The following is a 41,453-nucleotide window of genomic DNA, read 5'->3' as shown; positions in this document are numbered from 1 at the left end:
CCGGTTACCGGACATCACGATCCCCGGGGTACTGATCTCCCGCAGCCGCATCAGCACCGGCTCGTAGAGAGCCCGGCTCGCGCCACCGGTGCGCCGGGCGACGATCAGGTGCAGACCGACGTCCCGGGCCTGCGGCAGGAACTCCAGCAGCGGCGCCAACGGATTGCTGCCCACCCCCGTCACCAGGTCATAGTCGTCAACCAGGAGGTAGAGATCAGGCCCCTTCCACCAGCTGCGGGCGCGGAGCTGCTCGGGCTTCAAGTCGGCGGGAGGCAGCCGGTCCCGCATCACGGCCGCAACCTCGGCGATGTAGCTCTCGGTGAGCTGCGCCGACGACCCGTACCCGATCAGGTGTTCGGTGGTGATGTCGCCGAGCATGCTGCGGCGGTAGTCAACCAGCACCAGTCGCGCCTCGTTCGGCTCGTTGCGGTCGACGATCGACTGGGCCAGGGACCGCAGGAAGGTGCTCTTACCGGACTCCCCGTCCCCGAAGAGCAGGAAGTGCGGGTCGGCGGCGAAGTCCAGGTGCACCGGCTGGAGGTCCACCTCGGCGAGGCCGATCGGCACGCCGGGCCGTCCGGTGGACGGCAGGCTGCCGTACGGGACCACCGGCGGGAGCAGTCGGATCGGTGGAGCTCCCGGCCCCTCCCAGGCGGCGGCGAGATCGTTGATCAGCTTGCGGGCGCCCTCGGGGAGGCTCTCCGGATCCTGAGCGCCGTCGGCACGAGGCAGCGCGGCGAGGAAGTGCTGACCGTCGGGGTCGATGCCCCGACCGGGAGACTTCTCCGGCACGTTGACCGCGGCCCGACGATCCAGCACGGAATCCGACGCGTCCGCCAGCCAGAGTTCCAGCCGGGTGCCGAAGACGTCCCGGACGGCCGGACGCAGGTCCATCCAGCGGCCGGCGGTGACGATCAGGTGGATGCCGAAGGAGAGCCCGCGGTTGGCGATGTCACTGATCGCGGGCTCGAGGTCCTCGAACTCGGTTCGGATGGTGGACCAGCCGTCGATGACGAGGAAGACATCGCCGAACGGGTCATCGGTGTGCTCGCCCTGCCGGCGGGCGCGCCGGTACGCGGCCATCGAGTCCACCCTGCGCTCACCGAACCGCCGCTCCCGCACGCCCATCAGCAGCTGCAACTCGGCGATCGTCCGCCGGACCAAACTAGCGTCGAGCCGGGTCGCCACGGCGCCGACATGCGGCAGGTCGCGTAGGGAGGAGAGCGCGTTGCTGGCCAGGTCGAGGCAGTAGACCTGTGCCTCACGTGGGGTGTGGGTCAGTGCCAGCGAAGTGACGATCGTCCGCAGCATGGTGCTCTTGCCGCTCTGCGGACCACCCACGATCACCGCGTGTCCGGCGGCACCTGCCAGGTCAAACCAGAGTACGTCCCGACGCTGCTCGAACGGCTTGTCGATGATGCCGGTGGCCACCTGGAGCTCGCCGACCAGATCGGCCTGCGCCACCGTCACCCCCCGGGCTGGGTCTGTGGTCAGTGGCGGCAGGAGCTGATCCAGCGTCGGCGGCTCCGCGAGCGGGGGCAGCCACACCTGGTGGGCCGGCGTACCCTGGCCGGTGAGTCGGTTGACCAGGATGTCCAGCAGACTGTCGCCGCCGACGGCGGCCGTGTTGTCCGGTTCCGGCGGCGCTTCCTGCTTGGGTGGTGTCACCGGCGGTGCGGCATAGCCGGTGTGGTATTCCAACACCCGCGTCTCGCCACCACCGGCGGCGGCCGCCGCCGTCTCACTGCGGTAGGTCCCGGAGACATACGAGGCCTTGAACCGGACCAACGGCTCAGTGCCGAAGCGTAGGTAGCCGTGGCCCGGCGAGTTGGGCAACTCGTACGCGTCGGCAGTGCCCAGCACCACCCGGCTCTCCATGGCGGAGAAGGTCCGCAACCCGATCCGGTACGACAGGTGGTTGTCCAGGCCGCGCAGCCGGCCCTCCTCCAGCTTCTGGGTGGCCAGCAACAGGTGGACACCGAGCGACCGGCCAACGCGGCCGATCTGCACGAACAAGTCGATGAAGTCCGGCTTCACCGTGAGTAGCTCGGAGAACTCGTCGCAGACGATGAGCAGGCTCGGCAGGGGAGCCAGGGGTGCCCCCGCGGCCCGGGCCTTCTCGTAGTCGCGCTGCGAGGCGTAGTTGCCGGCCGCGCGCAGCAACTCCTGCCGGCGCAGCAGCTCACCGCTGATCGCGCCGGCCATCCGGTCTACCAGTGGTAGCGCGTCTGCCAGGTTGGTGATGACCGCGCTGGTGTGCGGGAGGGCGTCCAGCCGGGTGAAGGTCGCGCCACCCTTGAAGTCGACCAGGACGAAGTTCAGGCTCTCCGAGTTGTGCGTGACGGCGAGCGCCAGCACCAGCGTACGCAGCAGCTCGGACTTGCCGGAGCCGGTGGCGCCGATCAGGAGGCCGTGCGGGCCCATGCCGTCCTGCGCGGACTCCTTGATGTCGAGGTCCACCGGACCGCCGTCGGTGCCCGCACCGATCGGCACCCGCAGTCGGTCCCGGTTTGGCCGCGGCTGCCAGGCCGCCGCCAGGTCGAACTCGTACGGGTCGCCGATGTTGAGCAGCTCGGGCAGGCCCAGCTCGGTGGCGACCGAATCCTCGCCGCCCTGGGACATGGCCGAGAGGCGCAGCGGAGCCATCTGCATGGCGAGTGTCTCGATCTCCGCGATCTGGCAGTCGTCCGCGCGACCCATCTCGATCAGGCCATCCACGGTGGTACCCACGAGCTTCTGGTCGGCACCGACTTCGAGCACCAGCCGCGACCGGTCCAGCAGCCGCGGCGCCGGGTTGGAGAGGTCGAGCAGGGTGACCCCATCCACCCCGCCATCGGTCATCAGGTGCTCTGAACCGGCCGTGCTACCGCCGTCGATAATGACCAGGATGTGCGGTCCATCCGGCGAGGACATTCCCCCGGTGGGGTTGAAGCGGGGCCGGTTGGCCAGCACGTCGTCCAGCATCTCCTCCAGCCCTTTGGCCGAGGGCGCGACGAGCCGCAGCTGACCCAGCGCATCGGTGCGACTCGGGTGCAGCCCGTGCGGCAGCCACTTCGTCCACTCCCAGGCGGCACGTTGATCAGGGCCGACGCACGTTGCGACGAGTAGGTCGTCCGGGGCGTGAAAGGCAGTGGCCTGGGCGAGGATGGACCGGACCAGCCCACGCGCCGCCTCCCCATCCCCCCGCAGGTGCACCTGGGCGAAGCCGCTGAGGAGCATCGCCACCGGCAGCTCCGGCACCTCCCGGTAGGTGGTGAGAAAGCGGCGCAGCGCCAAGGCGCACATCGGCTCCAGTTGGTCCAACGTCGATGGCGGCGGAGGAACCAGGGGAGTCGCCAGTTCCTGCGGACCGAGTCCGATTCGTACGGTCGAAAAATCGGCGTCGCCGCGCCGCCGCTCCCACAACCGTGGGCCAATCGGAACGGACCAGAGCGCGCCTGGTGCCGGATGCCGGTAAAACATGGATTCTCGCTGGCCCCGAATTGCCTTGAGTACCCGGCGACGCTGCCGCGACAGGTGCGTCATGTACTCGCGTCGCCGCTGCAGCATTTCCTGCTTGCTCGGACCACCGGAGTTGTTGGCGAGTTGGGAAGCGAGCATCCCGATCGCGGAGAGGCCGAAGAGGCCGCCCGCGACGTAGCGGATGGTGTTGCCGCTCTGACCGGCGAACATCAGCGCCATAGCGAACGAACCGGCGAGCATGGGGAGCATCATCAGCATCTGTCCCCAGCTGCGCCCACCGGGCGGCGGCACCTCCGGCGGCGCCTCCAGCACGATTTCGCCGAACGGGTACTCCGGCTCCGGCTGCCGGGCCGGGCGTTTCACCACGACGGTACTCACGTATCAGACCTCCCCGTTGGTGCCTGGATTCGACCGATCCGAACCGGTGCCCACGCCATCGGCACATGGTAGGTAGCCTCTTCTCGTCATGACAGCCGCGGGCCCGTTGGCCCGCTCCTCGTCGGAGGAAGCGTCAGTGGTTACCCAGGTCGGAACCGGACTCGCGCGCATCGCCATCGTTACCCCAAACCGGCGACTAGAGATAGCCCTACCAGAGCATCTACCGCTGGTCGGAATGCTTCCCGCGGTGTTAAGGCAGGCAGCGGAGCATCCTTCTGACGGAATGGCTCACGGCGGCTGGGTGCTACGCCGCACCGAGGGAACGCTCATTGATCTCAATCGTACGTTGGCCGCGCAGAACATCCGCGACGGGGAGACGCTGCACCTGGCACCACGCCGGACCGAGTGGCCAGAGTTGGCGTACGACGATCTGATGGAAGCCGTTGCGTCCGGCGCGCGCCGTCGTGGAATCGCCTGGAATCCACTCGCGACCCGGCTGACCGGCTTGATTGTCGCCAGTTCTCTGCTGCTGATTGGTCTGACCGTCATCATCGGTTCGAACGAACCCGGCTGGCTGGGCGGCGTGATCGCCCTCGGCGCTGCCGCCGGGCTGCTGCTGGCTGGGATCATGCTCGCCCGGGCGATGGCCGACTCGCTCGCCGGGGCGGTGTTGGCCGCCGCCAGCCTGCCCTACGCCTTCGTCGGCGGGTTCCTGGTGATCGGGACCGGGGAGTCCGTCTGGGCGCTCGGTGCGCCGCACGTGCTGCTCGGCTCTGCTGTTCTACTCCTCTCCGGCCTCATTGGCATCATCGGCGTCGGTGACGCTGCCCGGGTCTTCGTCGCGGCGATCTACGCCGGGTTCTGGGGAATGCTCGGTGGGTTGCTTGCCCTCAGCTCGATTGACGCGGTACAGGGCGCGGCGATCGTGGTGAGCGGGGCGACCCTGCTGCTGCCGGCGCTGCCGCTGCTCGCGGTGCGGCTGGGGAAGCTACCGATGCCGGCGCTGCCCAGGAACGCCCAGGACCTGCTGCGCGACGAGCCGCAGCCACCGCGGGAGGCGGTGTACCAGGCGACGGCCCGGGCGGACGAGGTGCTCACCGGGATGATCTTCGGCTCGATCGTGGTCACCCTCGGGTGCCTGGCGGTGTTGACCGGATCGGGGTCGGTAGCTGCGCTGGTGCTTACCGGAGTCGTTTCCCTCGGCTACCTGCTGCGAGCCCGACTGCTGCCCGCCGTCCGGCATCGGGTACCAATGCTCGCCGGCGGGCTCGTCGGACTCGCCCTGCTGTCCCTGATTGGCGCGGCCGGCGCCGGGACGGTGGTGCGGGTGCTGACGGTGCTGCCCTTGGCGATGGTCGCGGCCGGGATCTCGGTCAGCGCTGGGCTCACGTATAGCCGCCGCTCCCCGTCGCCCCGGCTGGCCCGGTTCGGCGACTTCCTCGACGTGGTGCTGCAGCTCGCGGTGCTGCCGGTGGCGTGTGGGGTGATGGGTTTGTACGGGTTCATGCGCGCGCTGGGCGGCTGACCTGACGGGTTGCAGTTGAGGTGATCCGAACGTGACGCCCGCCGGGCACCGGGCCCACGGTTGCCGTCGCGGTGCCTATCGTAGGCATCGCGGTCCGGCTCTAGCTGTGCCGACCGCACGCAGGGGGAGGGTGCCATGTCTTCGCGGCGGGACCAGGTCCAGTCGTATCAGTTTTTCGTCCAGCGGATGACCTCCGCGCTCGTTGCCCGGGAGCCTGATCCGGCGAACGGCGCACCGTTTCGGCGGCTCGGTGGTGCCGGCTTCGCGAGCATCATGGTGGCGGTGCTCTGTCTCGCCGCGGTGGGTGTCTACGGGATACTGCGGCCCGGCGGTGCCACGAAGTGGCAAGAACCGGGGGTCGTCATTCTGGAGAAAGAAACCGGTACCCGATACATCTACCGAGACGGTCGCTTGTATCCGGTCGTCAACTACTCGTCGGCGCTGCTGGCGCTGGGCTCGGCGGGAAAGACCGTTTCCGTCTCCCGCAACTCCCTGCTCGGCACGCCGCGTGCCATCCCGATCGGCATTCGGGACGCGCCCGACGCGCTGCCCGACGCGGAGCGGCTTCTCGCCGGACCCTGGACGCTCTGCACCCAGCCGGTTCGCGATTCGGCGGGTGCGGACGTCGCCACCACCGTGCTGACCGTCGGGGCCGTACCCGGTGGTGGGCGGGAGTTGGGCGACAGGGCGCTTCTGGTCCGCGACACCACGACTAACCGGCTGCATGTGATCTGGCGTGACCACCGGTACGAGATCCAGGACGAAAAGATCGTCCTCGAAGGACTTACGATGACGACCGAACGGCAGGTCGAGGTGGGCGGAGCGTGGTTGAACGCCCTGCCCGCCGGCGAGCCGATCGGCATCCGGAACGTGGCGGGTCGGGGCGAGTTGTCAGAGGCGAGGCCGGACACCCGGGTCGGTCAGGTCCTGGTCGTGGAAAACCAGAGTGGTGGCCGCCAGTACTACCTCGCGGAGCGAGCTCAGTTGCGGCCGCTGACCCAGCTTGAGGCCGAGGTGCTGCTGGCTGATCCGGAGACCACGCGGGCGTATCCGAATGGGGCGGTACCTGAGCCGGTATCGCTCTCGGCCGGTGCCGCGGCGGCGGCACCCAAGGCGCCGCCAGTGGCCGAGGGACCGCACCGGGCACCTGGGGAGCGTCCCGAGATCATTAAGGAGATCGGCGATCAGCCGGCTGTCTGTGCCGCCTACCACCCGGGGCGCAGCGAGCCGACCCTGCTCCTGGAAGGGCGGGTGCCGCCTGTGCAGGGGCCACGGCTGACCCCGGAGCAGAGCAGTGCCGGCATTCCGCTCGCGGACCGGGTCGTAATCGAACCGGGGCACGGCGTCCTGGTGGAAGCTATGCCGGCACCAGACGCGTCGACGGGTGCGTTGAGTTTGGTTACCGACCTCGGCTACCGGTATTCGCTTGCCTCGAGGGAGGTAGCGAAAACGCTCGGCTATGGCGATGTGGCGCCCATTGCACTACCGGCGAGTCTGGTAGACCGGCTCCCCGCCGGTCCCGCGCTCGATCCAGTGGCGGCACAGCAAGCCCTTGATCCGGTTCAGCCGGAGCTACCACAGTAAAGTCCAATATGGGGGACAGTCCGGGCTGGCCTAGCGCGCGCTGGACATGACCCGTTACGGTTCGTATGGAAAGCGGTGTGAGCGCACCGCAACGAGGCCGCCTCCGCCAATTGCGGGGGGATCGATAAGGACGGGGGTGACTCCACCATGACGATGCGTACCGATACCGGCTTGATGGTGAAGACCGAGGGCGAGGTAAACGCTACCGCCGATCGGCTCACCAGCAATCTCAACCAGCTGATGGACCAGCTCGCGCCGCTGTACGACCAGTGGAAGGGCGCTGGTGCGGGCTCGTTCCAGCAGGTGCGCCAGCGGTTCGACCAGGACATGGCGCGGTTGAACGTGGCGCTGCGGGCGATCGCCGAGGCGGTTGGTTCGGCCGGCAAGGACTACGACGTCGCAGACGAAGAAATCAAGTCTGAGATGGATTCCGCCGGCGCCACCGCCGGGCAGATCACCGCGGCACTGAAGCTCTGACGGGGGAGAAGGTTCCGAAATGGAGATTCGGTACAACTTCGCTGCGTTGGCCGCTTCGGCGGACAGCTGCGGCAGCAGCCTGAAGAACATGAACGGCGAGCTCGAAACGCTCAAGTCCAGCATCGCACCCCTGCTCGCGACCTGGGACGGCGACGCGCGCGAGGCGTACTTCCGCCGGCAGCGCGACTGGGAGGCCGCGGCAAACGATTTGCGCGACCTGCTTAGCCGGATTGAGCGGGCGCTGCGCGAGTCGGCAGCCAGGATGCAGGCCCGTGAGGCCGCGAACCAGGCCAAGTTCGGCGGCTGATCCTCTCGGACGATCCGATGGCCCGGCTCGGTGCCGGGCCATCGGCATTTCCAACTGCTTGACGGCCTGGTCTGCGCGGCAGCGTGGCAGTGGTTCCGGGTCGGTCGTCAGCTGCGGGGCGGCGAGTTGGGCACCCGGAAGAACACCTCATCGGGCTCGTCGATCTCCGGCGGTGGGGGCGGTGGATCGCCGGGGCGCGTCGGGCGCCAGCGGAGGCGTCGACCGCGCGGCAACAAGGCAACGGTGGCGGCGATAGCAAGCGCGATCACCGTCACGGACAGGCCGCCCCAGAGGGCCACCCGCCCGAAGACCCGCCACCGCTCTGCTCGCTCCTGCGCCGCCGCATCGTACGGTGGGTCGGGCAACGGGGCGGGGGCCACCGGAGCCGCAGTGCTCAACCGCTCGGTGACCGCCCGGTACGGGCTGAGCACACCCTGCCCGTAGCCCTGCTCCGGCCCCCCCTGCGCCGGGTCGGCAGTAGCTAGTAGCCGGCGAGTAACCTGCTCGGCCGACAGCTGCGGCTCGGCGGCGCGGATCAGGGCCGCGGTCGCACTTACCAGCGGGGTCGCGAAGCTGGTGCCGCTCCAGACGTTGTGGCCGTCCACGCGGGTTGCCGCGACGACCGCACCACCAGGAGCCACCAGATCGACGTAGGGCCCGACCTGTGACTGTTCTACCCGTGCGCCCTGCTGGTCGATCGCACCGACCCCGATCACGCCGTCGTACGCGGCGGGATACGGCACCGGGTCGGGCTGGCCGTCGGTGCGGTGGAAGTTTCCGGCGGCGGCGACCAGGACCACATCCGCCCGCTGGGCGTAGCGGATCGCGCGCTCGACCTCGGGGTCGGTCTGGTAGAGCGTCACCGACATGTTGATCACATCAGCGCCGTTGTCAACAGCCCGACGGATAGCCTTCGCGAAGACCTCCGTGGAGACGCTGTCGCCCTGGCCTTCGTTGCCTCCGCCCCCGGCCTGTTCACTGACCCGGATCGGGAGGATCGTGGCGTCCGGGGCCAGGCCGTGGAAGCCGATGCCCTCCTGTGGGCGCGCCGCGATCAGGCTGGCCACCGCGGTGCCGTGGGAGACGCAGTCGAAGTCACCACCCTGGGTCCCGCGGAGAGCGTCGAACCCGGAAGTCACCTGGCCGTCCAACTGCGGGTGGCTGCCGTCAGAGCCCGAGTCCACGACGGCTACCTCGACCCCGGCACCGGTGCTGAAGGGCCATACTCGTCGGGGGGCGAGCCACTGCTGGTGCCAGGGAGTGTCACTAATGACCTGACCCGGCTCGCTTGGATTGGCACAAGCCGACGGAGCTGCCGCGGCTGGCATTGGTAGTGTCAGGACGGTCGAGCTAATGAGGGCAAGCAGGAGCGCACCAGCAGGCTGACGACGATCGCGGAGCATGTCGCGCTCACCTTTCATCTGTACAACGCCGCTGCATCCTAACGATTTTTCGGACAGTGCTCGGGGACAGGGACACCGGATCCACCACCACCATCGCATCGACCACCGCGACCGCCCCCCAGAGCCGCCGGAGGAGTTCGGCGTCGAGCCAGATGTTGAGATCTTCGGCCGTGCTGGCTTCGGTGGGCACCACCTTGTACACGCTGGCCAGGCGAGCGGTCCGGTTCAGGTCGTACTCGGTGTGTCCGGACCAGTCGAGATGACGCGGAAGCGTCACCGTGCCGTCGGCGGCCCCGTCCCGTTGGTGCTCATCTGGGCACTCGCGGCGACCGTTTCCTCCGTCGGTTCCCGGCGCAGCGAGTCATAGGCGTCGAAGGCGTTCCGCAGGTCGTCGTGCGCGGCCAGGCAGCGTGCGAGCGCCACGGCGTCCTCCAGCGCCATCGAGGCCCCCTGCGCGGCGGCCGGTGAGGCTGCGTGCGCGGCATCACCGGCCAACACCATCGATCCGTGGTGCCACTTCGGCGTGGTGGGAATGTCGTAGGAGTTACTACCCACGATGTCGTCGTCGGTCGCCGCGACGATCTCCGCTGCCGGTCCGGTGTCGTCGCGAAACGTCTCCAGCACGCGGTGCCGCCAGTCCGCAGGCCGGATCCGCTGGGTCGACTCGGCGGCGTTGAGCCGAGCGAACCACCAGGTACGCCCGTCCGGCGGTGTCGTGTACCCGAAGAGGGCCTGGCTGCCGAACATCATGTGGTACGCGTCGGGCGCCGTTCGGCCCTGACCTTCCGCTGCATACCCGTAGACGACGTGCTGACCGGTGTAGCGCGGACGGGGTGCGTCGGGGTCGATGAGGCGACGGACTACTGAATGTAGCCCGTCGGCACCGACGAGGAGGTCACCCTGGGCCACACTCCCGTCGGCGAAGGAGGCCCGGATGCCGCCGTCTTCGACCGTGGCGTTGACGAGCCGGCGGCCATGGTCGATGCGGACTCCACGGCGGGCCGCCTCACCCTGCAGTACCCGGTAGAGCGTCGCTCGGGTGAGCGTCCGTCCTGGTGGATCGATGGCCCGCTGTTCCAGCAGGCTGCCGCTGGCGTCGAGGAGGGACACCCCATTCGCCGGATACGACGCGTCGATCACTGCCCGGTCGGTGTCAATCTCGTGGAGTGCGGCCATGCCGTTGTGCATGACCGTGAGGAAGGCACCGGCGTCCTCACCCCCGCTCGGGTACGCCTCGTAGATGACGGAGCTGATACCGACGGTCCGCAGGGCGATGGCGGTGGCGGTGCCCGCGATGCCACCGCCGACGATGAGCGCAGTAGTCACCCAGAACACGCTACGAGATATCGATGGTGCCCGCCAATCAGCTCAATAGGGTATGGTGCGCGCACCCGAAAATACACGATGTTTACGGTATAGAGTGGAGTCGCGGTGCGGGAGCGGGCGCTACGAAAGAGTTGCCGGGCACTGCTGCGGGACCTGGACATTCGTCCACCACTCGACGTGCGGGAACTGTGTCGTCGACTCGCTGACCGTCGTGGCCGGCCAATTCGCCTGGTGCCCTACCCGATCCAGGTTCCAGGTCCGTTCGGGCTGTGGGTTATGACCGAGTCCGCGGATGTCGTGTTCTTCCAGAAGGAGACAACACCACCACACCAGGACCACATCATTCTGCATGAAATCGGTCATATTATTGCCGATCACCCCAGCGACGAAACCGAAAACGAAGGGCTCGACCTGCTCACGCCGGTGGAACCGGACGGCACCACCCGCGCCCTACGCCGCACCTGCTACGACTCCGCCAACGAGCGGGAAGCCGAACTGGTGGCGACGGTCATCCTGGAGTGGGCCAGCGTGCTGAATCCGTTGCACCGCTCGGCCTTCGCCCACGATCACCCCGGCGTCGATCGCATCGGTACGTCCCTCGATCACCACCACGGTTGGATGTAGTAATGGCTCCTGCCCTGCTCGCGGCGGTGGTCGTAACGCTCTGGATCGGTGTGGCGAACAAGAGCATCCAGCTGTCGCGCGCTCCTGATGATCACCCGCTACGGGCCCTGACAGCGTGCATCGCCTGTGTCGCTGCCATGTTCACACTCGCCCTACCGTCGGTGTCGGGCTTACTCGACCGGGTCGCACCCGGCCTACACTCCCTGACGATCAATCTCGGCATCATGACGGCGGTATACTTCCTGCTCGCCTTCTTCACCTATACGGTGCGCGGCCCAGAGGCTCAACGTCGGGTACGTGCCGAGGTGCTGCTGCTGCTGGCGGCCCTGGCGGTAGTGACTGCCACTTGGAGCACCGCACCGCTCGCCGTCCAAACCTCGCCAGCTTCAACCACGGTCGGTGACCAGCCACACGCTGCGGTGTTCGTGCTCGTCGTACTTGGCTACCTGGGATACGTCCACTCGCAGACCCTGTGGTGGTGTGTCGGCTTCACCCGGGCCACCCGAGTTGCTCGGCTACGCCGTGGGCTGGTCATGATCTGCCTGGCCGTAGGAACGTTCCTCGCCGCCGAACTGACCAAATCAGCGCTGGCCGTGGCGCAACTCGTAGACGCGCTCCCCCAGTCAGCCGTCGATACGATCAATAGCACGTACGTAGCACTCGTCGGCATCGGCACCCTGACCTTTGTCGTCGGCGTCAGCTACTCGGCGTTTACCGGCATGCTGGCCGCCGCCTCGATCTGGCGGGCGCATCGCCGGCAGTACCGCGACCTGCAACCACTGTGGTCAGCGCTACACGAGGCCTTCCCCGACCTGGCGCTGTCGCGGCTTGAGACGCGACCCTGGTACCGGCTGTTCGGCCAGCACGGCACCCATCGTCGCTTCTACCGACAGGTGATCGAGATCCGCGACGGACTGGTACAACTCGCCCCGTACTATGACCGCGCTGCGACGGCCGATACCGAGGCAGAACTCCGTCGGACAGGCATGTCGGAGGCCGACATCGCCGACGCCACCCGGGCAATGATGATCACGGCGGCACTACGGGCGAAGGACACGGGCACACCGGTGGCGGCCGCCGAACCGCTGGTGATCGATGGTGGTCGCGATCTGGACTCCGATGCCCGCTCGCTGGTTGGCATCGCTCGTCAGATGAGAAGCCATCGTCCTAGCGACGGAAGCACGCCCGACTCCAGTTCGATCTCGGCCGCCCCGTGATCGGCCGGATCCAACCGGGAGGCCGGGCATGCATCTACCAACGCGACACTATAGTTTCCCGCTATCATGGTCAACTCATCTATTCAGCGAATCCGTTAACCAGAGGTGACACATGACCCGGGACGGCAGCAGCACGACCACGAGAGAGGCCGACCCGTCCTCGGGCACCGACCGCAGGTCAGGTCCCGATTCGTCACCACAGTCGATCGTGGCCGAGCGTCTGAACGAACTCTTCGCCACGGTGACCTGGGTCGACAAGCAGGGCCGCCGGCGTGAATACTCAACACCGCAGGTTGCGCGGGCCATCAGCGACGACCCCTCCCACGACACCACCGTATCCCGGGTCTACCTGGCGACCCTTCGGGCCGGCACCAACACCAACCCGACCGTCGCGGTACTCAAAGCCATCGCCCGCTTCTTCGACCAGCGGCGGGCCGACGAATCCCCACCCATCACCGCCTCCTACTTTCTGGACGAAGAAGACGAATCCCAGGAGTTCCGTCGACAGCTCGCCGACCGACAGGTACGGATGATTGCCATGCGAGCTGGCAACATGACTCCGGCGGTGCGACGTCAGGTACTGCAGATGCTGGACATCCTAGATCAGCCGGCGTCCGATGAGTCCGCTACCGAACAAGGCGGGAGCTAGCGAGTACCAGTACTGCGATTCATCGCCGCCGACCGACCCCTCGCCGGCGGGGAGCGGGCCGAGTTGCGGTCGCTGTCGACATCACCGCCACCAGCTTCGTCAACACCTATGCGTGGGGCAACTTCAAGGGCGACCCGCGGCCAGAATGAGCGCTATCGTTTTGCGCGGTCGCACAGGTCCTCCCGACGCAACGAAGCTCGTTCCTCGAGCATCGACCGCGGTCGGCGAAGGGGCATCTACCGATCGGCAGATATTTCCAAGATCAATCGGTGGAAGGCTGGCCGGCGTAACCGGCTTCCCACGCGTACACGGCCACGCCGACGCGGTTGCGCACGTTGAGTTTGCGCTGGATGGCCGCGACGTGGGTCTTCACCGTGCCGGGCGAGATGAACAGCTCGGCGGCGATGTCGGCGTTCGTCTTGCCCTGCGCGACCTGTCCGGCAATCTCCACCTCGCGGGCGGTCAGCGACTCGGTCGGCGCGGGCAGCGCCGGTGACGGCTGGGTGACGTGCTTCAGCAGGCGCACCGTGATCGACGGACTGATCATGCTGTCGCCGGCCACCGCTGCCCGTACCGCCTCGATGATGAGAACCGCTCCGGACCGTTTGAGCAGGAAGCCGGAGGCGCCGTAGCGCAATGCCGGGTAGACGTACTCATCGAGGTCGAACGTGGTCACCACGACGACCTTGACGGACCTGGCCGCCGTGGAGCCAGCCACCAGGCGGGTCACTTCCAGGCCGTCCATCCGCGGCATCCGGATGTCGACCAGGAGCACGTCGGGTCGCAGGCTCTGCACCAGCCCCACGGCTGCCACACCGTCAGCCGCCTCACCGACCACCGAGATGTCGGACTGACTTTCCAGGATGCGCCGCATGCCCTGGCGAACCATCGCTTGGTCGTCAGCGATCAGAACTCGGATTCCCATCCCGCTCATCATGGCACATCCCGGACACGACGCGGCGGCCGCCGGAGCCAGCCCGAAGCTGACCGGCCGGCGGCCGCGAAGCCCTGTCGGGAGACCTCAGTCGTGGCCCTCGCCGGTCTGCGGCCGGTCCCGCGGCCGGATCAGGAAAGCTCCTTGCGCCAGTGCCTCACCGATGTGTGTCACCCGTCCTCCGATCACCGGGACGGTCCTCATGATCGTGCGTTGCGGCGCAGCGTGCCCGCCGCGAAGGTCACGGCCACCAGGACCAGCGCGACCGCGGCGATGAGGAACGGGCTCGGCCCGGCCGGCTCGCCGTCGCTGCGCACGGTGCCCATGAAGTCCAGGAATGCGATGCCGTTGATAGTGACGTACCACCAGAGCAGGTAGACGGCCTGGAAGAGGCGTTGCGTGCGGCTCAGCACGCCCAGGGCCAGCGCCAGGGAGGGAATGAAGAGCGCGCCGGCGCACCAGGCGGCCACCCCGGCGTTGTCGGCCGCGGCGACCATCCGGATCAGGGGCGCGCCGCCGGTGACCGCGGTGAGCAGGACGCCCGCGCCCCACTCGGCGGCGAGGCGCCGCCGCACCCACGGGTAGGCGCCCAGGATGCCATCGACACCGTACTCGTAGCGCTGAGTGCCGAGCCGGGACCAGATCAGGACCGGCCAGATCCACGCGATGGGCAGGGCGAACAGCGTCACGGCACCGGTCGGCAGCGCCAGGCCGGCGATGATGATGAGCGCCATGCCCAGCCACCACCAGCGGGAGACACCCTGGATCAGGATCCGGAACTCGCCGGCCAACAGCCGGCCGTACGCGCCGCCCTGCTTCGGCACCGAGCGAGGTAGCCCGGCTGCCGGCGCGACGCCTTGGGGGTGGGCGAGCACCGCGACGCCGCCGACGGCGCGTTCCCCCGGTCCGGCCGGCGCGCCGTCCGGCATCCCAGTCCCCGGGGCGGCCGGGCCACCGGCCGGCGCCGACGCCGTACCGTGCCGACGCGACGGGTCGAAGCGCGCGAACCACCACACCGGCACGAGCGCGAGCAGCAGCGAGATCAGCACCATGGCGAGCCGGCCGAACAGGTATCCGGCGGTGACGTCGAGGCCGTCCCAGATGAACGTGCGCAGCGGGTTGTCCAGATAGACCAGGCCGAGGCTGAAGCCACCCTCGGGGATGCCGATGCCCTGAGCGGACATGCTCTGCGCCATGGAGGCCGCGACCGCGTGCACCCCGATACCACCGAGTGGGGCGTCCGGTGACTGGCCGCCGATCGCGACCGCGAGCCAGACCACGAACCACAAGATGTTGCCCAGACCGCCCTTGAGCAGCGGGACGGTCTCGAACAACAGGGCCATGCCGGCGGTGAACGCCACCAGCGGAAGGGCGATGATCAGGAAGGGCAGGAGCAGGTCGACCGGGTCGATCGACATCTCCTCACCGCGGGCCAGTTGCAGGATCAGCGCGGTAACCGCGAGCACGCCGACCATTGAGCTGAGCACCAGGCAGTTGCTGAGGAATTTCCCGGCCAGATAACTGACCGTGCGCATCGGCGTGGCGGCGAAGAGCTGGCCGACGCCGGTGCTCTCGTCCCGGCTGACACCGTTGCGCACGACGTAGAACCCACCCAGGGTCAGCCAGAGGGCGCTGGCCAGGGCGATCAGGGCACCCATGTAGGCCGAGTTGTAGACGCCACGGTGGGTACCGATGTACATGACGACCCAGCGGGCGTCGGAATCCGGTGCCGCGAAGTAACCCAGGGCCACGGCAGCCAACAGGATCACCACGTACGCGGGCCGGCGTACCCGGTCACGGAAGTCGGCAACCGCCAGGGCGGTGATGTCCCGGGCAATCATCGCCGTACCGCCCGCGCCGGGTCGACGGACCGCCCGGCCGCGAGGTTGATGACGGCCAGGTAGGCGTCCTCGAGGTCGGGCGCGACACGGGTCGAGTCCGGGCCCGGCTGCACGGGGGAGAGCAGCCGGACCCGGACGCCTGCGGTGGTGCGGACCAGGCGGCTGATGACGTACTGGTGCTGCAGAACCGACACCCGATCGGAGGGCACTACGACCTCCCAGACCTGCCCGTCGACCTGGCGAAGCAACTCCTCCGGGCTGTCCCGGCGCAGCAGCCGCCCCTGCGCGACGATCGCGATGTCGGACGCAACCGACTCCACATCGGACACGATATGGGTCGAAAGCATTACGACCCGATCGGCCGCGAGGTCGCTGAGCAGGTTGCGGAAGCGGACCCGTTCCTCCGGGTCGAGGCCCGCGGTCGGCTCGTCCACGACGATCACCTGAGGGTCGGCGAGCAGCGCCTGCGCGATGCCGACCCGCCGGAGCATGCCGCCGGAGTACTTGCCCAGCGGTCGCTTCAGTGCCTCGGTGAGGTCGACCATCGCGAGCAGTTCGTCGATGCGGGCCTTGGCCGACCGAGCCGAGATGCCTTTGGCGGCGGCCAGGTAGCCCAGGAACTCGCGCGAGGTGAGGTTGGGGTAGACGCCGAAGTCCTGCGGTAGGTACCCGAGTGTCCGGCGCAGCAGGTCGGGCCGGGCCACGACGTCGTCGCCGTTGAAGAGCACCCGTCCGGACGTGGGCTTGGTGACGGTGGCCGCGATCCGCATGAGCGAGGACTTCCCGGCGCCGTTCGGGCCGAGCATGCCGAGCATGCCGGCGTCCATCCGGAGCGTCATGCTGTCGACGGCCCGCTTGTCCCCGGCGTAGATCTTGGTGATGTCGATCAGTTCGAGCATGGCACGGTCTCCTAGCCGGCTCGTTGGACGCTGGCGGTACCTTCCGCGGCGGAGACGGTGATGGAACGGGAGCTCTTGTCGTCGGAGGCGAGACTCGCGGAGTCGGCGCCGACAATCCGGTACGTCCCGGAGTCGTTCGGGAGAGTCACCTGGACCGAGCCGCTGGCGGTCGCCTTCACCCGCTCGGGCGCCTTGAGGAAGTCGAGGTCGATGTTGCCGTCGCCCTTGGTCTCTGCGGTCACCTCGGTGGATCGCGCGTTCGTGACGGTGATGGAGCCGCCCCGGGTGGCCAGGCTCAGCTTCCCGGTCGGCCCCGCCACGCGCAGCGTTCCGTCGTGGGTGACGGAGGCGTCGATGTCGCCGGTGAGAGAGTCCAAGGTCACGGCACTGCCGGAGGCGTTGACCCGCAGGGCCGTTCCCTGCGGTACGGCGACCGTGTACCTGCCCTCGCAGCTGATCACGATGCCCGAGCAGCGCAGCCCGAGCTTGAGCGTGTCGCCCGACATCGTCCACGTGGAGTTGCCGTCGTCAGTCGCCTTGCCCTTCAGTTCGCGCTGCACGTCGACTGATTCGCCGGTGCCGCTGACCACCTTCACCGCGGCCTCGGACGCGTCGATGCGGAGAACCTCTCCGGGAAGGGGAAAGCTCTGAGATTCGGTTTTCGTCGCCTCGCTGTTGCCGCATCCGGCGGCGCCGGAAGTAACGGTGGCAACAAGGATGGCAACGAGGAGTCCCTTTCCCCTGGGGGGCATGATCAAGTCCTCCGATCGCTATATCTGCTGACTGCTTCATCATGGCGATCCGGAAGAGGAGAGACATCTGCCGTTCGGCAGATCTGCGGCCAGCGGAAACAAGGAACGAGCCGGCGGCGAACGGCCCGAATGCCCGGCCGTAGCGGCGGGAGGACACCACTGGGCGGGTCGAGGGGGGCCGGTCGAAGATCCGGCTCAGGCCCCCGGAACCAGTCAGGCGGCGGCCGGGCCGGGGAACCCTCGTGCGTCGTCACTTCCAGGCGGCGTACGGCCCCGGCTGCCCTGGCGGCAGAGCCAACGTCGGCGGCTCCGGCGCGGTCACGGCCAAGATCGGCGCCGGGAAGGCGCAGCGCACCTGCCAGCCGCTGTCCGTGTGGCCCGCGCTCAGGCGCCCGCCCAGGGCGCGGACCCGTTCCTCGATGCCGATCAGCCCGGTGCCGCCGCCGGTGCGACTGCCGACCAGGCCGCTTCCGGACCGGCCATCGTTGACAACCAGGACCTCGAGTTCGGGGCCGGGAAGCGGGCGCAGCGCGACGCGTACCTCGGCGGCGCGGGGTGCGTGTCGCCGCACGTTGGTCAGGGCTTCCAGCACCACCGCGTACGCCGCGGCCTCCCGCTCCGGGGCAAGGGCGTGGATCAGCTCGGCCGGCAGGTCGAGGGTCGCCGTCATGGCCGTGCCGGAGGAGAACCGGTCGACCAGCGCGGGCAGGTCGGCCAGACGGTACACCCGCACCGGAGGGGCGTCCTCGCTGCTGTCGCCGTTCGGGTCACGCAGGGTCCGCACGGTCTGGTCCATGGACTCCAGCGCCCGCAGCCCCGCGACCTCGATGTGCGAGAAGATCGCCCGAGCCCGCTCGGCGTCGAGCGGCTCGAGCTGGGCCGCCTGTGCCTCGAGGACGATACCGGTGACCTCGTGGGCCACGAAGTCGTGCAGGTCACCGGCGACCCGCAGCCGCTGGTCGCGGCGGGCGGTACTAACGGCCTGGCGACGCTTGTGGTCCTGGCCGCGCAGATAGCACCCGATGCCGATCGCTATGGCCGTGGGAAAAACGGTCAGTGCGATCATGATGATCGATCCGCTGAGCACGGACTGGTCCATCCGCAGCGTGAACCGTAGGGGCAGCAGGATCGTCGCGAGCACGCACGGCGCACCACTCACGAGAGCCTTGCGCTCGCCGGCAAGCCGGATCGTCATGCCGGTCAGAAGCAACAGAGCCAGCATCTCGAATGGCAGCCAGAGCAGTGCGAGCCCGGGCGGCCCGGGGTAGGCGATGTCGACCGTGAGCGATATCGCCGCGATCGCGGTGGCCGCGGTAATCATCGAGATTCCGCGCTGCGGCCATCTGATGAACACCACGGCCACCGCGATCGCGGCAGGAATGGCAACGATCAATCCAACGGGGGGCGCGATGATCGCCGGAGCGAGAACCAGGAGGGCCAGAACAGCGGCCCATGAGTGCCTGTCGCGCCATGCTGCGAGCGATCCGCTTCCCATGCGGACAGCCTATGCGAGGTGATCATCTGCTGGCATCGATAACGATTGAAATCGTCGAGGCGCGCCGGGGCGCGGCCGGCCGCGGACTTGTGCCGCGGGTCGGTCGGCGTGGGCCCGATGGCTGCCTCGTCGACGCTCCACCCGGTGATTACCAGGGTGCCCGACGGCTCGATGAGCCGGAACCGGTTGAGCTCCGACCGGACGCGCCGCGGCAGTTCCTGTGCGAAGACCCGGCTCTCCCGGAGGAACTCCGCGGACTCCACGCTGTCGTGCCGTGCGGCGAGTTCGGTGACGACCGATTCGATGTCGGTGACCTCTCGATCGGTCAATCGAAGTTGCACGCGGAAACCCACCCCTTCTCGTCTGATCCCCAACGCCGCCGGAAACCCCCACGATGCGATCTTCGCCTCCCGGCGCGCCACCGGGCTGTCTCCACAGAACGTCCGCCGCCAATGGCGTCAAGCTCGCGCCGACGCTGGCCTCGAATGGGTCACGCCACACACCTTCCGCAAGACCGTCGCCACCCTGATTGACAAAGAAGCTGACGCCAAGCACGCCGCAGCCCAGTTCGGCCACGCCACCGAGGAGGTCACCAACCGGCACTACATCGTTAAGTCCGCTCTCGCACCGGATAGCTCCGAAATCCTCGAACAGCTCGGCGCTGGCCAGGCCACGACCAGGCACGAGTGTCGCTCCCATGGCCCACGCGGGACCGGATAGGCACACAGGGGACCGTCCCCGACCCGCTGCCGCAGCACGGACCGTCAGAACCCGATCGCCCCCGGCGTTACCGAGGGGTTTTCGGGGGCGATTCAAAATTGCATAGCTAGAAATCAAGGCCCTGGCTGGCTTCATGCTGGTCAGGGCCTTGTGTTGGTGCCCCCGGCAGGAATCGAACCTGCGACACACGGTTTAGGAAACCGATGCTCTATCCCCTGAGCTACGGGGGCGCGAGGGCCTAGTCTAGCGACCTGGGGGTTCACCTGGGGTGGCAGGGAGTGGCCCACGTTCACCCACGTTCCCGGGCCGCCGTTCTCCCAGCCCAGGACCACACACCGAGCACACGGAACCCGGTCTGCGACCGGTGGTCGGCCGCGGTGACCCGCGTTGGCACCGATTCACCCGGGTTGGCATCCGCTGGAGAGCACACACCGCGCACATCATCGAAGATCATGTGCGGCTGTCCGCTCCCCCGGCTGGGCGCCGCCTCCCACGGGGGATTCCGGCCAGGTCGCGATCAGCCGCGCGGTGCTGGTCGTCGTTGTCGCGGGTCAGGTCCGTCGGGTCGAGAGAGGCGACATCGACGTCGTGCACGGACGGCGGGTCGAAGTCGCGTCGTTCGACAGCGGGTCACCCGCGCTCGGCTGGCTCATGGGGTGATGAGGTCGTCTATGCCGTAGTGGCTCCACCAGGTGGGCCGGTGTCTGCGGAGTGTGCCCCCGACGCGGGTCAGCAGGAGCCAGTTGCCGTTCTGGACCAGCGCCGCGTCCTCCTGCCGGGCGGCCAACACCCGGGCCACGGCCTGCATCATGTTCGGGATCCCCTTGTCGACCAGGTCGTCTGCCCGCATGGAGAAGTCGATGTCGACGTATGTCTCCGGCTCCCACTCCCAGCGGGCACCGTCGTCGCCCTCGGCATCAAAGTGGCCTTGGTTCCCCGAGTAGACGCTCAGCGCGTACCCGCGCGTCTCGTAGTGGCGAGCACTGAACAGCCGCCGGTTGGTGGCGCTCGGTCTCGGCCTCTCGGCGGGTTCCGCCGCCACGAGGTCAACCACGTGTTCCGGAGGGAGGTCACCCACCAGGGTCAACCTGAACTCGACAGCCACCCTGACGCCTCTCCTCAGCCTCGACAAAAGATCTGCATGGTCGCGCTCACTCAGCGTTACCGTTCTGAGTTCCTTCGCGGTTACGCGCGATGCTGCTGCAGACGACGCCTCTCACGGTGGCGAGCCAGAACACGCCCTCGCCGAATCGATTTATTGGCGCGTCAGAGGTGGAAAATTCTGTCGTCATCTTCGTCGTACCACCCGTCGGTGTTGTGCTTCTGAAGGGTGCCCGCGACGCGCGTCAGCATCAGCACGTCGCCGTTCAGGGTTAGGGCCGCGTCCTCGGCCCTGCCGGCGAGGATCCTGGCCACGGTCGCCAGCATGTGGGGCTTGCCCTTCTCGACCAGGGTGTCCTTGCGCATGTAGAAGCTGACGTCGACGTAGGTCTCCGGCTCCCATTCCCACAGGGAACCCCCGTCGCCCTCGGCACTGTAGTAGCCGTGCCTTCCGCCGGTGATGTCCACGACGTACCCGTGCTCGTCGTTCAGGTCGGCGCTGAGCATCCTGCCGCCAGACGCCGTGGAAGTCTCGACCGCTGCGGGAGCAGCCAGCTCCGCCACCTGCTCGAGTGGGATGTCGCCCGCCAGCGTCAGCCGGTACTCGACAGCCATCTGCACCCCTCCATCAGTCTCGCCGGATGATCTGAATGATCGCACCGTCGCGCGTTACCGCCGCCAGTTCCTTCAGCCCTGCCATGGGCCAGTCGTGGAACTGCTTGTGCAAGGCCGCGAGGTCTCCTCGCCAGTCGTGGAGGTTCAACATCACGCGTTGGGTCTGCTCCGCGTCGACCTTCCTGGACACCGCGCTCCAGACGGCGCGGGCCGGCACAGGAGCAGTGGGCGCGTAGCAGTCGAAGACATGCCCCTCGATGAGGAAATCGGGTGCCTTCTCCGGCCTCCCAGAATCCCCAGTTTCGCGTCGCGCGTCCGCGATCTCCTGCCTCGTGGGGTTCTGGTGAACCCGGTACCCCTTGCCGGCGACCCTGTCGGCACACTCGTTCTCCAACTCCAGGGCACGCCGCTCCCGTGGCTTCTCGTTCGCGGAGATCCGGGTTCGACGTCCGGTAGGCGACCCCCCGAGCACGCCGGTGGGACGCCTGGTCCACGGGGTTGCTGCGTCAGTGTCCCTGGAGACGGCGCCACCCGGGGTGGGGGTTGTCGGGGGCGAGACGGCGGTGGTGGCAGGGGTGGGGCTGGCCGGTAGGTGACCGCCAGCCCCTGTCAGTTTCCCGACGATCCCAACTGTCGGGCCTGCGCGATCGCCGCTTCGATGGCCTGCCGGGCCCCGCCGGTGCGCGCAACGACCAGCACCAGGACCTGCTTGATGGCCTCCAGGGCCTGCAGCAGTGGCCCGGGCTGCCCGCCCTGCAGGACCATGGCGACGAGTTGCTGCGCCTCACCGACTCCGGTGATGGCCCCGGTCGCCGCGTCACGAGCGGCGTCCACGGCGCTCTGCACGGGCGCCAGCCCGGCGATCGTCTCCTGCGGGGTGGCCTCGTTCGGCACCGCCGCGGTGGCCTTCGTCGCTTCACCGATCGAACCGGCGAGACTTCCCAGGCCGCCCTGGATGCTCGTGATCGCGTTGCGGACCCGCGCCACACCTGCCGCCACGGCGAGGAAGCCCGCGCCTGCCGCCCGCAGCGCCACCTCCTGCGCTTGGCTGTCGGCCGCGGCTGCTAACCCCTGGGCGCGTTCGACCCCGGCCATTAACGCACGGAGCTCACCGGTGATCTTCTCGATCTGTGACACGTGGCCGGCGCCCCAATCGACGTTAATGAAAGTGCTGGATGCCTGAACCTACCGGGCTACTCGCGAGGCCACCAGACACCAGCGAGGCGGTCGGCAGCGCCGGCAGCCACCGCGATGCAAGCAGCCGCATGAGCAGCTTCCGGTCCAGATTCCAACTCTTGGGGCGGGGTCTGTGGCTGTCGTGTCCGGCGGTCGACATGTCAGCATCGAGGGGACGGCGGTGCGGGTGTTCGCGTCGGGAGGCTCGGTGGGTAATCGCAAGCGCAGTGGCCGTCGGCAGCGGCGGGAGCCGATCCGCCGGATGATCCCGCCCACCCGCGTGCCCGGCAGCCGGCGCCCTCACCGCCCGGACGAGACGGCGCTGATGCCGGTCTACGAATACAGCCCCATGTTTGGACGGCTCGTCGACGCGCCGGTGGAGATGGTGCCGCTGCTCGCCGTCCTGGCCGTTCTACACCAAGCGCAGAGCGGCATGCCGGTTGGTACCTGTGTCCCGACGAGTCATCAGGTCAGTGGGGCGCTGCGGCACCTTGGCTTCGAGGCCGAGCCGGTCGCCGCGTGCGCCACGCTGTACCGGGTGACCGACACGTTCACCGAGGTGTCCGAGGTCGGCGTGTGGAAACGACCACCGGTTGTCCACCCCGATGGCACTACCAATGGCCACATGGTCGTGTGGACGCCGTCGTTCGCGCAGCTCGTGGACGCCACCCTGGTGCAGGACCCGCTTCTGCTGGCCGCCGCCCAGGCTGACCCGGTCTACTCGACGCCAGTGTTCGTCGAGGTCCCCACCGACCGGAGGGAGTTCCTCGCGGCTCAGCCCGTCGCCTGGCTAGACGATCACCTGTACGCGTCGTGGGTCCTGCTGCCGGAGTGGACCCGACGGATGGACCCGGTGCTGGAAGGAGAGGCCGGCACGGTCGTGGAACTCGGCGCACTCGGTCTGGCCACCGACGCGCTCCGCCTCATCGCAGCGGTCGGAGAAGATCGGGATCTGGACGCTCTACCGGTCCGGTGTCCTCGGCTCGGGGCGCTTCTCGAAGGTAAGGAACAGCTACCGAAGTTGCCAGCCGAGCCATCCTCGCGTCTTCACCCTGACGTGGGCGCAGCTCCGATGGACATATCGCGAGAGTCTCGATGAGCTCGATGCACATCGGAACCGCGGACGTCCTGATTCCGCGCCGAGTGCGCTGCTCGCGACCTTGAAGAGCTGCCATGCGATCAACCGGCGGGCTGGTTGTCGCGGTAGGTCCACAGCTGGCTTGTGCTGGCACCGTTTAGGTAGGCGAGTACAGGCTCGATCTCAGGACGAGCGGCCGTGGAGGATGCTAGGAGCTGCTTGGCCTCGTTCAGAGGCAGCATTACAGCGCCGATGATCTTGTGGTCCGGGTCCTGAACAGCGATGTCGCCGCTCCAATCGCTACAGTCAAAGGTAAGTGCGACTGTGGACGGGTACTGCTTGCTTGTCGTGTTGACGAGGAAGGCCAGCGGGCCAACCGTGGCCAGCCGCAGGCCGGTTTCCTCATTCACCTCGCGGATGAGTGCCTCGGTCAGCAGCTCGCCGCGTTCGACGCCGCCACCAGGAAGGGACCATGCCTCCTGTCCGTCGCGCCGTTCCTGAACAAGTACAATCTGGTCCCCGCGGCGGAGCAGGGCGGCGACGACCTGAACGCCGGGGCCGATGACCGGTGTGAGATTCGTGTCGGTCGAACTTGCTGCGGACATTCGTGCTCCCGTTCGGCTCTCAGCGTCTGACGTTTCGGTGCAGCTGCTGGTGCTGCCTAGTACTCCAGCCGCACTTGCTTGATGTGGAGTTTCGGCAGCTCATCGGCGTGATCAACGGGTGAGCGGCGTCGGCCGTCCAGCTGGGCGTGTCGATGCTATTCGTGCAGCGGATCAGGTGATCGCACCGTCTGTCTGTTGTGGCCGATCGTCGGGCGGGCAGGCTACCGGGCTTGTGTTGATCGATGAGATTGTGGGCTGGCGGGCGGGTCTGGATGATCTGCTGGCGCGGTTCGCGCACCGATTCGGGCGCGCGGAGCCGCGTCGGCAGGCGCTGACCTACCTGGTCGGGTTGTTGTCACCCCTGGCCAGCAAGAACGGCTGGACCTTGGCTGAGGCCGCCGGCGATGTGACGCCTGACCGGATGCAGCGGCTGCTCAACCGGTCCGCGTGGGATCCGAACGCGGTGCGCGATGACCTGTTCGCCTACGTGTCCGAGCACCTCGGCCACGACGACGGGGTGCTGATCGTCGACGAGACCGGCTTCCTGAAAAAGGGCGTTAAGTCGGCGGGGGTGCAGCGTCAGTACTCGGGCACGGCCGGGCGGACCGAGAACTGCCAGCTCGGGGTGTTCCTTGCCTATGCCAGCCCGGTCGGGCGCACGCTGATCGACCGGGAGTTGTATCTGCCCCGTGGCTGGTGCGACGACCCCGCCCGCCGGGCCGAAGCCGGCATCGAGACGAACGTCGGGTTCGCCACGAAGCCCGCGCTGGGCCTGCGGATGCTCGAACGCGCCATCACCGCCGGCCTGTCGGCGAGGTGGGTGACCGCTGACGAGGCATACGGACAGGACTCGAAGTTCCGGGCCTGGCTGCAGCAGCAGCGCATCGGCTACGTCCTGGCCGTGCCCCGCAACCAGCGGGTCCCGACCACGGCGGGCAACTCCCGTCCGGACGTCCTCGCCGCCGCCGCGCCGGCTCTGGCATGGAAGCGTCGCAGTTGCGGCGACGGCGCCAAAGGGCCACGGCTATACGACTGGGCCGTGGCCACTCTGCCCGGCGCCGCCGACGGATACGGGCATTGGCTGTTGATCCGCCGCAGCATCACCGACCCCACCGACCTGGCCTACTACCTGTGCTTCGGCCTCGTAGGCACCCTCGACGAGGATCTGATCCGCATCGCGGGGACCCGGTGGGCGGTCGAGGAGTGCTTCCAGACCGCCAAGAACGAGGTCGGCCTGGATCACTACCAGGTGCGTCGGTACGACGCCTGGTACCGGCACATAACGCTCGTTCTGTGCGCCCACGCCTACCTCGCCGTCACCGCCGCGCAGGCCAAAAAGGGGGCGCCGAATCCGACGACGGCCTCATTCCCCTCACCCTCGGCGAGGTCCGCCGTCTGCTGGCACACCTGATCACCACGATCCGACCCTTCGACCACATCCATCGATGGTCACGATGGCGACGCCGACACCAGTACCGCGCCAGAACAGCCCACTACCAGCGAAGACGCCAACTTCACCAGGTACGGCTGGAGTACTAGGACCGGTCGCCCTCCCGCCAACCCCACCTTGCTCAGTGATTGTCGGTCACGCCCCCAGCAGCGCCTGGCCGGCGGCGGGTGTTCAGTAGTGATCGCCATCCTGCGCGGACCGCTGGGGTGTCGTGGAGTTCGGATAGACAACCTGCGCGTTAGGGTGCCAGGGCCCCCTCGCCCGCTTCTGACCAATGTTGCGAGGTCCGGAATCTGGTGGACTCCCCGGGGAGAGGTGATTGTGACTGCGAAGCCGACCATTGCCGCGCTGGCGGTTGTCCCCACCGCGTCGGGTGAGGTGGTGTTCGTACGGCAGCAGCGTGGCCCGTACGCGGGGTGGCTGCTGTTGCCGGGCGGCAAGGTGGAGTTCGGGGAGTCGGCGCACGATGCGGCCCGCCGGGAGACGGTGGAGGAGGCGGGTTTCGAGGTCAGCGAGCTGACGCCGACGGGGGTGTACGAGATTCGCGCCGAGGACGGGTCGTACCACTTCGTGATGTTCGCGTTCCGTGCCGGGACCGCGACGCGGGTAACCGCCGGTGGGCATCATGTGGGCGGGGTGTTGCAGGCCTCGGTGGATGAGGTGCAGCCGCACCCGACGGTGATGCGAATTCTCAACGACGCCGGCGTCGCCAGCTACCCGGCCCAGGACATCGAACAAGGCCTGCGTCGGAACGGGATTCTGATGGGTGGGCATCTGATAGCAACCACGGCTGCTTTGGCCTGAGGGGTTGACTGGCAGCCTTCCGCCGAGCGGAATCCTACTGGACTCCACCGTCCCTCCTTGCTCAACCGATGTACGGCGTCGCCCGCTCCTCGAGGGCGTGGTCGATACGCAGCCGCATCGAGGGGTGGATGTCCAAGTGGTTGAGCTGGGTGGGGTTCACCCAGCGGACCTGACGCGACTCACCGGAGGTCGCCAGTTTCCCGCCGACGGGTCGGGCCGTGAAGCAGATCGAGAACTGCTGGCGTACTTCACCGTCGTCGTAGGCCATCACGTGGTGGGGGTCGCTGTAGATCCCGACCAGGCCGACGACCTCCACTTCGATGCCGGTCTCCTCGCGCACCTCCCGCACCACCGTGCCGGAGATCGCCTCGCCGATGTCGTGGCCACCGCCGGGCAGCGCCCACAGGTTGTTGTCGGTGCGGTGGATCATCAACAGCTCACCGCGCTGGTTACGCACCGCCGCCACAACCGACGGCACCACACTGTTGGCAGCTGGCGCATTGGGGTCGTTGAAGTAGTCACGGCGTGCCATCCGTCATCTCCCGTCGAATGCGGCTACCCGCGCATCGATACCGCAGTGAGCTCCGCCTAGCTCAGCTGCACCCTGAGTAGGGTCAGCTTCATGAATGAGGTCCTGTATGTGTATACCGCTGCGGGCAGTCTGGAGGTCGCGCGGCGGTTGGTGCAGGGCGCGGTGCGGGAGCGGTTGGCGGCTGGTGGCCAGGTCGTGGGGCCGGCCGAGTCAGCCTTCTGGCATGAGGGGTCTTTGGCACCGGCCAGGAGTGGCAGGTGGTGCTCAGGTCCAGCGCCGGAGCGTATCCCCAGTTGGAGAGCTACCTGAGGAAGCATCACGAGTGGTCCAACCCGGAGATCGTCGCGCTGCCAGCGGTCGCTGGTTCACGGCCATACCTGCAGTGGGTGCGCGGTGTCACCGAAACCGCCGATGAGGGTGGATGAGGCGGCTGCCCTACAAAGTGACGCGCGTCGGTAGACCTTGTCTCGACGCTCGGTTTCAGGTGAATGGCAGCGACTGAGCAGCTGCCCTTCAGCGAGGGCCTCCGCCAGGGGAGTTGGTGTGTCGGATGTGAGCGCCGCTGTGCCCGACGGTGTGGGAGCCGGCGTGGACGGCGGCGGTGATGGCGTCGGGTAGCGGGGTATGGCGGGCGAGGTCCAAGGCAAGAGAGCCGAGGAAGGCGTCGCCGGCTCCGGTGGTGTCGACGACCGGGACGGCAGGTGCCGGCACGGTGCCCGATCCATGGGGGTGGGTGAAGGCGGCGCCGTTGGGGCCTGCGGTGACGACGACGGTACGGGGGCCGAGGCGTTGCAGTGCGGCGGCGGAGTCGAGCGGGTTGCCGGCGGTGGTGCGCAGGATGGCGGCGGCTTCGTGTTGGTTGACCACGAGGACGTCGAGTTCCGCGAGCAGCCGGGGGTCGAGGTCAGGGTTAGGGACGAGATTGCCAATGACGATCGGCGCGCGGCGGTGGCTCAGCAGTGTGGTTACGGGCTCGGGTGGTAGGTCGAGCTGCACGATCACGGTCTCCGCGGTGAGGCCGGCGGTGGCTCGGTGTATGTCGTCGGTGGTGAGTTCGGTGGCGGGTGAGAGTGCGAGGGTGATGTAGCTTTCGCCGTCTGGGGTGACCTCGATGATGGCCGCTCCGGTGGTGGCGTCGGGGACGAGCCGGACGCGGCGGGTGTCGACCCTGGCGTCGGTCAGTGTTGCGGTGATCTGGTGGCCCCAGGTGTCCGCGCCGACGTTGGCGATCAGGGCGGCGCGCCCGCCGTGGCGGGCGGCGGCGATGGCCTGGTTGAGGCTTTTGCCTCCGGCGTTGGCAGTCAGAGGCGAGCCGATGGCGGTGCGGCCGGGTCGGGCACGGTGGGGTACATGGATGGTCAGGTCGATGTTGGCCCGGCCGACGAAGGCGGCATCGACCCTGCCACCGGCGCCGCTGCTGTCGGTCACGAGGTCGCTGTGGAAGCGGCCAGGGCGGCATGCAACTGCTGCACCGCAGGCTCGGTGGGAAACGCCGCGAGCCGGCGGCCTGCGATTGCGACCTCGCGTTGGATGCGTGCCGAGCGGGTGAGGTTGGCCAGGTTGAGCGCGGCGAGGGCGGCGGCAGCGGCCAGCTCGGGTTCACCGGCGGCGGCGTGGGCGACGGCGGTGCGCGCCAGATAGCGGCCCCGTTCACGTCGGTACGTTTCCGGCCACGCGTCGAGAGCCGCGCCGAAACACCGGACGGCGACGCCGGGGCGACCCAGCCGAAGCCAGCCCTCGCCCTCCTGCGCGCTGATGTACGCCGTGGTGCAGAACGCACCGAGCCCACCGCTGTCTGATCCGGTGGCGGCAGCGAGGTGGTGGGCCTCGTCGATGGCGGACCGGAACGAGCCGGCGTCACCTTCGACCGTGTGCCCGTGCGCGCGTTGCACCGCCGCGAACGCGCGCACCTGCTCCCGCGTGCTACCAGCGCGCTCGGCGGCACGGGCGAGCCCGAGTACGCGGTCCTGATCGGCGGCGTCGCTGGCCCGCTGCGCCATGCGAGCGAAAACGTAGGCGGTGAACTCCATGTCGCCGGCTTCTTGGGCCATAGTCAACGCTTGGGCGAGCCACCATTCGCCGGCGTCCCGGTCGCCCATATCATCGCTGAGCCAGCCGGCGAATTCCGCCCACCGGGCCTCGGTACTCAACAGCGCGTCGCGCAGGCTGCCTCGTGCGGCTCGGCGGTAGTCGGCGATGTGCCCGAGCTGCTGTCGGGCCGTGGGAAGGATCGCCGCGGCGCCGACCCGGTTGTCAGATTCCACGAGCACCGACCGCAGTGCCGCGAAGTGCTCCACGACAGCCGGATCAACCTGCGCCGCCCGTGTCGCTGCGGGCAGCGGTTCCGCACTCGCCAGGGACGCCACCACACTGCCGGGGACCGCCTGCAGGAGAGCCCGGCGGCTGACCTGAACGTGCCGTCCTCGCCCGTCTGCCACAGTCATCACGATATCCGCCTCCCCTGCGGGCTGGCCGTTCGTGTCGGTCACCAGGGTGGTACCGGCCGCGGTCAGAGCGGTGGTGAATGCTGCTGTTCCCCTGGCCCGCCGGTACTTCTGCTCAATGGCCACGACCCGGTCGTACCCGGCGGTGAGGGCACCGTCGGTGTCGAGGACCTCGTCACAGCGGTTCCAGAAGGCCCGGTCTGGGTGCTGGCGCCCGACTTCGGTGTTCGCGATTGTGCTGCGGCCGGTGAGGATCCTGGGCGCCAGTGAGTGCTGGGTGTGGCCAGCCGCCTTGCGGTACGCGGCCAACTGCTGGCCAAGCGCGCGCCACGCTTCGCTTACGTCGTGCGGATCTGCCACCGCCGCCTCCCCGGGGCCATCGCACCTCGGCTGGCTAAGCGAGATAACTCGGTGCCGGCCAGAGGCATTCTTCGATGTGAGTCGTTACCCTACCGTGCGGTCGTGCCTGCGTAGGTCGTTCACCCGCCGTTGCTGGTAGCGGCTTCCGTCGCGGGCGGTTGCCTGCCACGGCCGGGCGGCGTGCAGAGCGATACGGCTGCGGGTGCGACATCGAGGAAAGGTGCCCCGTCGGCGTCGATGGGTGACAGCCCGGCAGGCCCTCGCGTCTACACGCCTGGGCATCAGATCGTTACATTTCGTGGATGATTGTGTGGGTCGCGTCGTTCCCCCGCTCCGGTAACACCTTCCTGCGGATCGTCCTGCATCGCATGTACGGCCTCCGTACTTCAACGATCTATGACGTCGATGGCGTGGCCGCCCGCCTAGGGCCAGATCTCATCGGCTTCACCGAGCGTTTTGCACCACTCGACGAGCTGCGGGCGGCGCCCGATGCGTACTTCATCAAGACCCACCGGCAGCGTGACGCGGACGTCCACGACGATGACCGCGCCATCTGTCTGATCCGTGACGGTCGCGACGCTCTGGTCTCCTGGGCGCGCCAGGACAGTGAAGATGATTCGAGCCGCTACGAGGTTGAACTCCGCGCAAAGATCCTTCGCCAGAGCGTGGTCGGTACCGGCAGCTGGGGCAGCAATGTCCTCAGCTGGCTCCAGCCACCGGTGCCGCACCGATACGTGCTGCGCTACGAGGACCTGACCCGCGCACCAGCAGCGACCGTGCAAGCCGTCATCGCCGCCATAACCCCCGAACTCACACCGCTCGCGGACGCTTCGATCCCGTCCCTCGCCGAACTTCGCCAAGCCGACGACCAGTTCTTTCGCCGCGGCCGTACCGGCAGTCACCGTGACGAGTTGCCTAAGGATCTCCACGAGCTGTTCTGGTCCCGCGCCGACAACCGTGCCGCCATGCAACTGCTCGGCTACGCCGCCCCACCGGCACCGGGCAACGACTAACGGGACCGGCAGGACCAGAGAATTGCAAGACCCGCCCCCACCTTCTGCCATGACGGTGCAGCCGTCGATCATCATGGTGCTTGAGGTTGCTGAGCTAGCACCCACGCTGCACCGGCAGGTTGCGCAAGGTTGCTTTCCAGGGCAGGAATGCGGCGCTGGCGGCGGTGAGGGCGGCCGTGGCGGTGATGGCGGTGCGGGGGTCGGTGGCGGCTGCGAGGATGCCAGTCGCCGCGATGAAGATCGGCTGGGTCAGTTTGCTGCTGATGGACCAGGCGGTCAGGACGCGGGACAGGCAGTGTTCGCTGGTGTGGGTCATGCGGTAGGTGGCGAAGGTGGGGTTGAAGGCGCCGGCGAAGAAGAGCAGGAGCGTCTCCGCGATCACGATGACGATCAGGCCGGGTGTGCCGGGTTGTGCGAGCGGGATGAGACCCATCCAGAGGGTGCGGCCCACTCCGGTGGTGAGCAGTACCGCGTGGAGGCCGTAACGGTTGGTGAGGGGGCCAGCGGTCAGGGAGCCGAGGATTCCGCCGACGCAGGGCAGCCCGAGGGCTAGGCCGTACTGCCATGGCGCGAGGTGCAGGTCGCGGAGCATGAGCACCGTGACGACGGGCATGGCGGCCATGATGGCGCCGCCGAAGATGAGCGCGTTGATCAGCAACGCCCGTAGGCTGGCGTGGTGGAGGATGTACCGCCAGCCCTCGATGATTTCCCTGCCTCGGCGGGTCGCGGGGTGGCGTGGGGGCGGTGGTGGCTCGGGGCTGCGCAGGCGGCGGATTCCGAGTGCGGACAGCAGGAAGCTGACGGCGTCGACGGTGACGGACGCGGTGGTGCCGAGCCAGGAGACGAGGATCCCGCCGATGGGTGACCCGATGCTGTTCGCCGTCCACTGGGAGGTGTCGAGCCGGCCGATGGCGGTGACGCGTTGCTCGGTGGTGACCAGGTTCTTCAGGTGTGCGCTGCTGGCAGCGCCGAACGCGATACCGCCGGTGGTCTGGACGATTGCCACGACGCACAGCTGCGCATAGGTCAGCTCGTGCAGCGCGGCGGTGACGGGGATGCTGGCGAGGGCCGCGCAGCGCAGCAGGTCGGCGCCGCACATGACGGGTCGCTTACGGCGGAACTCGATCCAGGGACCCAGGGGCAGGACGATGACCGCTGAGGCGATGCCGGAGATCACCGCGAGCAGGGAGACCTGCAAACTCGATGAGTCCAGCAGCAGGATCGCGACCAGTGGCAGCGCGCCGGCCCCAACAGACGATCCCAGTTCGCTGACCGAGTAGGCGCCCCACAGGCGGTAGAAGTCACGGCTCAGAGGCGACGATGCCCCACCAGCGGCCGGTGGCCGATGGTGGGCCGGCACGCTGGCGGTTGTCCGGCTTCTGGTCACCGCGTCAGTGCCCGAGGGTCACGACGTGCCTGCCGCAGCGTCTGGCGCAACTGCGCGAGTCGAGACCTGGGCAGGCCGGCGGCCGTTAGGCGGGTGCGGATGCGGAGCTGGCGCCGGCCCACCCAGTAAGGATTATTCATGGGACGTTTCGCTGCTACTGGCTGGCCGTCCTGGCGCCCGATGGCAACGAGGGCCTTGTCCGAGCGGTGTACGACCCGCTCGATGCCCACCCCGGCGGGCGCGGCACCGGCGACGAGCGCCGCGCACAGGATGCCCGCCGCGCCCCTCGGGACGCCCGCCCGGTCCGGGGTTGTCACGTGAGGCGTGGTCACGGGACGGCTGGTAGTAGGTCGTTGTCGCGACCAGTCAACGGTAGGCCGGCGGCAGTGGCGATGAGGCCGATCGCTTCTTCCATCGAGGTGCTCTCAGGCAGGACGAGTTCGCCCGGCCAGCCGAGAAGGTCGCGCGGGGCGTACCAGTTGCGCATGATGTCGGGGGTGAACTCCGTCGCCTCCGGGCGCGTTTCGTGTCGCCGCAGTGTCTCGGGTAGCGACACGTCGAGATAGACGAACAACGTCCGCCCGCGATGGGCTTCGCGCAGGTCCGTGAGCATGGTGCGGTACCGGGCGGCGTGCATGATCCCTTCCAGGATCACGTGGTAGCCGTGGTCGAGGCAGAAACGGACGTTCTGCGCGATGAGCGCGGGTGCCAGGCCACCTGGCTTGTCGCGTTCTCTGAGCAGGATCCGGCGTAGATGGTCTTGCTCGACGAGGGCGCAGCCGCGGCCGTGCCGGCGCCGCAACACGCGGGCGATGGTGCTCTTCCCGGAACCGGAGTTGCCGCGGATGCAGACGAGGATCGTCTCGGGGCTGCCGGTGTGAGTCAGGTCGTCCATCGCGACGCTCCTCATGACGAGACAGGCTGGTGCTGGTGCGGAACCTGACCCTCCGCATGGGCATCGGCGACCTCGTCCAGGCAGTCGACCCCGCTTCCATAGCCGGCTGCTTGGAGGTTGAACAGTTCGGCGTACCGCCCGTCGGAGGTCATGAGCTGGTCGTGGGTGCCGGTCTCGATAAGACGGCCGTGGTGCAGGACGTAGATGCGGTCGGCGTGGCGGACATTGGCGAGCCGGTGGGTGATCAAGATGGTGATGCCGCGTCCCTGCCGGTCGCGGATGGCCTGGAAGAGGGCGTCCTCGGCGCGGGGATCGAGGGCGGAGGACGGCTCGTCCATGATGAGCACATCGGCGTCGCGCAGGAAGCCGCGGGCCGCGGTGATGCGTTGCCACTGGCCGCCGGAGAGGTCCTGGCCGCCAGCGAAGGTGCGGTCCAGCAGGGTCTCGTACCCGTGGGGCAGCTCGGAGATCATGTCGTGGGCGACCGCGCGGGCGGCGGCGGCCTCGATCCGGTCCTGCTCCGTCGTAGTGCTGATGTCGCCGATGGCGATGTTGGTGGCGGCGGTGAACGGCCACTTGTGGTACTCCTGCGTCACGACCCCGATCCGGGCCCGCAGCGCGCCGGTGCCCCAGTCGTCGCCGGACTGCCCGTTGTAGCGGATGGTGCCGCTGGTGGGGGTGCGGAGGGTGGCGATCATGGTGGCGAGGGTGGACTTGCCGGAGCCGTTCTCCCCTACGAACGCCACGGTCTGCCCGGCGGAGATGGTCAGGGTGACGCGGTCGACGGCCGGGGTGTCGCGGTCGGGGTAGCGCAGGCTCACTGCGTCGACGGTGATCTCCCGCAGCCGCTCCGTGACCGGCGCCCCGGCGGCCCGGTCGGTGGGCGGTGGCAGGTAGTCGGCGGCCCGGGTCATGAAGCCGGTGTAGTCGCGGAAGTGCTGCCCCTCGGTGTAGACCCGGTCGACCTGGAACGTCACCACGGCCAGCGAGCGTTGCGCGGACTGCACGGCGATCACGCAGGTCGCGGCGGCGGCGAGCGGGATCTGACCGTCGACGAGCAGGAGGCCGAGCAGGACGTAGACCACGGCGGTGGCGACCCCGCCGATCATCGCGCCGACGGTGGTGGTCGTGGTGACCCGGCGGGCCAGGGCGAGCTGGATCCGGGTCTCCACACTCATGACCCGGTCGTACTGGTCGAGCAGGAAGTCACGCAGGCCGTAGGAGCGCAGTTCGGGGGCGGAGTCGCGTTCGGCCATCAGCCGGTGCAACAGCCACAACCGGCGGCGGCGTACCGACCCGGCGGCGTACGTCTGGTAGCGCAGGTGCCCGGCCCGCAGTGCCGCCCACCCGTTCGGCACGGTCGCCACCAGCAGGGCGAGCAGCAGCAGCGGGTGGACCACCACCACGGCGACCGCGACGGCGATCACGCCGGCCAGCCCAGCGAGGAGGTTCATCGAGGACTGGACCAAGGCGGTGGTGGAGTTCGCGCCGCGGGAGGCGCGTTCCATGTCGTCGGCGAACGCGTCGGCGTCGAAGGCCTCCAGCCGTACGGCGGTGGTCACCTCGAACAGGCCGCGTTCGACCTCTCGGTCGACCTTCGGGGTGAGGCCGTTCTGGGCGTACCCCATGGCGGTGGCCATGCCGGCGCGCAGCGCGGTGGCCGCCGCGAGCGCGACCAGGGCGGGCAGCGCGGCGGTCACCTTGTCGGCGGTCGGTCCGCCAGCGAACAGCTCCACCAGCACCCGCTGCGCCGCGAGGAGCCCGAACGCCGACATCACCCCCGCGACCACCGTCGTCGCCGCCACCACCGACGTCCGGGCCCGGTCGGCACGCCAACTCACCGCCAGCGCGGCCCAGACCAGGCGGGGCAGCTCGGAGAAGACGGCGAACAGACCGGCCTGCGCCCGCGCCCGCACACCGGTCTCCCACCACACCTCCCGCAGCTCCGGCAACACCGAATCCCGCTGCGGTGGTGCGGTACGGGCGGGCGTTCGGTCGGGGTAGTCGGCGTTCGGCATGGCGGTACCTCCCGAAGGTGAGCGCGGTGGGCGGTGGTGGTGTCTCGATGCAAACGGCGCCAGCGGAGGTGCCCCATCGCGCAGCCGACGCTTCGTCCTTCCGGGCGGTGGGCCTCCGGTCAGGTGATCCGGACGCCGTCTTCGAGGTAGTAGCTGCACCCGTCCGCACGGGCGTTCAGCGCCTCGTTGATCCGGCGGATCAGCAACGGCGGCAGCCGCTGGGCGGCCTCTGGCGGGTCGGAGAAGGCCCAGCCCTTCAACTCGCCGGGCGGCACCACGATCCGTTCGTGTACGCGGGGGTCGAGGGTGCCGCAGTCGTAGACGACCATGACGCCCTCGGTGCGCCCGGCGCGGGCCGGCACCCAGTCCACCACCAGCAGCCGACCGGGTGCCAGGTCCAGGCCGAGTTCCTCCCGGCACTCCCGGATCGCGGCCTGGTAGGGCGACTCGTCAGCCTCGACGCACCCGCCAGGGATCTCCCAGCCCGCCTTGTACACCGGCTCAACCAGCAATACCCGCTCGTCCGCGTCGGTGAGCAGCAGCCCGGCCGCCATCCGCTTACGGGGCAGGCCAGCGGTGACGTCGCGGCGTTCGGAGGGCATGCAGGGACCGTAGGACGCCGGCCGGCCGACACGCCCGCAGCGCCGTGCGCCGACATTGTCGGCAGATGCCGACACAACTCCGACACCACATTTACCCCCTCCGCGTCATGGCCCCGCGCCATAGGAGCCAGCGCCGTGACCTGGGCATTCATCACCGTAGGCAACTGTTGAAGAGGGTCCCCAGGGTGCAGAAGTGTCACCGGGAGCAGCTACGGTGTCGGCTCATCGTGACTGCGGCACCGGGGGTGGCAGCGATGGTCGACCACGACGAGATCGCCGCCGCTCGCCGCGCGCTTGGTCGTCACCTTGCTCACCTGCGTAAGGATGCCGGCCACACCCAGCACGGGTTGGCACGGCTCGTGCAGTACGGGCGCAGTTCGGTGGCGAACACCGAGACCGGCCGCCAACATCCCGAGCGGTCCTTCTGGTCCCGCTGCGACGCCGTGTTGCGCACCGGTGGCGTGCTGACCGCCGAGTACGACCGCATCGCCGACCTGGACCACCAACACCGCCACGGCCCGGCGCCCCGACCCGCTGGCCCCGGCTCCGCTACCGAGGCGGGAGCCGTGTGGTGGGAGCACGAGGAGCGCATCACCGCCCGCCGGTCCGCGCTGACCGTGACGGCCAATGACGACGCACGGGTGGCGCACCTGGAGCACGAAGTGCGGCAGGCGATCGGTGACAATGAACGGCTTCCGCCGGCCACGCTCGTGGCCCGGCTGCGTCCGCTGCGAGTCAGCGTCGACCAGCTGATGGCGGCCCGGCAGCACCCACCGCAACGTGCCCGGCTCTACACCGCCACCGCCCACCTGTCCGGGCTCCTCGCCGCCCTCGCCCTGGACCTGCGAGCTTTCCCGGTCGCGCACGCCTACGCAGCCGAAGCCTTCGACCTCGCCCACGCCGCCGGGCAACCCGATACGCAGGCCTGGGCCCGCGCCACCCAAAGCCTGGTCGCCTACTACACCGGCAAGCACCGCGACGCGCTCGCCTATGCCGAAGACGGCCTACGCCACGCTGGCGCCGGCCCGCACCTCATCCGCCTCACGATCAATGGGCAGGCCCGGGCGCTCGCCCACCTCGGCGACCGCCGTGGTGTCCACCAGGCCGTGGACCGTGCGTTCACCCTGCTGCCCGAACACCCGGCGGACGGGCAGGTCAGCACCAGCCTCACCCTCGGCCCGTACTGCCCGACCCGGGCCGCCGCCAACGCGGCGACGGCCTACCTGGTTCTCGGCGACGCCACCGGTGTCGTCGACCAGCTCACCGCCGCTGTCGCGGCGTTCGACGCGGCGCAGCTGCGCGGTCCGCAGGCGCTCAGCCGCCTTGATCTGGCGACGGTCCACGCGCGGGCGGGCGACCTCGACCACGCCGCCGGGCTGGCGCTGGAAGCGCTCAGCCTCACCGCCGAGTACCGCTTCGAGTCGGTCTACCAACGCACTCGCCGATTCCTCGCCGCCGCCCACCCCTTCGGCCGTCACTCGCGACTACAGGAGGTCGCGGACCTGTTCACCGAATTGACGCATCCCGTCAGCCGGCCGCCACCGGGCCTACGATCGCGGACATGAGCAGCCGGGAATTGGCCAGCTTGCGGCAGCGGTGGACCGCCTACCGGGACCTGGCCGCACTCACCGAGCACTGGTACTGGCGTCCCGGCTGGCGCGCCGGCCGCCACTTCTACACCTGGCACCTCACCTTCCAGGAACAGCCCGACCTCCACCGCCTCGTCACCGACCTTCAACACCAGTTCCAGTTCCCCGGACTGGACCTGGTGCCGATTGACGGCCTGCACCTGACCGTGCAGGGCCTCGGCTTCACCGACGAGGTGCCCGACGGCGACATCGAAGCGATCGTCACCGAAGCCCGGCAACGGTGCGCCGGCCTGCCGCCGCTGGACCTGTCCCTCGGCCCGGTCGACCCCGACGCCGAAGGCATCGGCCTGCTCGTCCGACCCTGGAGCCCCGTCGAACGGGTCCGCACCGCGATCCGGGCCGCGATCGCCGCCGTGTGGCCAACCGTCCCCGAACCAGCTGACGGGTTCCGGCCCCACGTCACGATCGCCTACAGCGGTGCGCCCGCACCCACCGCCCCCATCCGCGCCAGGCTGGCCGAGCTGCGGCATCTGCCGCCAGTGACAGCGACGATCAGCGAGGTGTCACTGATCGCCCTCCACCGGGAACACCGCACCTACCGATGGTCGACGCAGGCAACAGCACCCCTGAACGGACGAGGCCCCCGACACGCTGAAGCGCAGGCAGCTCGTGGCGATCAGTGATTCGGACATCGCACAGGCGCTCTTGGCCTACCTCGAGTGCTATCCGGACGACGCCGTGTCGCTGTCCGAGCCGGTGAAGCTGCTGGCTGAGGGAGCGGGTTTCGCCTCCCGACGAAACTTCTCGATGCATGTCACTGTCGGCGCTCTCCTGGTCCGCGGCGGCACCGACGTGCTGCTCGTCGATCACCTCGCCTACGGGATCCTCCTCCAGCCGGGAGGACACCTGGAGCCGACCGACTCCACGTTGATCAGCGCTGCGGTGCGGGAGCTGGTAGAGGAAACCGGTGTTGATCCCAGCGGACTCGTCCCCGCGTCGCAGATGCCGGTCTACGTCGAGCACGGCCGAGTTCCGGCCCGGCCGGCGAAGGACGAACCGGAACACTTCCATCTCGACTTCGGCTACTCGTTCCTGACGACGCAGGCCGACGTGGGGCGTATCCAAGAATCAGAGGTTCGAGGTGCGAGGTGGTATCCCCTCTCCGTGGCTGAGCGGCTTGTCGGCCCTCGCATCGCGCGGGCGATGACCGCATTGACATGAAGCGGATGACGGCCCAGCAGCCGTCACCTTTACTCGTCGCCGCTCGTGCTGCGGCCGACGGTTGCCCGACGGCGACAGGCAGACCGCCGGCAGAGTCGTACTCCGTCAACTTTGCCAATAGGCCAGGACAATCAGGTCTGGGAGCGCGGGGGGATGGCGGGTGCGGTCATGGTCAGGTATCGGTAGCCGATTTCGGTGAGCCTGTCGGCGTCAAGGCAGTGTCGCCCGTCGAGCACGAGCGGTGAGCGCATGGTGGGGGCGAACTTGGCCCAGTCGAGGTCGCGGTAGTGCGACCATTCGGTGGCGACCACGATGGCGTCGGCGTCGTCGAACACCTCTTCGACCCGATCGGCGAGGTGCTCGGCCAGGGTGGGCTGTTCGCGGCGGAAGCGATCGGCGGCGACGGGGTCGTGCAGGGTGATCCGGGCACCGCGTTCGAGGAGCAGATTCGCGATGTCGATGGCCGGTGAGTCGCGCAGGTCGTCGGTGTCCGGCTTGAACGCGAGGCCGAGGATGCCGATCTTGCGACCCTTGATGATGTGGAGTTCGTCGAGGAGCCGGTCGACGACCTTGGTGCGCTGGCGGTGGTTGACATCGCGGGCGGCGGTGACGATCGGCATGGCGAGGTGGTACTCGCTGGCGGTGGCGATGAGCGCTGCGGTGTCCTTGCCGAAACAGGAACCGCCCCAGCCGATGCCAGGGTTCAGGAAACGGGGGCCGATGCGGGCGTCGAGGCCGGTGCCGCGGGCGACCTCGCGGACGTCGGCGCCGACCTTGCCGGCGATCGCGGCGATCTCGTTGATATAGCTGATCTTGAGAGCGAGGAAAGCGTTGGCCGCGTACTTGATCAGCTCGGCCGAGGCCAGGTCGGTGGAGACCAGCGGCACGGCGCTCATGCCGGCCGGGCGGGGCAGCACAGTGGGCGGGGTGAAGGACTGGTTGAGGATGGGGCGGTAGAGCTGGTTGAGGAGGTCCAGGCTCTTCTGGTTGTCGGAGCCGATGACGATGCGGTCCGGGTAGAGGGTGTCGGCGAGCGCGGTGCCCTCGCGGAGGAACTCGGGGTTCGAGGCGACGGCGAATCGGCCGTCGGGGCGGTGGCCGTGGTGGCGTTCGTACGCTTCGCGCAGGATCGCGTCGACCCAGTTGCCAGAGCCGATCGGGACGGTGCTCTTGTTGACCACGACGGTGAAGTCGCCACGCAGATGCTGGGCGACACTCTCGGCTGCGGATCGCAGGTACTGCAGGTCGGGGTTGCCGTTGTCGAGTTGCGGGGTCTGCACGGCGATGAACACGACGTCGGCGTCGGGTACGCCGACGGCGTATTCGGTGGTGAAGTTCAGGTGGGAGGACGCCTGCTCGAGGAGCGCTTCCAGATGGGGCTCGTAGATCGGGCAGTGGCCGCCGCGAAGGGTGTCGATCTTTTGCTTGTCGAGGTCGATGCAGGTGGTGTCGTGGCCCAGGAAGGCCAGGCTGACGCTGGTGGTGAGACCGACGTATCCGGTGCCGACAACACAGACCTTCATTGAGCGTTTCCTCTCGCCATGAACGATACCGACGCGTGGTGATCCGGATCCAAAAGTGCCGCTGACCAGCGATTTTCTGTTGCGGCGGTCGGCCGGCTTGAAGGCCGTGGCCCGCCTGCTGCCCGCCGGAATGATACCGACCTGAGGCGGGCGGCGGGTCGGTCGGACCGGACATTCGGGTCAAGAAACGGCGGCGGCTCCGCTGCTGTTCAGATGTCCGAGCAGAGTGTCCTTCTGCCCGAGATAGTCCCGGTTATTGGAGGTGACGAAACCGGAGAGGGGGACACGGTCGACGGTGATCCCGGCGGTACGGAGGGCGTCGATCTTGTGAGGATTATTGGTGGCGAGTCGGGCTGAAGTGACGCCGAGCCAGGCCAGGACGCTCGCGGCGGGTCGGTAGTCGCGGGCATCGGTGGGTGCGCCAACGGCGGCGTTTGCGGCAACGGTGGACTCTGCTGCCGAATTCGTGACACGCCGTCGGGATCGTTCTGTCTGGCTGGTCGTGGGTTGATGATCTCTGTTCGCGGCTGTGCTTGCTTCCGTCAGCGGCTGCGGGATGGGGTGGACGAGTGTCGATGTGGCCGCGATCGCGGGTTCAGATTCCGGAGCAGACGGCCCTGGTAGCCCGGGCAGCGTTCCCGAACGGCAGCGTGGCGATGTCCGCTCGTGACCATCTGGCCGAGGTGTTCACCGACGAGCAGTTCGCCGCCGCGTTCGGGGTCCGCGGTGCTCCGGCGGAGTCACCAGGCGCGTTGGCGCTGGTGACCGCCCTGCAGTTCGCGGAGAACCTGACCGACCGGCAGGCCGCGCAGATGGTCGCCCGGGCCATTGACTGGAAGTACGCGCTCGGTCTGGAGCTGACCGATCCTGGCTTCGATCCGAGTGTGCTGTCGAAGTTCCGTACCCGGCTGGTCGAGCACAGCCTGCAGGAACGGGTCTTCACCACGATGCTGACCGCGCTGGCTGGCAAGGGCCTGACCGGTCCGGGCGGCAAGCAGCGTACTGATTCCACGCACGTGATCAGCGCGGTGCGTGACCTCAACCGTCTGGAGCTGGCCGGCGAGTCGGTCCGCGCCTGTCTGGAAGCATTGTCGGTGGCCGCGCCGGACTGGCTCGCCACGGTGATCGACGTCGCCGAGTGGGCGCACCGATACGGGCCGCGCATCGATTCCTGGCGGCTACCGGCATCGCAGACCAAAAAGGACCGGCTGGCCCAGGTCTACGGTGGTGACGCCGTCGCTGTGCTCCGTGCCGTGTTCGCGCCCGAGGCGCCGCTCTGGCTGGCCGAGATATCCGCGGTCCAGACCCTGCGAGTGATGCTCGTGCAGAACTACCTGATCACCACCGACAGCAGGGGGCGGGAGGTGATCCGGCGGCGGGAGGCGGACACGGATGGTCTCCCGCCCGCCAAACATCGGATCACCTCGCCGTACGACACCGACACCCG

At 68.5% G+C, this 41,453-nt stretch carries 40 protein-coding genes, 1 tRNA gene and 2 pseudogenes; 17 read left to right on the top strand and 26 right to left on the bottom strand.

The features are described 5' to 3' along the window. Positions 1-3,840 (bottom strand): type VII secretion protein EccCa (eccCa, locus tag T398_RS22550; RefSeq protein ID WP_496449758.1); only part of this gene is annotated, 3,840 nt, incomplete at its 3' end. A gap of 136 nt (positions 3,841-3,976) precedes the next feature. Here eccCa and eccD point away from each other — a divergent pair. From eccD to T398_RS22530, 4 genes are all read left to right on the top strand, one after another. Next, positions 3,977-5,365 carry a type VII secretion integral membrane protein EccD gene (eccD, locus tag T398_RS22545; protein WP_496449764.1) on the top strand — a complete coding sequence of 463 codons (1,389 nt, stop codon included), beginning with the start codon at positions 3,977-3,979 and terminating at the stop codon, positions 5,363-5,365. A gap of 135 nt (positions 5,366-5,500) precedes the next feature. Next, complete coding sequence (eccB, locus tag T398_RS22540; RefSeq protein ID WP_496449756.1) at positions 5,501-6,949, top strand: type VII secretion protein EccB; 1,449 nt, start codon at positions 5,501-5,503, stop codon at positions 6,947-6,949. 147 nt (positions 6,950-7,096) lie between these two features. Then, complete coding sequence (locus T398_RS22535; protein ID WP_018221403.1) at positions 7,097-7,426, top strand: WXG100 family type VII secretion target; 330 nt, start codon at positions 7,097-7,099, stop codon at positions 7,424-7,426. A gap of 19 nt (positions 7,427-7,445) precedes the next feature. Further along, entirely contained in the window at positions 7,446-7,733 is a 288-nt protein-coding gene (locus T398_RS22530) for a WXG100 family type VII secretion target (protein ID WP_496449754.1), read from the top strand. 107 nt (positions 7,734-7,840) lie between these two features. On the opposite strand, the gene mycP is transcribed toward T398_RS22530, so the two are convergent. The 3 genes from mycP to T398_RS22515 are packed head-to-tail and all read right to left on the bottom strand — an operon-like array spanning position 7,841 to position 10,462. Next, the gene (mycP, locus tag T398_RS22525; protein ID WP_496449752.1) at positions 7,841-9,136 is read right to left on the bottom strand and encodes a type VII secretion-associated serine protease mycosin; all 1,296 of its coding nucleotides are present in this window, start codon (positions 9,134-9,136) and stop codon (positions 7,841-7,843) included. Positions 9,137-9,143: 7 nt separating this feature from the next. After that, the gene (locus T398_RS22520) at positions 9,144-9,413 is read right to left on the bottom strand and encodes a hypothetical protein (protein WP_496449750.1); all 270 of its coding nucleotides are present in this window, start codon (positions 9,411-9,413) and stop codon (positions 9,144-9,146) included. Beyond that, the gene (locus T398_RS22515) at positions 9,410-10,462 is read right to left on the bottom strand and encodes an FAD-dependent monooxygenase (RefSeq protein ID WP_496449748.1); all 1,053 of its coding nucleotides are present in this window, start codon (positions 10,460-10,462) and stop codon (positions 9,410-9,412) included. The genes T398_RS22520 and T398_RS22515 overlap by 4 nt, the downstream gene beginning before the upstream one ends. 105 nt (positions 10,463-10,567) lie before the next feature. On the opposite strand from T398_RS22515, the gene T398_RS22510 reads away from it, so the two are divergent. The 3 genes from T398_RS22510 to T398_RS22500 all read left to right on the top strand — a co-directional run bounded on the left by T398_RS22510 (position 10,568) and on the right by T398_RS22500 (position 12,952). Next, complete coding sequence (locus T398_RS22510; protein ID WP_496449746.1) at positions 10,568-11,086, top strand: hypothetical protein; 519 nt, start codon at positions 10,568-10,570, stop codon at positions 11,084-11,086. A gap of 2 nt (positions 11,087-11,088) precedes the next feature. Beyond that, positions 11,089-12,303 carry an MAB_1171c family putative transporter gene (locus T398_RS22505; RefSeq protein WP_496449744.1) on the top strand — a complete coding sequence of 405 codons (1,215 nt, stop codon included), beginning with the start codon at positions 11,089-11,091 and terminating at the stop codon, positions 12,301-12,303. Positions 12,304-12,511: 208 nt separating this feature from the next. Continuing rightward, on the top strand, positions 12,512-12,952 hold the full coding sequence (locus T398_RS22500) for a hypothetical protein (RefSeq protein WP_496449742.1): 441 nt from the start codon (positions 12,512-12,514) through the stop codon (positions 12,950-12,952). A 262-nt stretch (positions 12,953-13,214) separates the two neighbouring features. On the opposite strand, the gene T398_RS22495 is transcribed toward T398_RS22500, so the two are convergent. The 6 genes from T398_RS22495 to T398_RS22470 form a co-directional block, all read right to left on the bottom strand. Next, positions 13,215-13,877, bottom strand: a complete 663-nt coding sequence (locus tag T398_RS22495) for a response regulator (protein WP_496449740.1) — start codon at positions 13,875-13,877, stop codon at positions 13,215-13,217. A gap of 209 nt (positions 13,878-14,086) precedes the next feature. Next, positions 14,087-15,727: an ABC transporter permease gene (locus T398_RS22490; RefSeq protein ID WP_496449738.1), complete on the bottom strand. Its 1,641-nt coding sequence runs from the start codon at positions 15,725-15,727 to the stop codon at positions 14,087-14,089. Continuing rightward, positions 15,724-16,626 (bottom strand): ABC transporter ATP-binding protein, encoded by a 903-nt coding sequence (locus T398_RS22485; protein WP_496449736.1) that lies wholly within the window; start codon positions 16,624-16,626, stop codon positions 15,724-15,726. Before T398_RS22485 ends, T398_RS22490 begins: the two co-directional genes overlap by 4 nt. Before the next feature lie 11 nt (positions 16,627-16,637). Continuing rightward, the gene (locus tag T398_RS22480; RefSeq protein WP_496449734.1) at positions 16,638-17,378 is read right to left on the bottom strand and encodes a GIN domain-containing protein; all 741 of its coding nucleotides are present in this window, start codon (positions 17,376-17,378) and stop codon (positions 16,638-16,640) included. Between the two features lie 250 nt (positions 17,379-17,628). Beyond that, positions 17,629-18,732 (bottom strand): sensor histidine kinase, encoded by a 1,104-nt coding sequence (locus tag T398_RS22475; protein WP_496449732.1) that lies wholly within the window; start codon positions 18,730-18,732, stop codon positions 17,629-17,631. Between the two features lie 35 nt (positions 18,733-18,767). After that, entirely contained in the window at positions 18,768-19,295 is a 528-nt protein-coding gene (locus T398_RS22470) for a hypothetical protein (protein ID WP_496449766.1), read from the bottom strand. On the opposite strand from T398_RS22470, the pseudogene T398_RS22465 reads away from it, so the two are divergent. Next, positions 19,246-19,593, top strand: a pseudogene (locus T398_RS22465) (tyrosine-type recombinase/integrase); the annotation flags it as partial. The gene T398_RS22470 and the pseudogene T398_RS22465 overlap by 50 nt on opposite strands. A 154-nt stretch (positions 19,594-19,747) precedes the next feature. On the opposite strand, the gene T398_RS22460 reads toward T398_RS22465, so the two are convergent. From T398_RS22460 to T398_RS22440, 5 genes are all read right to left on the bottom strand, one after another. Further along, positions 19,748-19,823 (bottom strand) — tRNA-Arg (locus tag T398_RS22460). A 419-nt stretch (positions 19,824-20,242) separates the two neighbouring features. Then, positions 20,243-20,698 (bottom strand): SitI3 family protein, encoded by a 456-nt coding sequence (locus T398_RS22455; RefSeq protein WP_491640121.1) that lies wholly within the window; start codon positions 20,696-20,698, stop codon positions 20,243-20,245. 161 nt (positions 20,699-20,859) lie between these two features. Next, positions 20,860-21,309 (bottom strand): SitI3 family protein, encoded by a 450-nt coding sequence (locus T398_RS22450; protein ID WP_491640120.1) that lies wholly within the window; start codon positions 21,307-21,309, stop codon positions 20,860-20,862. 13 nt (positions 21,310-21,322) lie between these two features. Beyond that, positions 21,323-21,709 (bottom strand): CdiA C-terminal domain-containing protein, encoded by a 387-nt coding sequence (locus tag T398_RS22445; RefSeq protein WP_496449763.1) that lies wholly within the window; start codon positions 21,707-21,709, stop codon positions 21,323-21,325. Positions 21,710-21,918: 209 nt separating this feature from the next. Next, complete coding sequence (locus T398_RS22440; RefSeq protein WP_091434018.1) at positions 21,919-22,446, bottom strand: DUF6244 family protein; 528 nt, start codon at positions 22,444-22,446, stop codon at positions 21,919-21,921. A 247-nt stretch (positions 22,447-22,693) separates the two neighbouring features. Here T398_RS22440 and T398_RS22435 point away from each other — a divergent pair, with 247 nt between their 5' ends. Continuing rightward, a complete protein-coding gene (locus T398_RS22435) occupies positions 22,694-23,584 on the top strand; it encodes a hypothetical protein (RefSeq protein ID WP_491640119.1) in 891 nt (296 codons plus the stop codon). 80 nt (positions 23,585-23,664) lie between these two features. On the opposite strand, the gene T398_RS22430 is transcribed toward T398_RS22435, so the two are convergent. Next, positions 23,665-24,168, bottom strand: coding sequence for an NUDIX domain-containing protein (locus T398_RS22430; protein ID WP_491640118.1), 504 nt, complete (start codon positions 24,166-24,168; stop codon positions 23,665-23,667). A gap of 232 nt (positions 24,169-24,400) precedes the next feature. On the opposite strand from T398_RS22430, the gene T398_RS22425 reads away from it, so the two are divergent. Together T398_RS22425 and T398_RS22420 are read left to right on the top strand one after the other, a co-directional pair. Next, positions 24,401-25,579: an IS701 family transposase gene (locus T398_RS22425; RefSeq protein ID WP_491640117.1), complete on the top strand. Its 1,179-nt coding sequence runs from the start codon at positions 24,401-24,403 to the stop codon at positions 25,577-25,579. 360 nt (positions 25,580-25,939) lie between these two features. Continuing rightward, positions 25,940-26,422, top strand: a complete 483-nt coding sequence (locus tag T398_RS22420; RefSeq protein ID WP_491640415.1) for an NUDIX domain-containing protein — start codon at positions 25,940-25,942, stop codon at positions 26,420-26,422. A 61-nt stretch (positions 26,423-26,483) separates the two neighbouring features. Here T398_RS22420 and T398_RS22415 read toward each other — a convergent pair whose 3' ends face one another. Then, positions 26,484-26,954, bottom strand: a complete 471-nt coding sequence (locus T398_RS22415) for an NUDIX domain-containing protein (protein WP_491640417.1) — start codon at positions 26,952-26,954, stop codon at positions 26,484-26,486. Between the two features lie 90 nt (positions 26,955-27,044). Between T398_RS22415 and cutA the strand changes: the two are divergent. Beyond that, positions 27,045-27,379: pseudogene (cutA, locus tag T398_RS22410) on the top strand (divalent-cation tolerance protein CutA). Positions 27,380-27,467: 88 nt separating this feature from the next. Here the strand turns inward: cutA and T398_RS22405 are convergent. Then, positions 27,468-28,382 carry a PfkB family carbohydrate kinase gene (locus T398_RS22405; protein ID WP_491640419.1) on the bottom strand — a complete coding sequence of 305 codons (915 nt, stop codon included), beginning with the start codon at positions 28,380-28,382 and terminating at the stop codon, positions 27,468-27,470. Further along, complete coding sequence (locus T398_RS22400) at positions 28,379-29,758, bottom strand: NsdA family TPR-like regulatory protein (protein ID WP_491640421.1); 1,380 nt, start codon at positions 29,756-29,758, stop codon at positions 28,379-28,381. Before T398_RS22400 ends, T398_RS22405 begins: the two co-directional genes overlap by 4 nt. A gap of 302 nt (positions 29,759-30,060) precedes the next feature. Between T398_RS22400 and T398_RS22395 the strand changes: the two genes are divergently transcribed. Further along, positions 30,061-30,771: a sulfotransferase domain-containing protein gene (locus tag T398_RS22395; protein ID WP_491640422.1), complete on the top strand. Its 711-nt coding sequence runs from the start codon at positions 30,061-30,063 to the stop codon at positions 30,769-30,771. Positions 30,772-30,865: 94 nt separating this feature from the next. Here the strand turns inward: T398_RS22395 and T398_RS22390 are convergent, their stop codons facing one another. From T398_RS22390 to T398_RS22370, 5 genes are all read right to left on the bottom strand, one after another. Continuing rightward, positions 30,866-32,158, bottom strand: coding sequence for an MFS transporter (locus T398_RS22390; RefSeq protein WP_491639565.1), 1,293 nt, complete (start codon positions 32,156-32,158; stop codon positions 30,866-30,868). Then, a complete protein-coding gene (locus tag T398_RS22385; protein WP_496449726.1) occupies positions 32,155-32,490 on the bottom strand; it encodes a hypothetical protein in 336 nt (111 codons plus the stop codon). The genes T398_RS22390 and T398_RS22385 overlap by 4 nt, the downstream gene beginning before the upstream one ends. Beyond that, positions 32,487-33,053: an AAA family ATPase gene (locus T398_RS22380; protein ID WP_491639563.1), complete on the bottom strand. Its 567-nt coding sequence runs from the start codon at positions 33,051-33,053 to the stop codon at positions 32,487-32,489. Before T398_RS22380 ends, T398_RS22385 begins: the two co-directional genes overlap by 4 nt. Before the next feature lie 11 nt (positions 33,054-33,064). Continuing rightward, entirely contained in the window at positions 33,065-35,071 is a 2,007-nt protein-coding gene (locus T398_RS22375) for an ATP-binding cassette domain-containing protein (protein WP_491639562.1), read from the bottom strand. Between the two features lie 119 nt (positions 35,072-35,190). After that, the gene (locus tag T398_RS22370) at positions 35,191-35,673 is read right to left on the bottom strand and encodes an NUDIX domain-containing protein (protein WP_496449724.1); all 483 of its coding nucleotides are present in this window, start codon (positions 35,671-35,673) and stop codon (positions 35,191-35,193) included. A 254-nt stretch (positions 35,674-35,927) separates the two neighbouring features. On the opposite strand from T398_RS22370, the gene T398_RS22365 reads away from it, so the two are divergent. From T398_RS22365 to T398_RS22355, 3 genes are read left to right on the top strand one after another with little or no spacing between them, the layout of a single operon-like run. Next, positions 35,928-37,238, top strand: coding sequence for an NsdA family TPR-like regulatory protein (locus tag T398_RS22365; RefSeq protein ID WP_491639568.1), 1,311 nt, complete (start codon positions 35,928-35,930; stop codon positions 37,236-37,238). Beyond that, positions 37,235-37,945 (top strand): 2'-5' RNA ligase family protein, encoded by a 711-nt coding sequence (locus T398_RS22360; RefSeq protein WP_491639559.1) that lies wholly within the window; start codon positions 37,235-37,237, stop codon positions 37,943-37,945. The genes T398_RS22365 and T398_RS22360 overlap by 4 nt, the downstream gene beginning before the upstream one ends. Beyond that, positions 37,932-38,483 (top strand): NUDIX domain-containing protein, encoded by a 552-nt coding sequence (locus tag T398_RS22355; RefSeq protein WP_491639558.1) that lies wholly within the window; start codon positions 37,932-37,934, stop codon positions 38,481-38,483. Before T398_RS22360 ends, T398_RS22355 begins: the two co-directional genes overlap by 14 nt. 131 nt (positions 38,484-38,614) lie before the next feature. Here the strand turns inward: T398_RS22355 and T398_RS22350 are convergent, their stop codons facing one another. Together T398_RS22350 and T398_RS22345 are read right to left on the bottom strand one after the other, a co-directional pair. After that, a complete protein-coding gene (locus tag T398_RS22350; RefSeq protein ID WP_491639557.1) occupies positions 38,615-40,006 on the bottom strand; it encodes a nucleotide sugar dehydrogenase in 1,392 nt (463 codons plus the stop codon). Between the two features lie 180 nt (positions 40,007-40,186). Then, positions 40,187-40,552: a GTP cyclohydrolase II gene (locus tag T398_RS22345; RefSeq protein ID WP_496449761.1), complete on the bottom strand. Its 366-nt coding sequence runs from the start codon at positions 40,550-40,552 to the stop codon at positions 40,187-40,189. 29 nt (positions 40,553-40,581) lie between these two features. Between T398_RS22345 and T398_RS22340 the strand changes: the two genes are divergently transcribed. Beyond that, positions 40,582-41,453: transposase (locus T398_RS22340; RefSeq protein ID WP_496449760.1), on the top strand; the 872-nt coding region annotated here is incomplete at its 3' end.

It is taken from the genome of Salinispora goodfellowii (genome assembly GCF_059570675.1).
This window is presented reverse-complemented; position numbering and strand designations above follow the sequence as displayed.

What these genes read in the sequence shown, in the direction of transcription:
- eccB (WP_496449756.1), top strand. Translation starts at nt 5,501, where the DNA reads ATGTCTTCGCGGCGGGACCAGGTCCAGTCGTATCAGTTTTTCGTCCAG.
- T398_RS22535 (WP_018221403.1), top strand. Translation starts at nt 7,097, where the DNA reads ATGACGATGCGTACCGATACCGGCTTGATGGTGAAGACCGAGGGCGAG.
- T398_RS22530 (WP_496449754.1), top strand. Translation starts at nt 7,446, where the DNA reads ATGGAGATTCGGTACAACTTCGCTGCGTTGGCCGCTTCGGCGGACAGC.
- mycP (WP_496449752.1), bottom strand. Translation starts at nt 9,136, where the DNA reads ATGCTCCGCGATCGTCGTCAGCCTGCTGGTGCGCTCCTGCTTGCCCTC.
- T398_RS22505 (WP_496449744.1), top strand. Translation starts at nt 11,089, where the DNA reads ATGGCTCCTGCCCTGCTCGCGGCGGTGGTCGTAACGCTCTGGATCGGT.
- T398_RS22495 (WP_496449740.1), bottom strand. Translation starts at nt 13,877, where the DNA reads ATGGGAATCCGAGTTCTGATCGCTGACGACCAAGCGATGGTTCGCCAG.
- T398_RS22490 (WP_496449738.1), bottom strand. Translation starts at nt 15,727, where the DNA reads ATGATTGCCCGGGACATCACCGCCCTGGCGGTTGCCGACTTCCGTGAC.
- T398_RS22485 (WP_496449736.1), bottom strand. Translation starts at nt 16,626, where the DNA reads ATGCTCGAACTGATCGACATCACCAAGATCTACGCCGGGGACAAGCGG.
- T398_RS22480 (WP_496449734.1), bottom strand. Translation starts at nt 17,378, where the DNA reads ATGCCCCCCAGGGGAAAGGGACTCCTCGTTGCCATCCTTGTTGCCACC.
- T398_RS22450 (WP_491640120.1), bottom strand. Translation starts at nt 21,309, where the DNA reads ATGGCTGTCGAGTACCGGCTGACGCTGGCGGGCGACATCCCACTCGAG.
- T398_RS22430 (WP_491640118.1), bottom strand. Translation starts at nt 24,168, where the DNA reads ATGTCCGCAGCAAGTTCGACCGACACGAATCTCACACCGGTCATCGGC.
- T398_RS22415 (WP_491640417.1), bottom strand. Translation starts at nt 26,954, where the DNA reads ATGGCACGCCGTGACTACTTCAACGACCCCAATGCGCCAGCTGCCAAC.
- T398_RS22395 (WP_491640422.1), top strand. Translation starts at nt 30,061, where the DNA reads ATGATTGTGTGGGTCGCGTCGTTCCCCCGCTCCGGTAACACCTTCCTG.
- T398_RS22380 (WP_491639563.1), bottom strand. Translation starts at nt 33,053, where the DNA reads ATGGACGACCTGACTCACACCGGCAGCCCCGAGACGATCCTCGTCTGC.
- T398_RS22375 (WP_491639562.1), bottom strand. Translation starts at nt 35,071, where the DNA reads ATGCCGAACGCCGACTACCCCGACCGAACGCCCGCCCGTACCGCACCA.
- T398_RS22370 (WP_496449724.1), bottom strand. Translation starts at nt 35,673, where the DNA reads ATGCCCTCCGAACGCCGCGACGTCACCGCTGGCCTGCCCCGTAAGCGG.
- T398_RS22365 (WP_491639568.1), top strand. Translation starts at nt 35,928, where the DNA reads ATGGTCGACCACGACGAGATCGCCGCCGCTCGCCGCGCGCTTGGTCGT.
- T398_RS22360 (WP_491639559.1), top strand. Translation starts at nt 37,235, where the DNA reads ATGAGCAGCCGGGAATTGGCCAGCTTGCGGCAGCGGTGGACCGCCTAC.
- T398_RS22350 (WP_491639557.1), bottom strand. Translation starts at nt 40,006, where the DNA reads ATGAAGGTCTGTGTTGTCGGCACCGGATACGTCGGTCTCACCACCAGC.